This is a genomic window from Bacillus sp. FJAT-25509, assembly GCF_001420605.1.
GTDB lineage: Bacteria > Bacillota > Bacilli > Bacillales > Bacillaceae_G > Gottfriedia.
Map to the genome: position 1 here is coordinate 57,672 of NZ_LJIZ01000007.1, position 57,671 is coordinate 115,342.

54 protein-coding genes and 1 pseudogene (1 of these 55 only partly in view) are annotated in these 57,671 nt (G+C 33.3%); 17 read left to right on the forward strand and 38 right to left on the reverse strand.

Annotated elements, in window-relative coordinates:
• Positions 1-9: 9 nt before the first annotated feature.
• From AN960_RS04875 to AN960_RS04910, 8 genes are all read right to left on the reverse strand, one after another.
• Positions 10-2,232 (reverse strand): glycoside hydrolase family 65 protein, encoded by a 2,223-nt coding sequence (locus tag AN960_RS04875; RefSeq protein ID WP_056467691.1) that lies wholly within the window; start codon positions 2,230-2,232, stop codon positions 10-12.
• Positions 2,229-3,263, reverse strand: coding sequence for a Gfo/Idh/MocA family protein (locus AN960_RS04880; protein WP_056467873.1), 1,035 nt, complete (start codon positions 3,261-3,263; stop codon positions 2,229-2,231). Before AN960_RS04880 ends, AN960_RS04875 begins: the two co-directional genes overlap by 4 nt.
• Positions 3,264-3,279: 16 nt before the next feature.
• Positions 3,280-4,074, reverse strand: a complete 795-nt coding sequence (locus tag AN960_RS04885; RefSeq protein ID WP_056467696.1) for a sugar phosphate isomerase/epimerase family protein — start codon at positions 4,072-4,074, stop codon at positions 3,280-3,282.
• A gap of 53 nt (positions 4,075-4,127) precedes the next feature.
• Positions 4,128-5,186 carry a zinc-dependent alcohol dehydrogenase gene (locus AN960_RS04890; protein ID WP_056467698.1) on the reverse strand — a complete coding sequence of 353 codons (1,059 nt, stop codon included), beginning with the start codon at positions 5,184-5,186 and terminating at the stop codon, positions 4,128-4,130.
• A 35-nt stretch (positions 5,187-5,221) separates the two neighbouring features.
• The gene (locus AN960_RS04895) at positions 5,222-6,076 is read right to left on the reverse strand and encodes a carbohydrate ABC transporter permease (RefSeq protein WP_056467701.1); all 855 of its coding nucleotides are present in this window, start codon (positions 6,074-6,076) and stop codon (positions 5,222-5,224) included.
• Positions 6,060-6,944 (reverse strand): carbohydrate ABC transporter permease, encoded by an 885-nt coding sequence (locus AN960_RS04900; RefSeq protein ID WP_056467704.1) that lies wholly within the window; start codon positions 6,942-6,944, stop codon positions 6,060-6,062. Before AN960_RS04900 ends, AN960_RS04895 begins: the two co-directional genes overlap by 17 nt.
• A 147-nt stretch (positions 6,945-7,091) precedes the next feature.
• A complete protein-coding gene (locus AN960_RS04905; protein ID WP_056467707.1) occupies positions 7,092-8,378 on the reverse strand; it encodes an ABC transporter substrate-binding protein in 1,287 nt (428 codons plus the stop codon).
• Between the two features lie 11 nt (positions 8,379-8,389).
• On the reverse strand, positions 8,390-10,072 hold the full coding sequence (locus tag AN960_RS04910) for a sugar phosphorylase (RefSeq protein WP_056467710.1): 1,683 nt from the start codon (positions 10,070-10,072) through the stop codon (positions 8,390-8,392).
• 490 nt (positions 10,073-10,562) lie between these two features.
• On the opposite strand from AN960_RS04910, the gene AN960_RS04915 reads away from it, so the two are divergent.
• Positions 10,563-11,582, forward strand: coding sequence for a LacI family DNA-binding transcriptional regulator (locus AN960_RS04915; RefSeq protein ID WP_056467712.1), 1,020 nt, complete (start codon positions 10,563-10,565; stop codon positions 11,580-11,582).
• A gap of 22 nt (positions 11,583-11,604) precedes the next feature.
• Entirely contained in the window at positions 11,605-12,291 is a 687-nt protein-coding gene (gene pgmB / locus AN960_RS04920; RefSeq protein ID WP_056467716.1) for a beta-phosphoglucomutase, read from the forward strand.
• Between the two features lie 61 nt (positions 12,292-12,352).
• Here pgmB and bioB read toward each other — a convergent pair whose 3' ends face one another.
• From bioB to AN960_RS04935, 3 genes are read right to left on the reverse strand one after another with little or no spacing between them, the layout of a single operon-like run.
• Complete coding sequence (gene bioB, locus AN960_RS04925; protein ID WP_056467719.1) at positions 12,353-13,348, reverse strand: biotin synthase BioB; 996 nt, start codon at positions 13,346-13,348, stop codon at positions 12,353-12,355.
• Positions 13,349-13,371: 23 nt separating this feature from the next.
• Positions 13,372-14,052 (reverse strand): dethiobiotin synthase, encoded by a 681-nt coding sequence (gene bioD / locus AN960_RS04930; protein ID WP_056467723.1) that lies wholly within the window; start codon positions 14,050-14,052, stop codon positions 13,372-13,374.
• Between the two features lies 1 nt (position 14,053).
• On the reverse strand, positions 14,054-14,626 hold the full coding sequence (locus tag AN960_RS04935) for a biotin transporter BioY (protein WP_056467726.1): 573 nt from the start codon (positions 14,624-14,626) through the stop codon (positions 14,054-14,056).
• Positions 14,627-14,765: 139 nt separating this feature from the next.
• Between AN960_RS04935 and bioA the strand changes: the two genes are divergently transcribed.
• Positions 14,766-16,124, forward strand: coding sequence for an adenosylmethionine--8-amino-7-oxononanoate transaminase (gene bioA / locus AN960_RS04940; RefSeq protein WP_056467729.1), 1,359 nt, complete (start codon positions 14,766-14,768; stop codon positions 16,122-16,124).
• A gap of 161 nt (positions 16,125-16,285) precedes the next feature.
• Here bioA and AN960_RS04945 read toward each other — a convergent pair whose 3' ends face one another.
• Genes AN960_RS04945 through AN960_RS04960 form a run of 4 tightly spaced genes read right to left on the reverse strand, consistent with a single transcriptional unit; the run spans position 16,286 to position 20,898 of the window.
• A complete protein-coding gene (locus AN960_RS04945) occupies positions 16,286-17,440 on the reverse strand; it encodes an MFS transporter (protein WP_056467732.1) in 1,155 nt (384 codons plus the stop codon).
• A gap of 41 nt (positions 17,441-17,481) precedes the next feature.
• Positions 17,482-18,795 (reverse strand): VTT domain-containing protein, encoded by a 1,314-nt coding sequence (locus AN960_RS04950; protein WP_056467735.1) that lies wholly within the window; start codon positions 18,793-18,795, stop codon positions 17,482-17,484.
• 44 nt (positions 18,796-18,839) lie between these two features.
• Entirely contained in the window at positions 18,840-20,198 is a 1,359-nt protein-coding gene (locus AN960_RS04955) for a sensor histidine kinase (protein ID WP_056467738.1), read from the reverse strand.
• A gap of 1 nt (position 20,199) precedes the next feature.
• Positions 20,200-20,898, reverse strand: coding sequence for a response regulator transcription factor (locus AN960_RS04960; RefSeq protein ID WP_056467739.1), 699 nt, complete (start codon positions 20,896-20,898; stop codon positions 20,200-20,202).
• A gap of 246 nt (positions 20,899-21,144) precedes the next feature.
• Here AN960_RS04960 and AN960_RS04965 point away from each other — a divergent pair, with 246 nt between their 5' ends.
• Positions 21,145-24,261: an efflux RND transporter permease subunit gene (locus tag AN960_RS04965; RefSeq protein ID WP_056467743.1), complete on the forward strand. Its 3,117-nt coding sequence runs from the start codon at positions 21,145-21,147 to the stop codon at positions 24,259-24,261.
• Between the two features lie 55 nt (positions 24,262-24,316).
• Here the strand turns inward: AN960_RS04965 and AN960_RS24340 are convergent, their stop codons facing one another.
• Complete coding sequence (locus AN960_RS24340; protein WP_156339620.1) at positions 24,317-24,697, reverse strand: hypothetical protein; 381 nt, start codon at positions 24,695-24,697, stop codon at positions 24,317-24,319.
• A 128-nt stretch (positions 24,698-24,825) separates the two neighbouring features.
• Here AN960_RS24340 and AN960_RS24345 point away from each other — a divergent pair, with 128 nt between their 5' ends.
• Together AN960_RS24345 and AN960_RS24350 are read left to right on the forward strand one after the other, a co-directional pair.
• Positions 24,826-25,125 (forward strand): hypothetical protein, encoded by a 300-nt coding sequence (locus AN960_RS24345; protein WP_056467746.1) that lies wholly within the window; start codon positions 24,826-24,828, stop codon positions 25,123-25,125.
• Between the two features lie 84 nt (positions 25,126-25,209).
• Positions 25,210-25,404, forward strand: a complete 195-nt coding sequence (locus AN960_RS24350) for a hypothetical protein (RefSeq protein WP_172795394.1) — start codon at positions 25,210-25,212, stop codon at positions 25,402-25,404.
• A gap of 170 nt (positions 25,405-25,574) precedes the next feature.
• On the opposite strand, the gene AN960_RS04985 is transcribed toward AN960_RS24350, so the two are convergent.
• A complete protein-coding gene (locus AN960_RS04985; protein WP_056467752.1) occupies positions 25,575-25,901 on the reverse strand; it encodes a hypothetical protein in 327 nt (108 codons plus the stop codon).
• A gap of 243 nt (positions 25,902-26,144) precedes the next feature.
• On the opposite strand from AN960_RS04985, the gene AN960_RS04990 reads away from it, so the two are divergent.
• The gene (locus AN960_RS04990; protein ID WP_056467755.1) at positions 26,145-26,912 is read left to right on the forward strand and encodes a TSUP family transporter; all 768 of its coding nucleotides are present in this window, start codon (positions 26,145-26,147) and stop codon (positions 26,910-26,912) included.
• 84 nt (positions 26,913-26,996) lie between these two features.
• Here the strand turns inward: AN960_RS04990 and AN960_RS04995 are convergent, their stop codons facing one another.
• From AN960_RS04995 to AN960_RS05010, 4 genes are all read right to left on the reverse strand, one after another.
• On the reverse strand, positions 26,997-28,172 hold the full coding sequence (locus AN960_RS04995) for a thiolase family protein (RefSeq protein ID WP_056467758.1): 1,176 nt from the start codon (positions 28,170-28,172) through the stop codon (positions 26,997-26,999).
• Between the two features lie 32 nt (positions 28,173-28,204).
• Positions 28,205-28,987 (reverse strand): SDR family NAD(P)-dependent oxidoreductase, encoded by a 783-nt coding sequence (locus AN960_RS05000; RefSeq protein ID WP_056467762.1) that lies wholly within the window; start codon positions 28,985-28,987, stop codon positions 28,205-28,207.
• Between the two features lie 236 nt (positions 28,988-29,223).
• Complete coding sequence (locus tag AN960_RS05005) at positions 29,224-29,700, reverse strand: 2,4'-dihydroxyacetophenone dioxygenase family protein (protein ID WP_056467765.1); 477 nt, start codon at positions 29,698-29,700, stop codon at positions 29,224-29,226.
• 190 nt (positions 29,701-29,890) lie between these two features.
• The gene (locus AN960_RS05010) at positions 29,891-30,679 is read right to left on the reverse strand and encodes an SDR family NAD(P)-dependent oxidoreductase (protein ID WP_056467766.1); all 789 of its coding nucleotides are present in this window, start codon (positions 30,677-30,679) and stop codon (positions 29,891-29,893) included.
• 144 nt (positions 30,680-30,823) lie between these two features.
• Here AN960_RS05010 and AN960_RS05015 point away from each other — a divergent pair, with 144 nt between their 5' ends.
• Positions 30,824-31,729, forward strand: coding sequence for a LysR family transcriptional regulator (locus AN960_RS05015; protein ID WP_056467770.1), 906 nt, complete (start codon positions 30,824-30,826; stop codon positions 31,727-31,729).
• A gap of 64 nt (positions 31,730-31,793) precedes the next feature.
• Here AN960_RS05015 and AN960_RS05020 read toward each other — a convergent pair whose 3' ends face one another.
• Both AN960_RS05020 and AN960_RS05025 read right to left on the reverse strand, forming a co-directional pair.
• Positions 31,794-31,982 carry a hypothetical protein gene (locus AN960_RS05020; protein ID WP_056467773.1) on the reverse strand — a complete coding sequence of 63 codons (189 nt, stop codon included), beginning with the start codon at positions 31,980-31,982 and terminating at the stop codon, positions 31,794-31,796.
• Between the two features lie 30 nt (positions 31,983-32,012).
• A complete protein-coding gene (locus AN960_RS05025) occupies positions 32,013-33,302 on the reverse strand; it encodes an MFS transporter (RefSeq protein ID WP_056467776.1) in 1,290 nt (429 codons plus the stop codon).
• Between the two features lie 447 nt (positions 33,303-33,749).
• Here AN960_RS05025 and AN960_RS05030 point away from each other — a divergent pair, with 447 nt between their 5' ends.
• Positions 33,750-34,523 carry an SDR family NAD(P)-dependent oxidoreductase gene (locus AN960_RS05030; protein ID WP_056467779.1) on the forward strand — a complete coding sequence of 258 codons (774 nt, stop codon included), beginning with the start codon at positions 33,750-33,752 and terminating at the stop codon, positions 34,521-34,523.
• Positions 34,524-34,615: 92 nt separating this feature from the next.
• On the opposite strand, the gene lipP1 is transcribed toward AN960_RS05030, so the two are convergent.
• The 5 genes from lipP1 to AN960_RS05055 form a co-directional block, all read right to left on the reverse strand.
• On the reverse strand, positions 34,616-35,566 hold the full coding sequence (gene lipP1 / locus AN960_RS05035; RefSeq protein ID WP_156339622.1) for a LipP1 family hormone-sensitive lipase: 951 nt from the start codon (positions 35,564-35,566) through the stop codon (positions 34,616-34,618).
• Between the two features lie 147 nt (positions 35,567-35,713).
• Positions 35,714-36,712 (reverse strand): TauD/TfdA family dioxygenase, encoded by a 999-nt coding sequence (locus tag AN960_RS05040; protein ID WP_056467782.1) that lies wholly within the window; start codon positions 36,710-36,712, stop codon positions 35,714-35,716.
• Between the two features lie 58 nt (positions 36,713-36,770).
• Positions 36,771-38,099 carry an MFS transporter gene (locus AN960_RS05045; RefSeq protein WP_286131592.1) on the reverse strand — a complete coding sequence of 443 codons (1,329 nt, stop codon included), beginning with the start codon at positions 38,097-38,099 and terminating at the stop codon, positions 36,771-36,773.
• Between the two features lie 64 nt (positions 38,100-38,163).
• Complete coding sequence (locus AN960_RS05050; protein ID WP_056467785.1) at positions 38,164-39,219, reverse strand: TauD/TfdA family dioxygenase; 1,056 nt, start codon at positions 39,217-39,219, stop codon at positions 38,164-38,166.
• Between the two features lie 33 nt (positions 39,220-39,252).
• Positions 39,253-40,767 (reverse strand): long-chain-fatty-acid--CoA ligase, encoded by a 1,515-nt coding sequence (locus AN960_RS05055; RefSeq protein WP_056467788.1) that lies wholly within the window; start codon positions 40,765-40,767, stop codon positions 39,253-39,255.
• Between the two features lie 452 nt (positions 40,768-41,219).
• Between AN960_RS05055 and AN960_RS05060 the strand changes: the two genes are divergently transcribed.
• A complete protein-coding gene (locus tag AN960_RS05060) occupies positions 41,220-42,188 on the forward strand; it encodes a putative sulfate exporter family transporter (protein WP_216600066.1) in 969 nt (322 codons plus the stop codon).
• Positions 42,189-42,295: 107 nt separating this feature from the next.
• On the opposite strand, the gene AN960_RS05065 is transcribed toward AN960_RS05060, so the two are convergent.
• Both AN960_RS05065 and AN960_RS05070 read right to left on the reverse strand, forming a co-directional pair.
• Positions 42,296-42,835: a DUF2179 domain-containing protein gene (locus tag AN960_RS05065; RefSeq protein ID WP_056467793.1), complete on the reverse strand. Its 540-nt coding sequence runs from the start codon at positions 42,833-42,835 to the stop codon at positions 42,296-42,298.
• A 439-nt stretch (positions 42,836-43,274) separates the two neighbouring features.
• Positions 43,275-43,898: a TetR/AcrR family transcriptional regulator gene (locus AN960_RS05070; protein WP_056467796.1), complete on the reverse strand. Its 624-nt coding sequence runs from the start codon at positions 43,896-43,898 to the stop codon at positions 43,275-43,277.
• A gap of 117 nt (positions 43,899-44,015) precedes the next feature.
• On the opposite strand from AN960_RS05070, the gene AN960_RS05075 reads away from it, so the two are divergent.
• Positions 44,016-46,256: an MMPL family transporter gene (locus AN960_RS05075; protein ID WP_056467800.1), complete on the forward strand. Its 2,241-nt coding sequence runs from the start codon at positions 44,016-44,018 to the stop codon at positions 46,254-46,256.
• A gap of 79 nt (positions 46,257-46,335) precedes the next feature.
• Here the strand turns inward: AN960_RS05075 and AN960_RS05080 are convergent, their stop codons facing one another.
• The 4 genes from AN960_RS05080 to AN960_RS05095 all read right to left on the reverse strand — a co-directional run bounded on the left by AN960_RS05080 (position 46,336) and on the right by AN960_RS05095 (position 48,413).
• Complete coding sequence (locus AN960_RS05080) at positions 46,336-46,638, reverse strand: hypothetical protein (RefSeq protein ID WP_056467802.1); 303 nt, start codon at positions 46,636-46,638, stop codon at positions 46,336-46,338.
• A gap of 290 nt (positions 46,639-46,928) precedes the next feature.
• Entirely contained in the window at positions 46,929-47,339 is a 411-nt protein-coding gene (locus AN960_RS05085) for a GNAT family N-acetyltransferase (protein ID WP_429898946.1), read from the reverse strand.
• Positions 47,340-47,416: 77 nt separating this feature from the next.
• Positions 47,417-47,935 carry a spermidine/spermine N(1)-acetyltransferase gene (gene paiA / locus AN960_RS05090; RefSeq protein ID WP_056467886.1) on the reverse strand — a complete coding sequence of 173 codons (519 nt, stop codon included), beginning with the start codon at positions 47,933-47,935 and terminating at the stop codon, positions 47,417-47,419.
• Between the two features lie 25 nt (positions 47,936-47,960).
• The gene (locus AN960_RS05095) at positions 47,961-48,413 is read right to left on the reverse strand and encodes a MarR family winged helix-turn-helix transcriptional regulator (protein ID WP_056467804.1); all 453 of its coding nucleotides are present in this window, start codon (positions 48,411-48,413) and stop codon (positions 47,961-47,963) included.
• 127 nt (positions 48,414-48,540) lie between these two features.
• On the opposite strand from AN960_RS05095, the gene AN960_RS05100 reads away from it, so the two are divergent.
• Genes AN960_RS05100 through AN960_RS05110 form a run of 3 tightly spaced genes read left to right on the forward strand, consistent with a single transcriptional unit; the run spans position 48,541 to position 49,832 of the window.
• Positions 48,541-48,978 (forward strand): GNAT family N-acetyltransferase, encoded by a 438-nt coding sequence (locus AN960_RS05100; RefSeq protein WP_056467892.1) that lies wholly within the window; start codon positions 48,541-48,543, stop codon positions 48,976-48,978.
• 17 nt (positions 48,979-48,995) lie between these two features.
• Positions 48,996-49,640, forward strand: a complete 645-nt coding sequence (locus tag AN960_RS05105; protein ID WP_056467896.1) for a YczE/YyaS/YitT family protein — start codon at positions 48,996-48,998, stop codon at positions 49,638-49,640.
• 57 nt (positions 49,641-49,697) lie between these two features.
• Complete coding sequence (locus AN960_RS05110; protein ID WP_056467807.1) at positions 49,698-49,832, forward strand: hypothetical protein; 135 nt, start codon at positions 49,698-49,700, stop codon at positions 49,830-49,832.
• A gap of 66 nt (positions 49,833-49,898) precedes the next feature.
• Here the strand turns inward: AN960_RS05110 and AN960_RS05115 are convergent, their stop codons facing one another.
• The 3 genes and pseudogenes from AN960_RS05115 to AN960_RS05125 all read right to left on the reverse strand — a co-directional run bounded on the left by AN960_RS05115 (position 49,899) and on the right by AN960_RS05125 (position 52,542).
• Complete coding sequence (locus AN960_RS05115; RefSeq protein ID WP_056467897.1) at positions 49,899-50,675, reverse strand: putative protein N(5)-glutamine methyltransferase; 777 nt, start codon at positions 50,673-50,675, stop codon at positions 49,899-49,901.
• A gap of 200 nt (positions 50,676-50,875) precedes the next feature.
• Positions 50,876-51,288, reverse strand: a pseudogene (locus tag AN960_RS05120) (SRPBCC family protein).
• A gap of 15 nt (positions 51,289-51,303) precedes the next feature.
• Positions 51,304-52,542, reverse strand: a complete 1,239-nt coding sequence (locus tag AN960_RS05125; protein ID WP_056467810.1) for a helix-turn-helix domain-containing protein — start codon at positions 52,540-52,542, stop codon at positions 51,304-51,306.
• Positions 52,543-53,161: 619 nt separating this feature from the next.
• Between AN960_RS05125 and AN960_RS05130 the strand changes: the two genes are divergently transcribed.
• The 3 genes from AN960_RS05130 (at position 53,162) to AN960_RS05140 (ending at position 55,446) form a co-directional block, all read left to right on the forward strand.
• Complete coding sequence (locus tag AN960_RS05130; protein WP_056467811.1) at positions 53,162-54,049, forward strand: LysR family transcriptional regulator; 888 nt, start codon at positions 53,162-53,164, stop codon at positions 54,047-54,049.
• Positions 54,050-54,303: 254 nt separating this feature from the next.
• Positions 54,304-54,528: a hypothetical protein gene (locus tag AN960_RS05135; RefSeq protein ID WP_056467814.1), complete on the forward strand. Its 225-nt coding sequence runs from the start codon at positions 54,304-54,306 to the stop codon at positions 54,526-54,528.
• A gap of 204 nt (positions 54,529-54,732) precedes the next feature.
• Complete coding sequence (locus tag AN960_RS05140; RefSeq protein ID WP_056467817.1) at positions 54,733-55,446, forward strand: DUF421 domain-containing protein; 714 nt, start codon at positions 54,733-54,735, stop codon at positions 55,444-55,446.
• Between the two features lie 54 nt (positions 55,447-55,500).
• On the opposite strand, the gene AN960_RS05145 is transcribed toward AN960_RS05140, so the two are convergent.
• Positions 55,501-57,671, reverse strand: the 3' portion of a protein-coding gene (locus AN960_RS05145) for a S8 family serine peptidase (protein WP_056467819.1). The gene runs 2,107 nt beyond the window's last position; 2,171 of the gene's 4,278 nt are visible here — the last part of the coding sequence; its start codon lies off the right edge, out of view; it ends in the stop codon at positions 55,501-55,503.

A 57,671-nucleotide genomic window follows, 5' to 3' on the forward strand; every position in this document is an offset into this window, starting at 1 on the left:
TCCTCCTCCTTAAAGTGAAGCGATAATTTGATCTGTTAAGTTAAATAATTCTCCGTTAATTTCAATCGCAACTTCTGTATCAGTTTGTTTAGTCACCGTTACAGATTCGTGCGTAATTGAAATCTCAAGATTTATACCTTGCCAATGGAACGGGAAAGAAAGTTTGTCCCAATTTTTAGGTAAGTTTGGATTAATCTTTAACTTATTAGCTTCCACCGTAATGTTTGCAAAACCAAAGATTGTTGCTAACCAATTAGCACCTAGAGATGCTGCATGAATTCCTTCATCGGATGACTTCGGATTAGGTCCTAAATCGATTAAGCAAGCTTCTTGAAAAAGTCGATAAGCATTTTCTTTTTCGCCATATCTTGCAGCAACAATTGCATGAATCGCTTTACTAAGTGATGAATCATGAATTGTATGCTCCTCATAATAATGCAAATTCTTTTTGATTACATCTTCTTCAAATAAATTTGGGAATAGATATAGTAACATAACTACATCGGCCTGTTTTAAAATCTGCATCTCATTTATTTCTTGTCGTGAATAATCAAAGAGTATTGCCTGACTACCTTGTGTCTGTTTATAAATCGATAAATCAATCTCAGGTTTTGTTAAAAATGTATCATCCTGTGGAATAATCTTGTCTTCGTTTGGTTGTGGTAAGTAAAGTCGATTTAAAAAGTCATTTCCGCTCTTTACTAGGTCTTCTTCGATTTTATTATATTTTTCCATATAGCATAATGCTTGTTGAACATTATAATAAGCCATATAGTTCGTATAAGCATTGTTGTTAATATGTTCTGTATATTCATCTGGTCCAATTACATCATTAATTGAAAGTAGTTCATTTTCAGCAGTCGTACGACTAATCCAAAAACGTGCAGTTTCCTTTAACAATTCTAAACCTTCATTTGCCATAAATACTTCATCATGTGTATTTTCATAGTATTGACATACTGCAAATGCAATATCAGCTACAATATGATGCTCAGCTATAGACGAAGCAACCTTTTGACGAGTACCAGTTAATATATTAATAGCTGCATATTCAGGAGTTTCCTCCATTCCAGAGTATGCACTTTCCCATGGGAAAAGAGCTCCAGCATAACCATTTTTAGTAGCCTTATCTTTTGCTTCTTTTATATGAAGATATCGATATGTTAATAATTTTCTTGCTACTTCTGGTTCAGTGAATAAGTGAAAAGGTGCAATAAAAATTTCCGTATCCCAAAATACATGTCCTTTGTATCCTTCACCTGTTAAACCTTTTGCTCCAACACTAAATCTTTCATCATGTGATGGTGTCATTATTTCAATATGGTAAAGTGAAAAGTCTATTGCGATTTGATCAATCTCTTCCTTTGAAGAAATGCTAACACGCTTTTGTTCCCAAAAATGATTCCACTTAATAGCTGAACTTTCTAGTAGACGATCGTATCCAACTGAACTATTGTCTTGAACAGCCTGAATACTAGCTTGTGCAGGTTCTTGTTCTAACTTATCAATTGAAGTATAGACTGCACTTATTTTTTCTAATTCGAACGGCTGATCAACGGTTAAATCTTGTTTAATGATTGCCATAAGTTGACGATTCTTTGCCACAAAAGAAACATCACTAGTTCTAGGTACATTACACGAAGTTGCTAAAGCGATTGTATGATTACTTTCAGTCGTTCTATATACAGCATGCATTATTTTTTTATCGATTACACGAATATTTTCTTCTAAAAGGTGTTGCTTTCCAAAATTGGACGTTTGTGCATCAATACCAGTTGTTATTTTAATTGATGCATCGCAATCCAAACTAATCACAGTAATTTTTGATGCAAGTAAATGTAAATTATCTTTTGAAACAAACCGTTGAAATTTTAAACAAAAACGGTTACTATCTTTGTTTTTCCATACGACTTCTCTTGTTAGTTCACCTTTTTGCATATTTAAAATACGCTTATAAGATAGGATTTCACCTGTAAGGACAGAAAAAATCTCACCATTTATTTCAATTTTCATACCAATTAGATCTGGTAAATTTACGATTTCTGTAACATCATTTGATGTGAATTTATTATAAACCCCTGCTACGTACATTCCTCGAGTTTGTTCTGAATAATATTCCTCATGACTTGCTCGTAAACCTAAATAGCCATTTCCTAAAGCCATAATCGTTGCGTACTTATTAATAGATTGTAAATCAAATTTATTTTCGTTAATTACATTTACTTCTTTCATAAAGATATACTCTCACCTTTTTCAGCTGATTGATAGATCGCTTCAACAAGTTGTTGGATAGCATAACCTTGTTTTCCATCTGCTAACATGACATTCTTACCTAAACAACGATCAACAAAAGCAGCCATGCTTTTCGAATGGCGATCAGGATCAGCCTCTTCTCTCTTTAAAAGAGTTACAAGCTCTCCTTTTTCATCTGTGTAGATTTCCGCAGGGAACAACAAAGCACCAGCTTGATCTCCACAAAGCTCTACATTCATTTCTGATTTTTCTTTTATATTCAATGCAAAGGATGTTTCTAATTGAATTAAGCATCCATTTTCTAATTCAATATAAGAAAATAAAGAATCTTCTACTTCAAATTTTGAAGGATCCCATTTACCAAATGCTCCTTCATCTTTCTTATGACCAATTTTCTGAAACATTTTTGCTGTTACTTTTTTAACTTTTGGATAGTCCAAAACGTATAGTGCAGTATCAAGCATATGGATTCCTAAATCGATTAGTGGTCCTCCACCTTGGATCTCTTTATTAGTGAAATTACCCCAACCTGGAATTCCATTTCGTCTTAAAGCCTTTACTTTAACAAAATAAATATCACCTAATAAACCTTGCTCTATTTTTTCTTTTACGATCGATACATCATCAGCAAAACGATGATGAAAATCATAGGCAAGTATACGTCCCTTCGCTAGCGCTGTTTCATACATCTTTCTAGCATCTTCAGCTAAGATAGCAGGTGGCTTTTCACAAAAAACATCACAATTATTTTCTAATGCTTGCATAACACTTTCAAAATGATATTTATTTGGAGTGCAAACACTAACAATTTCAGGACTTTCTTTTGCATACATTTCAGTAGCATCAGTGTAATAGTTAGGAATATTATTACGCTCTGCAAAGCTCCTTAGTGATTCCTCATTTAAACCAACTACTGCAACAACTTCTAAATCTTCTCTAGTTTTATAGTAAGCAACGTGAACTGTTTCAGCTATTTGTCCCCCGCCAATAATAGCTACTCTCTTCTTAATCACAATGCTACTCCTTTCAACTTAAAGCTTCTTTTATATGATGAAATGCTTTAATGTACTCATCCTCTAAGTTATTTCCACGTACTCGACATTCAAATGTTAAATAACCATCATAGCCATCTTTATTTAATTGCTCAAAGTGCTTTTTAAAATCTAATGATCCACTCCCTGGTTGGAAGCGATGATTATCTGCAATGTGAATATGTTCAACTAAGTCACGATTATTGTGAAGTGCTTCTGATATACTATCCTCTTCAATATTCATGTGATAAAAGTCCGCAATTATTTTCACATTTTTAAACTGATTATCTTCAATATATTTACGTGCATCAACTAAAGTATTAATCATATGATCTTGATATCTGTTTAATGGTTCTAAGTAAATTGTCGTTCCCGTTTCACCTGCTACTTTATCTAGAAATACTAGTGATTCAGTAACAGCTTTTCGGTCCCCTTCTAAGCTTCTTGGTGAAGTCATAGGTGGTAAACGGAATGTAAACATCCCCCATGCCGCTGGAACGACAATCCCTTTTCCTCCCACTTCTTTTAATGCTTTTAAAATCTCTTCAATATCAGCTAACCCTTTTAATCGACGCTCTTCAATAAAGTCGCCAATCCAACCATAATAACCACCACAAGCTGTAGTTACAGGTAAACCAGTCTCAGTGATTGCCTCTTTAACCTCATCTAAATGATCAACTAAATATTTACCATCAATTTCAAAACCTTCAAAACCAATTTCTTTTAAATAGCTAAATTTTTCCTTTATGTTATCTGGGAAAAAGGCTTGATTTTGTGTTCCAATTTTCATCTTTATTCACTCCTAAATAGAGGGGAGTGCTATACACTCCCAAAACTCTTCTTTTACTTATTAAATTGAACACCCATCTTAATACTTAGTTTTGGTTTTTGATCAACAAATTCCATATATGATTCAGCAACTTCGTTAAATGAAACAACTGGTTCAATTAAATCTTCACAATTTAAATACCCGTTCATTAATAATTCCCAACAAGTATTTTCGATTCGTTTACGTGACCAACGTGGATAATCTGGGTTCGGTTCACTACTGCCTCGTGAAAATACAATTTTTGCATTGTTAAAGTGAGCTTCACGACCAAGATTAAATCCTTCAGGGAAAGGTTTAGCAAATGCAATATAAGAAATTGTTCCACCGTATGCAATTCCTCTTAACGCTGCTTGAAGTGCACTTGAAACACCACTAGTTTCTATAATTGAATCTGCACCCAATTTATTTGTTATTTTTTTAATTTCGTATCCTAAATCGCAAGCTGTTGGATCAAAGCAATAGTCAGCTCCATTTTTTAAAGCGATATCACATCTATGACTAATCGGATCTACACCAATTACAATACCAGCGCCAGCTTTCTTTGCTAATTGAATTGCAATTTGTCCAATCGCACCTAAACCGACAACTACTACATAATCACCTGCTCTAACATTTGCGTCTCTAACACCGCTCATCGCAAATTGTGCTGGGTCATAATAAACGGCATTCTTCCATGTAGAACCTTCTGGCATTTTTCGTAATTTATAGTTATCTACAGCATTAACAATTACAGTTTCCATAATTGGACCATAAGTACAAACTTGATCACCTAATTTATACTCAGTCACTTCATCACCAATTTCACAAATGCTACCTACAACCATATTTCCTAATTGAAATTCTCCAAATACGATTCCGCGTGCAGAGCCTTCTTCACGTGGCATAAACATTTTCCACTCTTCATTGAACTCCTCATCAATAAATGGGCTAAGTCCTCTAAAATCAACCACTTCCGTACCATGCTTTGGTGATGCGAACTCTACTTTAATTTTTACTTCATTAGGTTGTACTGGGCGATCTTCGTACTCGACTAATGCTGCAACTCTCGGTTCAACTGCTACTAATTTTTTCATATTATTTCATCCTTTCAGTAAAAAATTGTTTCGAATTAACCTTTAACTCCACCTTCAGTTAAGTTTCCTTTTATAAAGTGCTCGGATAATGCATACATAATAACTACCGGTAAAGCAGTAACTAAAGATGCTGCCATCATACGACCCCACACATAATCTGGTGTACTAAATAAAGTATTTAAACCGATTGGTAACGTAAAGTTTTCTGAACTTGATAAGAAAATTGATGCAAATAAATAATCATTCCATGCAATCATAAATGCATATACGAAAACAGATACGATCCCTGATATTGACAAAGGAATAATAATATAGAAGATTATTTTTAAGCGACTAAGACCATCAATCATAGCGGCTTCTTCTAAATCTTCAGGTATTGTATCGAAATAACTCCTTAACATAAAAATCGCTGTTGGAAGAGTTTGCACAATCATCGTAATAATCAATGCAATTTTTGTATCATATAAGCCAAAGCCAGATATTATTTTGAATAAAGGAACTACTAGTAAAATCCCTGAAAACATATATACAGTGTAAAAACTAGCATTAATCGTGACTCTTCCTTTAAATTTCAGTTTCGATAATGCGTACGCTCCTAATATTCCAAGTACTACTGATAATGAAGCTGCTATTATTGAAACGATTAAACTATTTTTGAAGTAGTTTAAATATGGGAAAATTGTTGGGTTAAAAATGTCAATATAATGCTGGAAAGTCCATTCATGTGGCAATATTGTCGGATTTGTTGCAATTGCTTCTTTTGAACTTTTTAATGACGTCATTAGCATAATAAAGAATGGAAATAACATGATCCCTAGTATTAGAATCAGCACAACGTAGAAACCAGTTTTCTTAATAATTTTATTTCTTTTGCTACTTACTGCTGCCATTTAAGTTCACCCTCTTTCTTGATACGATAATAACAATGAATAAGATAATGAATAAGATTACTGAAATTGACGATGCTTTTCCTAAATTATTGAAAGCAAACGCTGTTTCATATAAATAAATACCTAAAATATTTACTTTGTTTGTTAATAAGTAAACATCTGTAAACATGTAGAACATCCAAATAAATCGTAAAGTTACAACCGTTAGTAATACCGGCATAATCGCTGGTAAAGTTACAACTTTAAACTTTTGCCAAAGTGAAGCCCCATCAATATCAGCAGCTTCGTATAATGTTTTATCAATCGTTTGCAAGATTGCTAAAAACGAAATAAACGCATAAGGGAAATACTTCCAAATTGCAAAAACGACTACAACTATAAAACTACTAACTGGATTGTCAAACCATAATGGTGCACTTTTAAAAAGATGGAAAACATCTGTACCTAAGTAATTAATAATCCCATATGAGTTATTAAACATATATTTCCAAGCAAAAACTAATGAAATAGATGGCGTTACATAAGATAAGATAATTAAAGACCTGGCAGTTTTACGAAACTTAAATGGTCGATTAAAGAATAACGCAACACCTAGACCAACTACAGTACTACCAACTACAGTTAAAACTGTATATAGAATGGTAATTCCTAAAGATTTATAAAACTCAATATCTTTTATAACATCCGTGTAATGAGACAAACCAACAAACTTAGCTGGTAATCTAGGGTTAATTGGCTGATCAAAGAAACTTATTTTAATATTAGATAACATCGGATAAGCAACAAGTAATAATAGTAGGAAAATACTTGGTAAAAGCAGTACCATTGCTAGCTTTATATCAGATTTTTTTCGGACAATCGGTTTCATACTACCTCCTAAAATACAATCTACTCTCTCATTTAATAGATTGGTGATAAAGAAAAGTTGTTTAAAAAGCAACTTAGCTTGCTTTTCAAGCGTTCGTTCTTCTTAAACAACTTTCAGTAATTAAGAAATTTAAATTGAATTAAAAGTTTATTTAATTACACCTTTTAATTTTTCTCCCGCTTCTTTAATAGCAGAATCTACGCTTTTTCCACCAACAGTCACTTCATTAATTAATTTAGCAACTGCTCCTGAGCTTGTAACATCACCCATTTTTAAGAAGTTCTTGTTATCAACAAGACCAAATACTTGAATGTTATCAAACGCGCTTGCGATTTCAGTTGAAAGTTCACCAAATGAATTTACAACTTTATTTTCTTTATATTCTTTGCTTTCTGTTACATCTTTATTTACTGGTTGAGATCCACCTGGAGACATTAATACTAACTTCGTATTATTTTCAGGTTTTGCCATAAACTCTACTAATTTTTCTGCTGCAGCTTTTTGGTCATCATCTAAACCAGAAGAAATCGTGTAAGCAGAAACTGTTCCATAAACTGCTTTTGTTTTTTCAGTTGGAATTACAAATCCAATATTGTTTGTTTTTCCTTCTTCATATACTGAAGGAAGAATGTAAGTAGAATAAACAGCCATTGGAGCAGATCCATTCATGAAAGCATCTTTTACTTCTGTAACATCATTAGAACCTGGCATTGTGTATTTTGATAATTCTTTGTAGTAATTTATAGCTTCTTTCATTTCCGGTGTATCTAATGTTAAATTACCTTTGCTATCGAACATATTTGCATTGTTTGATAAAGCGAATTGTGAGAAGGCTTGCTCAGAAAAACCACCTTCAACAGTTGGAAGTGCAATACCGTATTTTTTACTTCCACTATTCGTAAATGACTTTGCAATCTTTAAAACATCATCCCAGTTTTTAGGTTCTGTGAATCCCTTGTCCGCAAGCATTTGCTTGTTATACCAAATTCCTTGTACCCAACCACTAATAGGAACACCTGTATAATTTTTGCCGTCCTCAGTTTTTAAAAGCTTTAACGCACCTTCATAATACTTATCTTCCCCAACTTTAGAGATGACAGATTTAACTGCATCTTTATCAATTAATTCGTCCTTGTCCATAACTTTTGCATAGTCTTGTCCAACTTCAATTACTGCTGGAAGTTTACCAGAGCTTGCTAATGTTACAACCTTTGTATTGTAAGCATCTTCCTCAACTGGAACTTGCTTTACTTTAATATTTGGATTTGCTTTTTCAAATTTTGAAATTAAGTCTGTAATAACTGCTAATCTTTCTTGTTCAACAGAAGAATGCATAAATTCGATCGTTACTTTACCATTCTCTTTCTTACCACCACAAGCTGTTAATCCAACAGCTAACATTAAAACCAAGAACATACTTAGAAATTTCTTCATTGTTCTTCCTCCTAATTTACTGGTTTTAACCAAATGTATTGATATGGATCTAAAGAAATAGATTCATTAAATTCTTCAACTTCTTCAGTTAAAATATTTAAATACTTTCCATTGAAACTGCATAAAGCTTTTTCATTTGATAGATTATGAAGAATGACAATGCTATCTTTTTCACCTACTCGTTTAATAGCGAATACATTTTCATTTAGATCAAGTACTTCCATTTTTGCATTTGGATTAAATAGTTTTTCTTCTTTACGTACTTGAATAATATTTGTAAGTTCTGTAAAAATCTTATTTCTTAATGATCCAACTTCATTTAATTCTTTTTCAATTTCAACAAATGAATATTTTTGACGATTAATCGAACGATTCATACCTGTTCTTTCTACAGCTGCATAATCATTTCTTGAACCAAGCATACTTTGAATATAAATTGCCGGTACTCCTTGGAATGTTAATAAAATTGAATGTGCCAATAAGAATTTCTTTACTCTTAGATCATCACTTGATGATTGTTTATTTAAAGCATCTAAGTACGTTACATTAATTTCATATGGACTTTCAGTACCATCTGAATTTTTCTTATAATTTACTAGTGCACCTTCTACTTTTAAATCTTCTACTAATGAAAGTATTTCTTCTTCAGGGATAATTCCACGAATCGGATTTAAACCAATTCCATCATGAGATGCCAAGAAGTTGAAGAAGGTTGTTTCTTCTCCAGATCCTTCAAGATTTTTTGCCCAATTTGTTAATGCACTTCCATTCCCTTTATGAAGTGAGTATAAAACTAATGGAGGCAGTGGAAATTGGTAAACCATATGTGCCTCATCATGTCCGTTACCGAAATAAGAAATATTATCTAAATGAGGTACATTTGTTTCAGTAATCATGACTGTACCTTTTGCAGCTTCATCTAATAAATCACGGAATAATTTAACGATTTCATGTGTTTTTTCAAGATGGATACAAGAAGTTCCAACTTCTTTCCACATATATCCTACAGCATCAAGTCTTACATATTCTGCTCCTTGTTCCAGGTAAAACAGTAAAACATCAACCATATCTAATAAAACTTGTGGATTACTAAAGTTCAAATCAATTTGATCATCACTAAAAGTTGTCCAAATGTATTTTTCCTCACCATTCGCTAATTTAAACTTTGATAGCAATGGAAGTGCTCTAGGTCTAGTTACTGAGCTTAAATCAATTGATGGATCCATTTCGACGAAGTAATCTTTATATTTTGAATCACCATTTAAATAGCCTTGGAACCATTCACTCTTACTAGAAATGTGATTACATACATAATCAAACATGATTCTCGCTGATTTTGATAAATTCTCAATATGTGACCATTCTCCTAAATCTGGATTTACTTTTTTATAGTCAACTACTGAAAAACCATCATCGGATGTATAAGGATAAAAAGGTAAAATATGAACAAGTTCAAATTTATTTGCCAAATGTTCATCAAACATTTTTTTAAACGTTTCTAATGTTGCTTTTCCCTCTTCTTGGAACTGATCACCATAAGTAATTAAAACAACATCTGACTCATCCCAATTTTGTTTTCTTTTTTTCGTAATTTTCAATTTAGCTTCTTTAATTCGTTTCTCTATTAAGCTATTAATCTGATCTATGTCTTCATTTTCATAAATAAAAGCTAATCTTTCTTTTATTTTACTCATATGATTCCTCCTTGTGGTATCGCTCCCACAGAGATGTAAAAAAAATTGGTACATGACTGGTACCGCTCCCAAATTCAATATATTATAGAAAGCGCTTACTGTCAATTTAAAATATTTATAAAAATTCACTTTTTTATTAACAATCAATTTACTTTAATAGAATAATTTAAAGCGTTTTATATTTAAATTAGTATTGCTACTTTTTTCTATTCTCCCTATAATTGCCCTAGTAATGTTTACAACATAAAACAAGTTTAATTTTACTATTCGCTGTTCACAGTCTTGACAAATTTTAAAATAAATCGTTACTATCAATGTATATTATGAACGATATTTTTTTGGAAGCCGCTCCTAGCTATTCGTTACAAAAAAATATTTTGATATAATTTTATTCGAACATTACAGGTTCTTTACTTTTTAAAAATAATTTATAACGATAAAATGTAAACGTTTTTACTAAAATCACTTTAAACAAGAATGGAGTATACAAATGGGCCCTACTATTTATGATATTGCTCGTGTAGCTAACGTTTCAAAGTCCACTGTATCTCGAGTACTAAATAATAAAGATAATATTTCAGAAGAAAGTCGTAATCGAGTAATGAAGGCAATTGAAGAATTAAATTATCAACCAAATAAATTAGCTCGAGCACTTACATCATCAGGTTTTGATGCAATATTGGTAATGTCTCGTTCTACGAAAACAACTGCCGGAAACACGTTTTTCTCTGAAATTATTCACTCTATATCAACGAGATCAGAAGTAGAAAATTTCGATGTCATTATTCAGACATCTAAAAATAGCAAAGATGAGTTAAATAAATGTATCGAGAAAATTCGTGGGAAAATGATTAAGGGAATTCTAATGCTGAGTTCACCTGCAAATGAAGACTTTTTCAAAGAATTAGATAAATATGAAATTCCAGTAGTAGTTATTGGAAGAGTAGAAGGACATTATCAACATATTTATTCAGTAGATACTGATAATTTTAATGATAGCTATCAATTAGTCCAACACTTAATCGATCAAGGACACACAGACATTGCATGTCTTCATTCTTCTCTCGATTACCATGTATCGATTGACAGATTGGAAGGATATAAAAAATGTCTAATCGATAACGGAATTCCTCTTCGACCTGATCGAATTATTGATAGTGGTTATACAATGGAAAGTGCATATGAAGTTTCAGAATCACTTTTGAAATCTAAAGATCTACCTACAGCAATTTTTGCAATAGACGATCTAAAAGTTATTGGACTTTATAATACCACTGCCAAGTTAGGAATATCTATTCCGAAAGATATATCAATTATTGGATATAATAATGGGATTTTTTCACCTTTATTCTCACCACCTTTAACAGGGATTGAAATTCCGATTATGAAGCTTGGTGAAATAGCTACAGACTTACTGTTTAAACGAATAAAAAATGAACCTGAAAAATCAGAGCATATTATTGTTCCAACAAAGTTAGTCGAACGAAAATCAGTTGCCAAAATAAATTGATTGAAGTAATGGGGGTACCATTTTGAATAAACAAATTGAAGCGATAATTTTTGACTTAGATGGTGTAATTACTGATACTGCTGAATTTCATTATTTAGCATGGAAAAAACTAGGTGAAGACTTAGGAATTCCTTTTGACCGAGAGTTTAATGAAACGCTAAAAGGAGTAAGCCGAACTGATTCCTTAGAAAGAATTCTGAAATTAGGAAACAGACAAAAAGAGTTCTCCGGAGCTGAAAAAAATGAGTTAGCAACGAAAAAGAATGCTCATTATGTTGAACTAATCCGTAATATTTCTGAAAAAGATCTATTACCAGGAATCGAATCTTTCTTAATTCAAATCAAAAAAGCAGGCATTAAAATTGCAATGGCTTCAGCTTCAAAGAATGCATTAATGGTTGCTAATGCTTTAGGAATTACCTCGTATTTTGATCATATAGTTGACGCTGCAACGGTCGCTAATTCAAAACCAGATCCAGAAGTATTTCTAAAAGCTGCTAAAGCAGTTTCGGCTAACCCTGTAAACTGTATCGGTGTAGAGGATGCAGCTGCAGGAGTCGATGCAATTAATGCTGCAAATATGTTCTCTGTTGCAATTGGAGATTCAACTATTTTAAGTCATGCAAATTTTGTTTTATCATCAACAGAAGAGTTAGAGCTTAATAGAATTATTGATAAGTATTTAGTATCACAAATTATACAAGAATAACTTTTTACCTAGATAACCAAAAAAAACGAAAATCTCATTTTAAAGATTTTCGTTTTTTTTATTATGAAAATATCTCTTCTTGTTTCCCAACCAACTCAATCTCAAACCCTAAATCTTCTAGCATTGCATGGTCACTATTCGTCTCCTGACCCTCCGTAGTCAAATAATCACCTATAAAAATACTATTTGCAGCATAAAGTCCAAGAGGTTGTAAACTACGAAGATTTACTTCACGTCCTCCAGAAATACGAATTTCTTTTGTTGGATTAATGAATCGGAAAAGTGCTAACACTTTTAAACAATAACGTGGATTTAATTCGTTCACGCCTTCTAGTTTCGTTCCATCAATAGCATGTAAAAAGTTTATTGGAATGGAATCTGCATCCAATTGTCGTAATGACCTCGCGATTGAAATTACATCTTGTTTCGTTTCTTTCATCCCTATAATAGCTCCGGAGCACGGAGATATACCTGACTTTTTAACTTTTTCAACTGTATCAATTCGATCCTGATATGTATGGGTTGTCGTTATGTAATTATGATGCTCAGCTGAAGTATTTAAATTATGATTATATCGATCAACACCTGCTTCTTTAAGTTCGTTCGCTTGTTGATCCTTAATAAGCCCTAAACAAGCACATACTTTTAAACCATATAATTCTTTAATTTCTTTAACTGCATCAGTAACAACATTTACATCTCGGTTCGTTGGTCCTCGTCCACTTGCAACAATGCAATATGTACCTGCTTTTAATTCAAAGGCGCGCTTTGCCCCATCAAGAATTTCTTCTTTGGAAAGAAAAGGATATTTCTCAATAGGTGCACTAGAAATTGAAGACTGGGAACAATAGCCGCAATCCTCAGGACAATAACCACTTTTAGCATTAATAATCATATTAAGTTTAACTTTTTTTCCATAATAATGTTTCCTAATGATGAATGCACCTTGTAAAAGTGAAAGTAAGTCATCATCTTCACATGATAATATACTTAATGCTTCTTCGTCTGAAATTTCCTTACCTGAAATAACTTCATATGCTAAATTTGTCCAATTCACTTTGAATCTCTCCCTTTCATTTATCATTTCGTCAATAATTGTTGAATTTCAAAAATATGATCTTCCGTAAAAAAGACCGATTGTTTCGGAATAACACCTAGAATGTCATGGCCAGTTAGTTTTTCTAGCATCACTAAATTATCTTTTTCCATTTCATTCATAGGAGATGGTACGTTATTAATAAATAAGCCTAAAATATTAATTTTGTGTGATTTTAAATATTCAGTTGTTAATACAGTATGATTAATTGTTCCTAACTTTAATGATGTAACAAGGATTACTGGTAAGTTTAATAGTTTTATTAAATCAATCGTTCCAAAATTTTCTTTTAACGGAACCGCAACTCCACCCGCTCCTTCAACAAAAACAACATCGTGTTTGTTTTCTAATTGCTTATATTTTTCTAAAATAACTTGCTCATCAATAAAAACATTTTCTAGTTTACTTGCTAAATGTGGTGAAACAGGTGTTTCAAATGTGTATGTATTGTAGTATTGATAATCTTCTATTAGTTCTAGATTCTCTTTATAAAAGGCTACATCTTCGCCTATGACTCTATTGTTAATATCGACTACTCCACTTTGAATTGGTTTATAAGGAATTGCGTCGATTCCTTTGTTCTGCAAGCAATCCACCATTTGGGCAGTAACATAGGTTTTTCCAATATTTGTATCGATTCCAGTAACAAAATATCCTTTTCCCATTTTAAGCAGCCACCTTTTTTTCATTTTCTCTAGCTTTTGCAAAATGAGAATGTAGGCGTACCGCCAATACTCCTCCAAAAACAGCTAGTAACAAATCTTGTCCAATACTATATACGAGTCCCATCATTAGAACTTCTTTTAATGAAACGGTACTATCTAACCAAGTGTTTAATGAAATGTATACATATGTAATGCCTAAAATATAAACAATAATTAACCCTATTACATTAGCAAAAATGAAATTCTTAAGTTTTGGTTCCTTCGTTTTTTCAACGATTGATCCAATTACAAACGCGGCAACGATGAAACCTATTAAATATCCAAATGTTGGTTTTAAAACATATTCAGGTCCGCCACCTGAAGCAAATACTGGTATTCCGATTAATCCAATTCCAACATACAGTAGTTGACTCATCATCCCTTTTTTACTTCCTAAAAGACAGCCCGCTAAAAATACGAATAGTATTTGAAGCGTAAAAGGAATCACTGGTAAAGGAATCTTTATAAAAGCCCCAATCGATGTTAGCGAGGCAAATAATGATATTACTGTTAATGATAGTGTCCTATTTTGCATTGTATCCCCCCTATTAGTTTATGAGTTTGACAAATTAGCAAAATTTGACAAACCAACAAAATTAAATTAACATGCAATTGAAATATATGTCAACCAAACTATAAATTTAGGTTAACATATAAAACAGGGGGGAACATATATGAATCATGAACTCTATCAAGATTTATCTAAAAAAAATAAACAGTATCTTTGGCACCCATTTACCCAAATGAAGGACTATATAAACGAAGACCCGCTAATTATTTCACATGGTAAGGATCGAAAACTATATGATGTGTTAGGCAATGAATATTACGATGGTGTATCCTCTATTTGGTTAAATGTTCATGGTCATAATATTCAAGAATTAAATGAAGCCATTCATGAACAATTAGAGAAGGTTGCTCATTCAACACTTCTTGGAATGGCCAATATACCTGCGATACTTTTAGCAGAGAGACTAGTTGAAATTTCTCCTATCGGCTTAGAGAAAGTTTTTTATTCAGACTCGGGAGCTACTTCTGTAGAAATCGCGATTAAAATGGCCTATCAATATTGGCGAAACATAGGGAGATCCGGTAAAAATACATTTGTTACGATGAAGGAAGCTTATCACGGAGATACAATCGGAGCAGTGTCCGTAGGGGCAATTGACTTGTATCATCAAGCATATAACGAGTTAATGTTTCCAAGTTTAAAAGTTTCCTATCCACATCTATATCGTTCAAAATATGTAGGATCTGAAGAGGAAATAATAAATTCCTATTTAATCGAGGTTGAAAATTTATTCATCGAAAAGGCTAATTCAATTGCGGCATTAATTATTGAACCAATTGTTCAAGGAGCAAGTGGTATTATTGTCATGCCAAAAGGATATTTAAAAGCAATACAGGAACTATGCATAAAGTATGATGTATTGTTAATAGCTGATGAAGTTGCAACAGGATTTGGTCGAACCGGTAAAATGTTTGCCTGTGAGCTAGAGGGAGTTACGCCAGATATTTTAACTTGCGGAAAAGGGTTAACTGGTGGCTATTTACCAGTAGCAGCAACTTTAACGACAAACAGAATTTATGAAGCATTTTTAGGTACATACGAAGAACAAAAAACTTTCTTTCATGGTCATAGTTATACAGGTAATCCCCTCGGATGCGCTGTTGCATTAGCGAATCTAGATCTATTTAATAAAACGAAATTATTACAACATGTCGAAAAAATTTCATCTTATGTCCAAGAGAAACTGATGCAATTTAATGAGTTAAAACATGTTGGAGATATACGTCAAAGTGGCTTGATGATTGGAATTGAACTAGTAAAATCAAAGGATACTAAAGAAGCTTTCCATTGGAACGAGCGAATTGGAGTAAAAGTTACGAAAAGAGCAAAAGAGCTTGGATTAATCACCCGTCCACTTGGAAATGTTATTGTATTTATGCCTCCATTAGCGTCAAAGGAATCGGAGCTTGACGAAATGTTAGCTATTGTTTATCGTGCTATTTCTGATATTACAGAAAGATAGACTCCATAAGTATATAACCTATTGATAAATTTTTAAATCCTTTAAAGGTTGAGTTAGAATGGCTTGATCATGATTAATCTTCCATAAAAAAACAGAAAAACTTTTCATATTAGTTTTTCTGTTTTTTATACTAATAGTCTATTTAGTTTTTTAGTAACTTCTTAAATTCTCTTCAACACTCTCATTAACAATAAAGCTGTAAATATTGCAATCACGCCATTAATATAAAATGAAGTAGTAGCTCCAAATTGTTGCCATAACCATCCTGTTAACAAAGAAGCTGGAAAAAATCCAATTCCGGAAACCATCGCATAGAAACCGAGTGCCGTTCCCAACGCACGAGGGCTTGCTAATTCTACGACAAGTGCTTTTTCAACCCCTTTTGTTAATGCTGAATAAAGTCCGTATAGAATAAATAGAATGATTAAACCAGTGGCTGATTGAACTTCTGCAAATCCGATATAAACGATTCCATATAAAGCATATCCAGCCGTTAGTATTCCTCTACGTCCATATTTATCGGAAAAAGCACCTGAAATATAAGAAAAAGAAGAAGCTGTTAAATGAAATAGTAAATACATCAATAATACACTTTGATTCGAGAATCCAAGATTTGCCGCTCTTAATAACAAAAAAGAATTGGATGAATTTACAATTGTAAATAATAGTACAATTAATAATAGTTTCTTTAGATTGGAATCTAAAAGCTCCCATTTAAAATCTAATTTTCTTGATGGCTTATAAGGTTGCTCAATTGGTTTATTTATTCTTTCCTTTACACTAAATAATATAATCCAACCGATTGTTATCGGAACCAATGAATATAAAAACACATCCTTAATGTTTTTATTTCCTACCGCTTGCAAAATAACAATGGCTGCTCCTATTCCTATAGCAGCTCCCAACATATCCATCATTTGATGAATACCGAAAACTCTAGCTTGTTTATTTTTCCCACCAGATTCTGATATTAAAGCGTCTCTTGGAGCCGTACGAATTCCCTTTCCTGTTCGATCAACTAGCTTCCAAATGAAAACTCCGATCCATGAACTTGAAAAAATTAGAACAAGCCTTCCTATAACTGATAGCCCATATCCTACAATCGCCAAGTTTTTTCTGTTCTTCAGTCGATCTGAACGCTTACCAGAATATAACTTTAATACACTAGCCAGACTTTCGGATAAGCCGTCAATAAGACCGATAATGAAAGGACCTGAGGCTGAAAGAATAATAGGGATTAACGTTGTTACCATGTAAGTACCCATGTCTGTAAAAAAGCTGACCAGACTTAATATCCATACATTCTTACCTCTCATAATCCATTACCTCTTTACATCGTAATAAAGGAAGATTACAGTCACTCGACTTGCTTTTTTAACATTTTTTCCTCACGTATATTCTCTTTCAAGAGCGAGACAAATCGAAACAACTCCAGTGAGAATATGATTCCACTTAACCAAACTGAGCTGAATACAAATCCAGCAGCAATGTCACTAGGCAATAAGTGGTGCAAATAGACGCTACTTATAGAAAATAGTAAAACAACAAAAATAAAGCAGAAGAACATTACGATATTAAGTAAATAAGCTTTGTTATGTCGAATTAACATAATAATGAAATAACCTAATACTGTCAAAATCAACATAGACTTTTCATTTGGAAAGTTTTTACTTACATTGCTACCGAGCATAAAGTTGAATATCCAAGGAACCCCTTCGGATAGGATAAGAATCCCAGCTAAACTAGCGATAAAAAAGAGCAATTCTAGCCATTTATTTTTGTTGTTTATTAAAATGACAAGGATCGTAGCAAGCGAGACTGCCAACATAACCTTCCATGTCGATAATGAATAAATAAAGTTCATACTCCCATGCCAATTTTGATTAAATAAATTAAAAACAATGGTCTTGAATACGGAATTGAATTTATTAAATTCATTACTAATTTTGTCCTGAATTAATCCGATCATTAAGATAAAGAACGAAACGAAAAAAATTAAACATGTTAGGATAATCAACTTTAATTTCATGAAACTTTTAAATCTCTTGAAACTTGACTCGAAAATTAATAGTAATGACTCTTTAATTATTTCCTTATTTGCTTTAACAACAAATAATGTAAGTACGATAATACCTAATAAAATGCTACCTAATACTAACCACTTTTTAATTTCTACTTGATAAATATCCCATTTAGGTCCCATAATCTGCCCTAACCATATAAAGGTTCCAATCCAAAGAAATACACCTATATAGGAAAAAAAAGCAAAGGATCGATACGGCAATTTAATGATTCCAGATATGATGCTTGCGAAATGTCTAATCCCTGGAATAAAGAAAGATACTAGTAATAATACCTTTCCATATTTTTCATACCATTTTGACATCTTTTCGATCTTTTCAGGTCCCATATGGATATAGTGTCCAAATTTGCGAAAAAACGGTGTACCAAGTTTATATCCTAGCCAATAGGAGATGGTTATCCCAACAATTCCTCCAAGCCAGGCAGAAATAATGGACAAAACAATATTCATTTTTCCATGAAAACATAAAACTCCTACATAACTCATCAATGCTTCATTCGGAATAGGTACTATAATCAATTCCAACATTAATGATAGAAATAAGATTATATAGCCATATTCATTTAATAAATGGATGATTTCGTTCATATTAAGACCTCAATCTTCAATACTCTATAACGTACTGATTATTTTCACTTAATCTCATTTAATGGAAATAATACCTCTACTTCCGTTCCTACATTTTCAACACTGTTAATATTAACTTTTCCATTATGCAAGCTAATTATATTCTTAGCTATTGAAAGACCGAGTCCAGTGCCACCACTAATTTCACGGCTACGTGCTTTATCAACTCGATAAAATCGTTCGAAAATATTTTCTAATTCTTCCTCTCTAATACCAATACCGTAGTCTTTTATTTTAAGAATAGCTGCTTCACTACTACAACTAATGCTTACTTCAATTTTGTTAGAACTGTACTTTATTGCATTATCTAGGAAGATAATAATAACTTGTTTAATTTTAAGTTCGTTACCTTTTATAAATATTTTCTGTTTTTGTGCATGTAAAGTAATTTCTCGTTTATATACATTTTGCAGTTGTACTAAAGTCGAATTACACAAAGCAACTAGATCGACTGGATTCATTTCGATATTCTTTAAATTCTCCGATTCGGCCAAAGTTAATAACGTTTTTGTTAAATCTTGCATACGGTTTGCTTCAGAATATATCGTTTCTATTGCTTCCGTCGCCATTTCCTCATTTTTCAAACCGCGTCTTCTTAATAAATTAGCAAAGCTACTAATGACAGTAATCGGAGTTTTTAACTCATGTGAAGCATCTGAAACAAACTGTTTCTGTTTTTCGATGTTTTCTTGTAACCTACTGATCATTCGATTAAACGTGCTTGCCATTTTGTGCAATTCATCTTTCGTTTCATTTTTTATTAAAATCTTTTTTGGAACCCCACTTTTTTCAATATCTTCCATCGTAGTAATCATAGAAATAATTGGGTTCATTATGATGCGTGTTAACCATCTTCCAGCCATCATTGATAAAATTGCAGAGACGCCAGTAACGATTGCCATTATTGTTAATAACATATCTTTTCGACCTTCAAGTCCTACTAACAACTCTCCAATTTCTAAAGTTCCAATTACTTTTTGGTCTTGTAAAATCGGTACACGTACGACTATATTTTGATGCTCACTAAAAGGAATTAGTCTCGTTTCTTCTTTTCTAGTGAACTTAGGTTTAATACGGTTCAGTAGTTTATCATTACTAATTTCTGTCACAATTTTAGAATTTGGATCAATGATTCGAATATAAGAATGATTAGACATAAATGGATATAATGCCTCTTCATTCAGTTTCAATGTTACAGGAATATCTTGTTTTTTTAAGATTTCATGTGCCTTTTGACTTACAACATGCTCTTCCATATTTACAGTCGTTTTCATAAACAAATAAAAAACTAACCCGTTTATTAAAATTAGAATGATTAAGATCCATGAAGTAATTAGCAAATTTATTTTAGTCGTTATTTTCATCTTAACCCTTCCTCATTGTGTACCCCACACCTCGTATAGTTCGGATTAAAGGAACGTCAAAATCCTCTTCAATTTTCTTTCTTAAATGTCTAATGTACACATCAACAACATTTGTTTCCCCTTCGTACTCATAACCCCAGACAGTAGTTATGATGCCTTCTCTAGTCATAATTTTATTTTGATTTGTTAATAGATAAACTAATAAATCATACTCTTTTGGTGTTAATGAAATGACTTGATCATTCCTCTTTACTTCTCTGGCCTCTAAATTAACAACTAAATCTTCAATCGTTAAAGTGGGATCTTCGTCTTCGCTTTTCTTAAATTCATGAACAAGATTACTTGATCGTAAACACGAACGTATTCTTGCTAGCACTTCTTCGATTTCAAAAGGTTTCGTAATATAATCATTTGCACCATAATCAAGTCCAATAATCTTATCATGTGTAGCATCTCTAGCTGTTAATAAAATTACAGGTACAAATTGATTTGTTTTCCTTATTCTTCTTAATACTTCTATTCCACTCAATTCAGGTAACATAACATCTAATAAAATTAGATCGATATTTTTACTTAGAGCCGATTCTAAACCAGCTTTTCCGTTATGTTCTACTAACACTTCATAACCTTCGTATTCTATTTCTAATTTTAAAACTCGAGCAATATTCACTTCATCCTCGATAATTAAGATCCTTTTCATTTAACTCACCTATTTCTATTAATAGTCTTAGTGTCTCGAAAAACTCTTTTCTATTTTTAAGACCGATTCTAGTCTTGGAAGTTCCTTGTATACATGCCATTATAGAACTTTTAATTCGTAGTTTTTTCATTTTAATCTAATTTTAATTGATTATTCATTAAAGTTTCAGTTAGGAATTTTAAAATGACATGGAGTTGATTTATGAAATAATTTTCTATTTTCAATAAAAATCTTAGGAGGTATAGGATGAAGAAAGTTATAGAAGGGACCATGCAAAGAGCAATTTTAATGCTCGTTTGTGTCGTTATGATTGTTGCTTGGGGTGCTATTTCAGCTTACCAAATGCAACGTGATTATTTACCGGGTATTAATAATACGACTCTTACAGTTAGCATGCGTCTACCTATGTACCAGGCTGATCAAGTAAAACAAAATATAACCAATAGTCTCGAAAGTGCTGTTAGAACAACAGAAGGATTACAAGATATTGAAACAAGCTCTTATGATGGTGGAGTTTTTATGAGTCTGTATTTCCCAATGAATACAGATATGAAGCAAGCCGAAGTTGATGTGAATAGAGCTTTAGAAAATGCGGACATTCCTCCGACAATTACATCTAAACCTCTAGTAACAAGACTTACAACTAGTTCATTTCCTATTTTAACCTACAGTTTAACTAGTGATAAATTAGATGACAATACATTAAAATCAATTACACAAATGGATATTGTACAGCACCTTAAAACGGTTCCTGGTGTATCTGATGTATCAGTATTCGGTGGAGCAAAGGACGGATATGTACTAACTGTTAGAACGAAAGACCTAGCAAAAAATAAACTTACTTTAGACGACTTAAATAAAGCCTTAGCAGTGGCAATTCCAGCCTTCCCTGAAGGGACTATCTTACAAAACCAATTATCTATTCCAGTTAAATTTGATGGATGGAATTTAAATGAGAAACAACTCGGTGATGTAAAAATCAAAAATTCAGATGGTAATCAAATTCCACTGTCGGCATTTGCAACTGTTACTCATGCCCTAAATGATGTAAAAACGATTGCAAGAACAGATGGAAAAACAAGTGTTCAATTAAATGTGATTAAAACGCAAAGTGCAAACATTACAGACGTAGCAAAAAATGTAAAAGAAAGAATTAAAGGTTTACAACAAGTAAAAGATGGTACTGTAAAATTAACGCCTCAATTAGACCGTGAAAAAGAATTAAATGATTCACTAAATGGTTTAATTCGCGAAGGTTTACTTGGCTGTCTTTTCTCAATGGTTTGTGTATTCTTCTTCTTCCGAAATGTTAGATCAACATTAACCATTGCAATTTCATTACCAATTTCTTTATTAGCTACAACAGCTATTCTAAAATCAATGGGCATTACACTTAATATCTTAACCGTTTCAGGTTTAATTGTTGCAATGGGACGTATTGTTGATGATTCCATCGTTATCCTTGATAATATGTACCGTAAAAGAGAACAAAACCCTGATAAATCATTACTATTTTCATTAAGTTCGGCAGTTTATGAAATGACACCTGCTATTTTAGCATCTACACTTACGACAATTGCTGTTTATATTCCAATTGCCTTTGTAGGTGGAACAATCAGTGCTTCATATAGCGGTTTTGCATGGTCAGTTGTTATCTCTTTAATTATATCGTTCTTTGTAGCAATTCTTGTTATTCCAGCACTTGCACTAATGGGTTGGAAAAATAATACAAAGAAAACAAAAGCTGTTTCGTTAGAACCAATCATGCAGCCGATCTTAAAAAATACGATTAAAAAGAAAAAATTAACTATTTCTATATCCGTACTATTATTTATTTTTGCTGCAGCATATGGATCATTTTTACCAGTATCATTCTTGCCAACTGCTAAAACTGGCCAAGTCGCAATTAAACTTGATTTACCTCAAGGAAGCACATTAATGCAAGTTGATACAGAAGTTCAAAAAGTGGAAAATCAATTAAAAGAAAACCCTAAAGTAAAGTCGTATACTGCTAATTTTGGTTCGACTAATACGCCTCAAGGTGACGATGTATTCGACCAAGGTGGTGGTTTCCTACAAAAACCTAATGTAGCGAATCTATCAGTTGTTTTAAAAGACTCAAAAGATGCAGATTCAATCATTAAACAACTTGGAAATCAACTTCCAAAATTATCTAATAACGTAGCTTATACTGTTTCAAGTACAAGTATTGCCGGTGATGATTCTTTATTGAAAGTCATATTTACTGGCTCTGATCAAGCTACACTAGACAAGATTGCAGACCAAATGAGATCAAAACTTGTGAAGATTGATGGATTAAGTATTGATGGAAAAGTAGATTTAACATCTGGTCTTCCAAAATATAAAATTACATTTAATCAACAAGCAATTGATCAAAATGGAATTCAATTAGCAGATGTAATGAAAGTGATTAACCGTTATATGTCACAGTCAAAAGATGCTACATTTGTAGTTGACCATGTAAGTCTGCCAGTTGATATGTATCTTGATCAAATTAGTAGTGGAAAAACACAAGTACAATTAAATGCATCACCAGAAGATGTCATCAATTCGCTTAAAAATGAAACTTTCCTAACAAGCAGTAATAAAGCTGTCAAACTTGAACAAATTGCATCTATTACGAAAGATACTGCTCCTTCAACGATTAATGAACGTAATGGAGAGCCTTATTCAATCGTAACAGGTCAAATTACTTCAAATGACATTAGTAAAGTTGCCAAACAAGTTGATAACGTCATTAGTAAACAAGATCTTCCTAAAGGAGTAAGTTACTCTATGGGAGGTATTACTCAACAAGTTAAAGATATGATTTTTGATATGTCGATTGCCGTAGCCTTCTCTATACTTTTAGTTATGGTCATTACTTCATCATTATTCAAAGGCTGGAGAGCTCCAGTTTCTGTATTATTAAGCATTCCTCTAGCATTAAGTGGTGTTGTCATCTCTTTAGTAATAGTAGGAGGAGAATGGAATTTAGCAGCATTAATTGGAGTCTTAATGTTAACAGGAATTGTAGTGACAAATGGGATCGTACTAGTTGATAAAATTGAACGTAATCGCAAAAACGGTATGAATATTGAAGACGCCGTTATCTCTGGTAGTCTTTCAAGGATTAGACCTATCTTAATTACAGCAACAACAACGATTTTAACACTATTACCACTAGCATTTTCACATCAAGGTGATACTGTCATTTCACAAACATTAGGAATTGTAGTAATCGGTGGGATGATCACCTCTACTTTAAATAGCTTTTTAGTAATACCAATCATTTATCAATGGTTGCATAAAAAACAGTCAAATAAGAAAGTAATTTCAACTGAGGAAGTTAATTCACTTTAATTAAACTAAAAAGGTAACTCTAATTTTTGGAGAGTTACCTTTTTTATTTTTAGAATTATATTTTTTGGACTAACATCTTGTACATATTTTCATCTAAATAAATAAAGTAAATATAGTCAAAGACACTGACAAGCTGTCCTATTTGTACATATTGATAGTTTGAAGACCTAAATAATTCAATTTTAATGGGTGATTTTTTAATGAAAGATATACGTAAGCCAATTAAACCAATGTGTCCGCCCAGTCCTCCGTGTCCTCCAATTCCGCCTAAGCCACCGATCCCGCCGAGTCCGCCTAAGCCGCCGAGTCCACCGAGCCCGCCGAAACCACCGAGCCCGCCGAAACCACCGAAACCACCGAGCCCACCGAGTCCGCCGTGTCCTCCATGTCGACCGTGCCCGCCGTGTCCGCCGTGCCCTCCATGTCCACCATGCAAATGTTGTTGCGAACATAAGAGATGCGATTGTCATGAGCACAAGAAATGCGACTGCTGCGAACACATGAGATGCGATTGTCATGAGCACAAGAAATGTGATTGCTGCGAACACATGAGATGCAATTGTCATGAACATAAGAAATGTAATTGCTGTGAACACAAGAAATGCGATTGTCATGAGCACAAGAAATGTAATTGCTGTGAACACAAAAAATGCGATTGTCATGAGCACAAGAAATGTGATTGCCACGAGCACAAGAAATGTAATTGCTGTGAACACAAGAAATGCGATTGTCATGAACACAAAAAATGTGATTGTCATGAGCACAAGAAATGTGATTGCTGTGAACACAAGAAATGCGATTGTCACGAACACAAGAAATGTGATTGTCATGAGCACAAGAAATGTGATTGCTGTATTAAGGTGAATATAAATATTAATTGTTGTTGCAAAACAGATAAGAAAACTCGAAAACATTCCGACAGGCATAAATGTGATTGCTGTGAAGACCATGAATGCGACTGCTGCGAAGACCATGAATGTGACTGCTGCGAAGACCATGAATGTGACTGCTGTGAAGACCATGAATGCGACTGCTGCGAAGACCATGAATGCGACTGCTGCGAAGACCATGAATGTGATTGCTGCGAAGACCATGAGTGTGACAGCTGTGAACACAAGAATTGCGATTGCTGTACAGATGTAATCGCTAAAATATTACGTGCTATCCAAAATGGTCAATCACCATCTCATTGTGATAGACAAATTATTATTAATATCAACATTAACGATAAATAAGCAATTACCCAAAATGAATCCGCCCCAAACATTGGCAAAAAAAAATAGAGTGAAGAAACCTAGTGTTTCTCACTCTTTTTATTTATTGAAATCGTTTTTCCTTGTTGAATTGCCTTTTATTTCATCTAATGAATTAAAATAGAGCTCAATTTCATTCATTTTTAGTTGAATATCTTTAATTGCATCTTCCAATATTTTTGTTAAATCATTTTGTACTTGTTTAATAACTTCATCATTTTCTAGACCATCATAACGGATAATACGTTTAACTTTTAGTTCTTCAAGTGCCATCTTCATTTCGATCTTTGTAACAATTTCTTGCGTTAAACGATTGATGTTTTTTTCAAAGTATTTTTCTTTAGCTTGTCTTATTTCAGTAGTAGTATTTGATTGTTCGAAATTCAATCCATACACACCCCATCATTAAATTATCACATATCAATATATGCAAAATTTTAGGAAATGGAACAAGCCAAAATAAAAACTCATGATTATTTTTGCAGTAAGTAATCCAGCGAAATAAAATAGTGTCATATCGCTTTTTACTGTGGTAATTATTAAAATATTCTTATTTTACTAAATTAATGATTTACATTGTTTCCTATTTTAACTACTATCAAATTAGTAAATAAAAGAAAGGTAGATTTGATGATATTCCATATTGATCCATCGTTATTAGTAACTTTAATTGTATTTGGATTTTTAGCTGCATTTATTGATTCTGTAGTTGGAGGCGGTGGGCTAATTACTTTACCAGTATTATTATTTACTGGTCTATCTCCAGCAGCTGCAGTCGCAACGAACAAATTAGCTGGGTCAATCGGCTCTTTAACGAGCACAATCATGTTCTATCGATCTGGAAAGCTTGATTTGAAATCCGTCTATAAGTTATTCCCACTCACCTTTATTGGTTCGATTTTGGGAGCTTGGACGGTTCATTTAATAGACCCTACTGTACTTAAGCCACTTATGCTCGTGATGCTTGCTGCTGTTGCAGTTTATACTATTTTTAAGAAAAACTGGGGAGATACTACTTCTAATATAAAGATGTCAGCTACTCGGATCATTCTGTTTATGCTTTTAATTTTTGGTATTGGTTTTTACGATGGATTCATTGGTCCTGGAACAGGATCATTCTTAATATTCGCTTTTTTAATGATGGGATTTGATTTTTTAAAGGCGGCAGGTAATGCAAAGTTTTTAAATTTTGGAAGTAATATAGCTGCATTATTAATGTTTATGTATTTAGGACAAATTCATTATGCATATGGTTTAGCTATGGGACTTGCACAAATAGCTGGTGCCATTTGTGGATCAAAATTTGCGATTAAGAAAGGTAGTGGCTACGTTCGAGTCCTTTTTATCACAGTAACCTTCTTATTATTAGCAAAAAATACATTTGATTATCTTCATTAAGATAATTAAAAAACGAATCTAGATTATAAACTAAAATGGTAAGCAATTCTTCGGTGAATTTGCTTACCATTTCTTTTAAATAGATTATACAGCTTCTATGATCATTGAAACTCCTTGTCCACCACCTACACATAAAGTCGCTAGCCCAATTTGTTTCTTTTGACGTATTAATTCATGTAATAAAGTAACTACAATTCTAGTACCAGAACAGCCGATTGGATGCCCTAATGCAATAGCTCCTCCATTTACATTAATAATCTCCTCTGATATACCTAATTCTTTATTTACTGCTAGCACTTGTGCAGCGAATGCTTCATTAATCTCAGCCAATTCAATATCCTGTATTGTTAGTTTTGCTCGTTGTAGTGCTTTTTGTGTTGCTGGAACAGGACCAATTCCCATAATCGAAGGAGCAACAGCAGCGCTTGCTACCGAACGAATTTTGGCAAGCGGTTTTAAACCATATTCTCTCACTGCTTGTTCAGATGCAATAATAACAGCAGCTGCACCATCATTTAATGATGAAGCATTTCCAGCTGTCACTGTTCCATTCTCTTTAAAAGCTGCTTTAAGAGTTTGTAGTTTCTCTAGACTAGTATTTTTTATGTTCTCATCTTCTTTAAATAAAATGGGACCTTGTTTCGTTTTAATCGTAACTGGAACAATTTCTTTTTCAAATTTGCCCTGTTCCCTAGCTCTAATCGCTTTTTGCTGACTTTCTAAAGCAAAAATGTCCTGCACCTCTCGTGATATACGATAGTCTTCAACTAAATTTTCAGCTGTAACTCCCATATGATAACCTTCTATTGCACAGTGAAGTCCGTCATGAAAAATTGCATCTACTGTCTTTAGGTCTCCCATCTTTTGTCCCCATCTTGCATTCATGACTAAATGTGGGACATTACTCATACTTTCCGTCCCTCCAGCAATTACAACATTCGAATCTCCAGCTAGTATTTGATGATAGGCTAATGTGATTGCTCGTAGTCCAGATGCACATTGTTTATCAATTGTAATAGCTGGTATCGAAACAGGTAAGCCAGCATTAATTGCGGCTTGTCTTGCTGGATTTCCTTTAAGCCCTGACTTTAGAACATTCCCTAATATTACTTCATCAATACAATCAGCAGATAGACCAGATCTTTGCCATACCTCCTTAATAACTGTTGATGCAAGCTGTATCGCACCTACATTTTTTAATGAGCCTCCGAAACACCCAATTGGAGTTCGTAGTGCCTCAACTAAATAAACATTCTGCATTCATGATCCCTCACTTCATTGTCTTAAGTTACTTACACTTTTTCCTCGATCATCTTTCGGGTATAAATAGTTACCCACTTCCTTGGTAGTATTCCAACGGATTTAGCCATCAGTTTATTTTTAAAGCCTGGAATGATCACCGTTTTATTTTTCATTAAGCCTTCGAAACCACATTTGGCAACTGCTTTAGGATCCATTAAATTTTTAATAAAAATTTTTGTTCCTGTTGAAGCAAGCCCCTCAGTAAGTGGTGTCTTTGTTGACGGAGGACATAATACACTAACTTGCACCCCAGTACCTTTCAGTTCTTCAGCTATCGCTTCTGTAAAAGATAAAACATATGATTTACTTGCCCCATACATCGACATTCGTGGAGTTGGTTGAAATGCTGCTGTTGAAGCAACGTTTAAAATTTTACCGCGTCTTTGTTTAACCATTTCATCTGCTATTAGTCTAGTTAAATATGTTAAAGAAATCATATTCAGCTGCAGACATTCTATTTCTTTCTTAATATCTAATTCTGTCATTAGCCCTAATCCGCCCGCCCCGGCATTATTAATCAAAATATCGATGCTGATTGCTTCAGTTTTCAAGTAACTATACAAGTTCTCAACAGTTTCATGGTTACTTAGATCACCGACAAAAGTATTTACTTCGACTCCAAATTCCTTATTTAAATACTCAGCTTGTTTTTCCAACAACATCCCATCTCTGGCAACTAAGACTAAATTATAGTGTTGTCCTGCGAAAACTTTTGCAAATTCCAATCCAATGCCTTTTGTAGCACCAGTGATCAATACTGTTTCTGTTGGCATCTATTTATAGACCTCCTTTTATTTTAAAAATTCTAAATTTTATAAATATTAATACATAAACTAATTATACTCATAAGTAATAATTAAATAAAATTAAAGAATTTAACTTACAAGTTAGTTCTATTAATATATGAACAGTAAAAGATTTACTTTAATGCAGATAAGAGAATCATAAATAAGAAAAGAGAATCCTTTCCGTCACACGACGGTCAGATTCTCTTTTCTTATACTATTTATTAATATTTAGTTACATCTACAGGCTCGATTCCTTCAGCTGCACAATATTCATAGTATCTATTTAGGAATGTTTCCCAATTATCTCTAGCAAGAATTTCACCATTCTCACCTATGTAGTCTAATGTGCCTTCTACAATATTAAATGTAATAACATCTTCGTCACCTACAGCTGTAGGCGTATGTTTCGATCCAGCAGGTTCATATACAACATCTCCTGGTTTAGAGATCCAAGACTCCTCAAGATATCTCCACGTCCCTTGAACAGTATATACAATAACTGTTCCAGGATGGAAATGTGCAGGAAGTTGCATTTTTGCTGGTACATATAATAAAGTAAGTGTTTGTCCTGTTACAGGGTTTGCTTTAAGTAATTTAAATTTTGAATCACCAAAATAAGGAATCCAAGGCAATTCGTCTACATTAATATTTCCAGCATGGTGCACTACTACTTCTTTTATTCCCTTTATATTACTCACTTATATCCCCTCTTCCAACTTATGTTTTTTAAATTCGTCTATAGTAGTCCCTTACATCGGTAAGAGCACTTTAAACTACTTCGAATTCGTTATTATCAGTATATTTGTAATTTTCTGTAAAGTAAAATTAGTATTTTTAACTTGTATTTAAGTTTCACTAATTTACATCACTAATTTATTGTGATGAAATTTACTTAGCACCAAGGCCTCCATCAAGAACTAGTATTTGTCCTGTACAATAATTAGATGCTGCTGAAGCAAAGTAAAGAGTAGCACCTACTAAATCATGATCACTACCTAATCTTCTAAGTGGAACTTGAGTAGCAATAAATGGACCTGCTTTATGTACAAGCGTTCCTGGTATTTCTGGATTATTCATTCCTGTAGTGAAAACTCCTGGAGCTATTGAGTTTACATTAACACCATGGCGCCCCCACTTAACTGCTAAGTCTTTCGTTAAAGTCATAACGGCACCCTTACTTGTTGTATAACCAACAGAATCTACAGCTTCAGGGTCAACACCTTTAAACCCTATACTAGAAGAAATATTAATGATTTTGCCATATTCGTTATTAATCATATGTTTACCAACTGCCTGACACATTAAAAACGTTCCTGTCACATTCGTATCAAGCATAGATTGCCATTGTTCTAAAGGCATTTCTGCAGCTGGCGTTTCATAAACAGTTCCACTACTATTTACTAAAATTTCGATGCTACCAAATTGGGAAATAGCTTGTTCTAATCCCTTTTCAATTGATTTCGGACTAGTCACATCCAATGATATGGCTAACGCACGTCTGCCTAATGCCTCTATTTCTTTTACAACTTCTTCGCAGACTTCTAAACGTCTAGAACAAACTACTACATTTGCCCCTGCTTCTGCTAAAGCTATTGCCATTACACGTCCCAACCCACTTCCGCCTCCTGTAACAATCGCCGTCTTTCCTGTTAAATCAAATAATTGTGTTAATGACATTTTACTTTCCCTCCTAAAATTAAGAATATTCTAATTTTTGAAAATCTTATTGATATTGATTATACATATAAATTATAATGAAAAAAAATTAAAGATTTTAATGTGTAAGTTAGTAACACTAATATTCAAAAAAAGGGGACAACCATGAATATTGAACAATTAATTTATATTGTTGAAGTCGCAAAATACAGTTCCTTGTCAGTAGCTGCTCAAAATCTACATGTGACTCAATCAACAATTAGCCAGTCTATAACAAACTTAGAAAAGGAGCTAGAAATTAAAGTATTTAAACGTTCGCGGGGACATGGGGCTGTACCAACTGATGAAGGCAGAGTCATTTTAAAGCTGGCCTATGAAGTTCAAAAAAAACTTGAAGAAATAAAAGAAGCAGCTAACTTATTTAACTCTACCGAGGTGGGTGAGCTTAGTATTTCTTCTTTACCGGGTTTAATGACATTTCTCGTTAAAGCAATCTCTACATTTAGCCATGATTATCCTCATGTAAATCTGGAGGTTACTGAAAAAAGCGGTACATCGGTAATAGATGATGTTAAACAGCATAAGACTGATTTTGGCCTAATTACATATTCAAGTGATTTAGGAGTAAATATGGAAGGGATCGCTTTTGAAGCACTGCTTGATGGAAAGCAAAAAGTATACGTTTCTAAGCATTCTCCTTTAGCTATTCTTGGTACTGTAACCCCTGAAGACATTCTTGATCAAACGCTCGTCATATATAAAGGCGAATTAATGCAATATTTTGTTCAAGATTTTTTTGTCAAATATAAGCCTATGAAAATTCTATTTACAACAAATAATATGGCTGGACTTCTCCAAGCCGTAGATGAGAATTTGGCAATTACATTTGCCCCTGATTTTGTCATGCAAAATTATCCATCGGTCATTAATGGTGATATTATTCCACTCGATTTAGTGAACCATAATACTGTTAACATTTCTTTAGGGTTAGTTCGATCAGAAGATAAACATTTATCTACATATGCTAATAAATATATTAATTTTCTAAAATCGGAAATTATTAATAGCTAAAAAGGAGAAGCAATTGCGTTCAAAATGGACGCGAAAGCTTCTCCTTTTTATTCGAATCTATTAGTTATCTCGAACTAATATTTTGCTCAGTTTTGACTTCTGGTTCGATATCGATATGGTCATCAGCGTAAGTTTCAGTTATTTTATCCTGGCAACTCCAGCAGTTACTACGATTTCTCTCCATAATGGATAATTCTTCATGACATTCAACGCAACAATCGATTCCATCAAAGGCTTTCTTATTTTTACACATACTCTTTCCTCCTCGATTAAATCAAACTTTTTATAAAATGACTTGTTCTTCTAATGCGATCGTAATATTTGTTTGCTTTACAGGACGTACAGTGATCCAAAATAATAATCCAAAAACAAACATAACTAATGAGGTCACCAAAAATCCGTAACCATATCCAGCTGACTCACTGCCTGCATTTCCAATAAAATTACCGAATATAACAGGAGCAATAATACTCGTTGAACTAGATATAGCAACATATGTCCCTTGAGCCTTTCCAATGTTTTTTGGTGAAAAAAACTCCATTAACATTGCTGGCGCAAGTGAAAGTATGACAATCGCAAAACCAGGTGCAAGGATGAAGAATATGATGGAAATCAAACTTGAATTTGCGACGCTTCCAATGTATAAACAAATAGCTGATAACATCATTGAAATTCCTGCAAGATTTATTCTTGCTCTTCGAATATCTTGTGTTTTGCGGTAAATGCGGTCTGATATTAAAGCAAATGCAATTTGGCAAATAGCCGCAAAGAGAAAAGGTAAAGATACTGCCATTTTTAATGTTTTACCATCAAAATGTTGAACCTTCGAAAAGTAGGCAGGAAACCAAACAGCTTGAACAGATAATAGCCAATATGCACAACCTGCGCAAATAGCAGTGAAAATAAAATTTCTAGAAAAAATATAAGGAAAAAACTGCTTCCATGAAACCTTATTTGGGATTATTGTGTTTTTAACCTCTTGTTCATATGTAGAGAATCCGATATCTTTTGGGCTTTCTTTTCCAAAAATCATCCATAAAAGTAGAACAATACATCCGACTGTACCCATTGCTACAAATGCGGCTCTCCAACTATATTGATTAATTAGTGAGATTAATAGTGGAGAGGCGATTGCAGGTCCGATGGTAGCTCCAAAGAGCACCGCTCCAAAACCAATACCATGTCTATGTTTAGGAAACCATTTTCCAATGATTGAAGTTGAAATAGAAATAGCTGGTCCTTCCCCTGCTCCTAATAGCATTCTTGAAAACATTAATAGAGATAAACTAGATACAAAAGGTGTTGTAAATTGAACGATTAACCATATTAACATAATCCAAGTAAACATCTTTTTCGTATTTTTAGAATCAGCCATGCCACCAAGAATAAAAGAAGAGATCGTAAAGAACCAAAAAAACGAGCTTCCAACTAATCCCCATTGCGATGGACTTAAATGTAATTCTTTCATTATCGGAACTGAAACTAAACCTATGATGATTTTATCAACCTGATTGACCATGCCAGAAGCAACTAGAATTAATAAAATAATCCAAGAATATTTTGGTGTGTTCAAAAAAATCTCCCTTTCTTTCCTTCTAATTATTGAACATCTCTAAAAAGCAACCTGTTTTTAACCAAAATTAGCAATTCTCCCTTTCTAGTAAAGCGCTTACAAAATTTACTAACCAAATTACAAAGATACCCTTTCCCCCTTTATTTACATCGATTCATTTCATAGCTTTAATTACATCCAAATATTCTTTTTATTTATTATATTCATAATTTTCAGTTAAATAAAATTAAACATTTTAACTTACATATAAATACTACTAATATATGCAATATGTTCCATTTTGCATATAGGATTTTACCACCACAATATATTAGCACAACTGAATTACAAATTAAAATCTTTAATTTTATATAAATACTATTTATATGTAGAATTAGGATAGTAATGTGTAAATACTATATCATTCAATTTTTTATAGTACGATCGAATCGAAACGGAGGCTGAACAATGGATTTAAAATTAGCAGGAAAAAAAGCACTTATTGTTGGAGGTAGTCGAGGTATTGGTAAAGCTGTTGCCCGCCAACTAGCTCTTGAAGGTGTAGATTGTACGATTTGTTCAAGAAATGAATCCACGCTAAAGATGACTGCAGAGGAACTAGCAAAAGAAACTAATCGAAATATTTATCCAATCGTAGCTGACACTACCGATCCAGACTCCATCTTAAATCTAGTAGAAAAATCAGCAGCAGTAATGGGAAGTATAGATATCCTAATTAATAGTGGAGCCCGTGTTGGTGGACATGAGCCTGAGGACTTTAATAGTATTAAAGAAGAACTTATTATAAAGGATTTTGAAGAAAAATATATGGGTTATTTTCGAAGTATTAGAGCCGTTGCACCATATATGATTGAAAACAACTGGGGACGAATTATCAATATTAGTGGACTAGCTGCTAGGATTGGCGGTAATTACTTTAGCTCTGGTCCTCGTAACGCATCTGTCGTTCATTTAACAAAATCCGCATCAATGGAATTAGGAAAGCATGGAATTAACGTCAATGCAATTTATCCTGGAATTGTTGATACCGAAACTTTTAGAGACAAAGTAACGAATGAGGAAGCAATTCAACAAGTTAAATCACTAAATTCTCTAGGTCGCCTGATTACTCCAGAGGAGATTGCTTACGTCGTTACGTTCCTAGCATCACCTTTATCAGCATCAATTACTGGAGAAGTAATACCGGTAACTGGTGGTATCGGAAATACCGTTTATTTCTAATATACTTATTTGAGTTAATAGTTCAAAGTAATAGAGCCTCACTATTTTTGAGGCTCTTTAAGTGTGTAGACAAATTCCAAAAAACTTGATTATCAGACTGATTGTAAGCGTTTGTCAAAGGCAGAGCGTATAAATTTATCAATCTTAGAAACTGTCGATTCAATATTTTTCGAAAAAATTGCCATATGTGCAAAATAGCCGTGGATCATTCCAGGTTCACATGCATATTCAACTTGTACTCCAAACTTTTTCAACCGATTGGCATAGGCTACCCCTTCATCCCGTAGTACATCATTTTCCGCTGTAATAATTAATGCTTGCGGAAGACCACTTAAATCTTTTGCTATTAACGGAGAAGCGTACTCATCCGACTTGTCCTCTTCATTTCTTAAATAATGAGTTCGGAACCAAATTAGCTGTTCTCGATCTAAACCAAATCCTTTTGCAAACATTTGATGTGATTCTGTATTAAACTCAAGATTTGTTGGGGGATAGATTAAAACTTGTCCAGAAATGCTAGGACCCTTTCTGTCTCTTGCAATCATTGTAACGACTGTAGCAAGATTTCCCCCTACACTATCTCCACCAACGATCAATCTAGAGACATCCCCATTAAAGGAAATACCATTTTCATAAACCCACTCCAAAGCAGAAAATGCATCTTCCACTGCTGTTGGAAACTTATATTCTGGTGCAAGGCGATAATTTACTGATACAACAATGCTCTTTGTTCTATTAGCAATTAAGCGACAGCTTGCGTCCGTTGATTCAATATCCCCGAGAACCCATCCACCACCATGGTAGTATATGAATATTGGAAAGGGCCCCTGACCTTCTGGCATGTAAACTCGGCAATTAATTTCTTCATGACTACTTACTGGAATCATAAAGTCCTCTACTTTTGATAATCCTTCTAAATTTACAAGGGGTCGTGGTGACTTTGATAGCATTTCTCTTACAATTTTGGGTTCCAGTTCATGAATTGGTGGCATCTGTTTTAGTGCACTTAAAAACTTCTCTGCCTGCCGATCTAATTTTGCCAAACAATATCAGCCTCTCTCGTTTTAATTTTCATTACCTAAACTTTTATCTAGACAATTAGTCAATCTAAATGATAAATGGTGATCTTATTCACGTTTTTCCTTGAATAAAATCACCAATTACTTATAAGCTTATTTTCCACTAGTTCTTTAGCTATTTATAGGTGCACCACCAATATAAAACTCAAAACCTGGAGCAATTTTACGACCATTTGGCATCATTAGCCATAATCTTAATAAATGACGTTTTTTATCCTCTTCCTCGAAATCTTCAAAATGAGTACGTGAATGGAAAACAGTATAATTATTAACGAATTGCATGTCACCTGGTTCCATCATCATATCGATATGGAAGTTTTTATCATGAGTAAGAGAATCAATAAAATCAAATGCTTCAATTTCCTCTTCTGTCAAAAAGATACCTGTTTTCGTTTGTGCTGATTGAACATACTGGCGAATATATCTGCAGCTTAATTTACCACCGAAATAGCTAAAGATTGGTGATTGAACGACAGGTGATTGACCTGGCGTTTCCTCTCCACGAAGGTCATGGGCAAATGAACGATAGAGAATTTCAAGATATTCTGGGTGTTTTTCCAGAATTTCATTATAGATCGACATTGCACTTGCGATACTACTTAAACCACCAGATTTAGCTTTACGAAGACATAGTAATCCAACCACATCAGCAAGATCCGTATGATAATCAAGATGTACATTCGTTTGGTAACCACGTACTTTTGTATTATCATTAAAGTCCTTGCCTACATTTTTAATATGACCTAGGAGTTCACCATTTTTACTTTGAATGATTGGCAGTCCCAAATGGAGTCCAAGCCCCCAGTAAATGATACTTGCTTCTTCATCGGAATATCGCTCCATTGGCAATCCACGTATTAAAAGAAAACCTCTTCCATTCTCTAATTCGTCAACAAAGTACTTTATTTCGTCAGCTAGATCAGGAATTGGAAAATCTTCCTTTTTAAAATCAGGTGCTTTTAAACCCCTTTGTTGAACACATAATGCGGCCTTCTCAAGCACAGCAATAGTCGTGTCAGTTAAAAAATAAATCCATGATTCATCTTTAGCTAGATCAATACCTTTCCACGCAGATCGCCCTTGAATTTTTTCATTTAAAATGGTTGACATTAAAACTCCTCCTTCGAAAATGAAGATTACTAATTTAATAGTCAAATAGTTAAAACGTTTATTTGTAACTCATACTACTCATTTGCTCCCCCGACTCATTTATTGCGTTTCTTTGATTTGCGGGATGTACACCAAGCCAAAATACGATTCCTATAATTAACATTCCTAATGAAGAAAAGCCAAATGCGTAATTATAACCAATTGCTTGGGTTAGCGAATGTTGGATAAAGTATCCGAAGACTAGTGGAGCAATAATACTAGATATACTTGCAAATGCAATGAATGCTCCCTGGGCTTTTCCAATGTTCTCGGGAGAAAAGAACTCCATCAATATAGCTGGAGCAAGTGAAAGAATTACATACGCAAAACCAGGTGCTAGTGTAAAGAAAACAATAGACATAGTAACTGAATTCACGGTTATCGCTAGATATAGACAAATAGCAGATAACATCATCATGAGACCCGCAAGATTAATACGGGCTTTACGAATATTGCCTGTTTTGCGGTAAAGACGATCAGATAGCATAGAAAATCCAATTTGGCAAAAAGCTGCAAAAAGAAAAGGCAATGATACCGCTAGTTTTAAAGTCTGAGGGTCAAACTGTTGAATTTTTGTAAAGTAAGACGGGAACCACACTGCCTGAATGGATAATAACCAATATGCACAACCACCGCACATAACAGTTAATAGAAAGCTTTTAGAAAATAGGTGTGGAAAAAACTGTCGCATTGAAACCTTAGGAATGCTAGAAGACTGGCTCTTTGATTGATGAATAGCTGATAGTCCAATTTCTGTTGGGTTCTCTTTACCGAAAATTAACCACAAAACTAACACACTCAGTCCAAGAACACCCATCACTAAAAATGCCGATTTCCATCCATGTTTATCAATTAATGATATTAATAATGGAGAAGCAATTGCCGAACCCCCGGTCGTTCCTAAAAGAACCGCACCAAAACCTATACCATGCCTATGTTTTGGGAACCATTTTCCCATGATTGCCGTAGAAAGAGCTGGGGCTGGTCCTTCGCCCAATCCTAAAAACATTCTTGTTATCAAAAGCAAAGTTAAGCTAGAAGCAAAAGGAGTTGCAAACTGAACAATTAGCCAAACTAATGACAGCCATGACAACATTTTTTTCGTATTTTTCGAATCAGCCATTCCTCCGAGTATCATTGAGGAAAATGTAAAAAACCAAAAAAATGAACTTCCTACAACTCCCCATTTTGTTGGACTTAAATGTAATTCTTTCATTAAGGGAACAGAAACCAAACCAATGATAATTTTATCGACTTGGTTGATCATACCGGTAAGAACTAGAAATAATAAGATAACCCAGGCGTACTTTGGAGTTCTTGGCATATAAGTATATCCCTCACTTTTCACTATTTAAGGAACACCTTTTCTAAAAAAAGAAATGGTGTTCACACTCATTCTTACAGAAGTAAAATTACTTTAAAGTTTCAACTATTCCACCCGCAGTTTTATTACGAGCAGGTACACCGCCACGACCCGGTTTTCCAGTATTTTCGTCAAAAAACATTGCGAAATCCGGAGAAATTTCACGGCCATTAGGCATCGTGAGCCATAATCTTAATAAATGACGTTTTTGATCTAGTTCTTCGTAATCCTCGTATTGAGTTCGTGAATGAAGAACCGTATAATTATTTACAAATTGCATATCGCCTGGCTCCAGCATCATATTGAAATGTAAATTTTCATCATGAAGTAGAGAGTCCAGTAAATCTAATGCTTCGATTTCAACTTTTGATAACTCGATACCCGTTTTCGCTTGCGCTGATTCGATAAATAAACGAACATATCGGCAACTTAGTTTTCCATCATAGTAACTAAAAATTGGTGATGTAAATATTGGCGATTCTCCTGGCCCTTCTTCTCCACGGCGATCAAAGTTAAACGGACGACAAAGTATTCCTAAATATTCAGGGTTCTTCTCTAGAATCTCATTGTAAACTGCCATCGAGCTTATAATGCTACTTTCTCCCCCTGTTTTCCCTTTTCGTAGACTTAATAAACCTACTACATCAGAACCATCAGCGTGAAAAGGAAGATGCAGTTTCGTTTGGTAACCGCGAACGTTTGAATTTTCTAAACTAAGACCTTGATCTCTAACGTGCCCTAAAAGTTCACCATTAGCATTTTGTGATACTGGAGTACCCATATGAAGGCCAAGACCCCAATAAATGATGCTTGCTTCTTCATCTGTATATCTTTCAATCGGTAAACCTCGAATTAATAGAAATCCTCTTCCATTCTCAAGTTCTTCAACAAAGTAATCAATTTCATTTAAAAGATTTGGAACTTGGAAGTCTTCTTTGTTAAAATCGGGTGCTTTTAACCCCTTTTGTTTAACATGGGCTAGTGCATTTTCAAGCTCAACAATTGCTTCCTCAGATAAGTAATAAATCCAAGATTCATCCTTTGCTAGGTCTGTTCCTTTCCAAGCTACTGACCCTTTAACCTTTTCCTTTAAAATTGTTGACATAATGAATCCTCCCTTTATGAATGATTTATTTGTTTACTTTACTTCAGTCAATTCTCTTAACTCTCTTCGCAAAATCTTCCCTGTTGAATTCTTTGGTAGTTCTTTACAAAATTCTACATATTTAGGAACCTTGTATTTAACTAGCTTATCTTTACAAAATTGAATCATATCGTTCTCTGTGAACAGTTCATCTCTAACTACGACGTATGCTTTTACACTTTCTCCGTATTCTTTATTAGGTACGCCAATTACTGCTGCCTCTAAAACTGCGGGATGTTGATATAGTACTTCTTCCACTTCACGAGGATAAATATTGTATCCTCCAACAATAATCATGTCCTTCTTTCGGTCAACAATGTAGATGTATCCATCTTCGTCCATTGTTGCAAGATCACCAGTGTAAAACCACCCGTCTTTAAAAGTGGCCAATGTAGCTTCTAGCATCCCTAAATATCCCTTCATTACATTTGGCCCTTGTACAACTAATTCTCCAACCTCGCCTCTTGGCAATTCTTCTCCAAATTTATCTACTACTTTGCTTTGAACAGCAGGAATATTTCTACCGATTGAACCTGGTTTCCTAATTCCTTTTAACGGATTAATTGCAACAAGTGGCGCAGTTTCTGAAAGTCCATAACCCTCTAATATAGGTACGTTGAACTTACTTTCAAATTTTTGCAGAAGCTCTACTGGAATCGAAGCACCACCTGAAATACAAATACGAATGGATTTAAAATGCTCTGACGAAGCTTCAGGTAATTGATTGATAAAATTGTACATCGTAGGTACTCCTGCAAATATTGTGGCATTTCTTTTTTGGATGTTATTGACTACATCGACAGGACTGAATTTAGGCTGAATTAAAACTGTTGAGCCACAAGCAATCGATGCATTCAAACAAACTGTCATACAGAAAACATGAAACATTGGCAGAACAGCAACTACTCGGTCGTTTTCATCCATTTCAAGCAATTTTGATATAGAATCTGCATTCGATGCCAAATTTCGATGTGTTAATATTGCACCCTTTGGTTTGCCTGTAGTACCCGAAGTGTACAGAATAACTGCTAGATCTTCTTGATCAACGAATGGACTTTCACTTACACTTGCACTCGGTTTCATAAGGTGTTCCCATGTCCATTCCTGTTTCTCTGCTTCTGTATAAATGACTAAATTAAGATTAACCAACTGTTTCTTTAGTTCTGATAACGTTGGCCCAACGGATTCATGAGCAATAACCGCTTTTACTTGACTATTTTCCAATATGTAGCTGATTTCATCTTGGGTAAACAAAGGATTAATTGGAACAACAAATGCACCTAGTCGCAAAATTCCATAGTATGCAATGAGAAATTCTGGGCTATTTCCTAATAAAAGGGCAACTCCATCTCCTTTGCCGATTCCTTGTCCAGACATTCCAGCAGCAAATTGATTTACAAGCTGGTTTAATTCCCCATATGTTACACACTGATCACCAAACATATAAGCGATACTATCCGGGAAATTAATTGCGCTTCTATTTAAGATTTCGTATAAGTTATTACTCATTAATTGAATATTCCCCCTTTCAACCACTTGGAAGCGTTTTATAAATTAATTATTTTGAATATTAAAAATATTACTACACTAAGTATACTCATAAATAAAAATGAAATAAAATTAAAGATTTTAATTTGTATGTAAGTCTAACTAATATTAAGAACGTTGTTCATTATAATAAGGTCCCAATAAGACACACTTTATTGGATAGCTTTAAAATAAAAAAACAAAGCCTAAACTTGAAAAGGCTCTGTTTATTTTTAGTTAATCTATTTCTTCTTTTTCTATGTATCGCATTTCCTTATTATAACTATAATAATAATTTATTTTCCTTATGATAAATAATTCGATACGATAATAACATAGAACGCCACGAGGAGATGGACAAGATGGAACAAAAAGCAATAATTAATACAGAACCAGAGCAACAAAAAAAGCCAACTAAACAGTTAAATATATCGATGATCTACGGAGTAGCTTTTACATTCATCATAGCTGTTTTAGGTTTTCTGATGGCAAAGTTACCAGGGTTCGATCATGTTGGACCACTTGCATGTGCCATTTTACTTGCTTTAGTGTATAGACAATTTTTTGGTTATCCTGAAAAGTTGCGCGTAGGAATTCAATTTTCTTCAAAAAGACTTTTAAGATTTGCCATCATACTGTACGGATTAAAACTAAATATTATTGTCATTTTTAATGACGGTTTGCCTTTATTACTAAAAGGGGCTGGAACAATTATATTTTCGATTGTTGTTCTTTTACTTATAGCAAAATGGCTTAAAGCAGACTTTAATCTGTCCTTATTATTAAGTATTGGAACAGGCATTTGTGGCGCCGCTGCAATCGCTGCAGTATCTCCAATCATTAAATCTAAAGATGAAGACACAGCTATGGCCGTTGGTATCATAGCATTAGTTGGCACAATTTTTTCCATCATTTATACGCTAATCTATCCTTTATTACCGATTAGCCCAACTGAATATGGCGCTTGGGCTGGAATAAGTCTTCACGAGATTGCTCATGTTGCTTTAGCAGCTGCTCCTGCAGGTCAAGATGCTCTCGCTCATGCTTTGCTTGCCAAACTTTCTCGTGTTTTTCTATTAATTCCAGTTTGTTTTATCCTTTTATTCTGGATGAAAAAGAAAGGAAAATTAGATGGAGAAGCAAAATTGGAGTTTCCATGGTTTTTAATTGGATTTGTCATTATGAGTTTTGTAGGGAGCTACGTCCTTGGAAAAGAAGTTCCAGTATCTAAAAATTTCATGTCAGACATTGCTGCTTTTACATCATTTATCTTAACAATGTCTATGACTGGCTTAGGATTAAATATTAACCTAAAAGAATTACGTACAAAATCATTACGCCCTCTAATCGCCATAATCATTACATCAATTCTTCTATCTATCTTTACATTTATCTTGGTTTAAATAGATCCTTAATTGACAGCAAACTCACCGTTTAAATGATATTAAATAAAAAAATCAGAGAAACTTTACGTCAGTTTCTCTGATTTTTTTTAATTACTATATAATGTCTATAATACGTTTGATTTCTTATGTTTAGCTTTCTTCATTGCGTTTAATAAAAATCCACCCTTAAACCTTCTTGCTTCATATGAAATAATAAAGGCACTTGGTTCATACTGCTCAATAAGATCCATTAGTTCGGGTTCTCTATTACGTTTTGTCAATATATCTAAATGATATCGCTCGCTGTCCCTTCCTTCGCCTTGGAACACTGTCACTCCGAATCCTTCCTCGCGAAGTCGATTAATTAGCAGTTTATTTTTGTTCGTTAAATTAACTACTAGTGTCGTGTAGCCAATTGCTAAGCGGTTTTCTACGTAACTGCCAATTAGAATACCGATTCCAAATCCGACAGCATAAACAACCATTGATACAGTACTTTGGTCTCCGGAAAAAACAAGTGATAATCCAAATACATAAATAATTGCTTCTAAAAACCCAAAAAGCGCAGCAGACACACTCAATCCTTTTACTAGGAAAATAGTTCTCAATGTTAAGACAGGAACATAAATCAATTGCAATAATAAAATTAGTAAAATATCTTTCAATGTAGACACCTCAAAGTTTAAATTTTTGGACAGCAAATTTAGGTATATAATTTGTTTCATCCTAAGCCTTGCTTTTAAACTTTTTTTAAGGAATCAAAGTGAAAGCCTAGTAGAAAATTATTTGAATAATAAAGTTGAATTGATGCGTAAATAATGTGATTTTTTTGTATTATTTACCAGTTGTAGTACTTAATTCAACCTGTTCAGTTAAATTCCTGCTTATCTTTATGGAGATTAAATGATTACTGTAAAAAATAAAACGAACCTCTTATTCTAAGTCATTTACTCATGAAGCTGTTATCAGTATGTTCTTTTCATTTTCTTGCTATTTTACTTACTCATAAGCCTTCTTAGGAGTAAGTATAAGTTTTCCATCATCTCAATTTTGAATATGTTTTACACGCAAAAAAGAAGATCTACTCAAAAAGTAAATCTTCTTTTATTTATTGCCCATTATTCCATTCCAAAAGAAATCTATGATTTGTTCAGCCATTTCATCTATTGTAGAAAAAATTGAATTTTGATCTGTATCCTTAAAATTTCCAACTGATAAAATTGTAAGAAACAATTGGGTATAGAATTTTGAATTCCCTTCAGGTATTTCTCCATTCTCTATTGCCGTTGTCATTGCTTTTTCGATCACGTTATACATCATTTCTTCTGCCTTATTCATCTGTTGTAATTGCTCATCTGATAAAGAGACTTTCGCTTCTTTCGTAAAAGCTTTTAAATCAATTTCAAAAGTAGCTCTTAAATGGACTTTTACCATTTCGTTGAGATTTTCTTTTAAGGATTTATCTGTAGATAAAATCTCAGCAATTCGATCACTTATTCGAAGCATCATTTGAACCATTGCATCCGTAAAGAGATCTGCTTTTGTTGGATAATAATAATAAACCGTTGCTTTGGTCACACCACACTTCTTAGCCACGTCATCCATTGAAACTAATTGATAACCGTTTTGAAGAAACAATTGGATTGCATTTTCAACAATTGTTGTTTTTGTAGGCTTTTTTTTTGAATCCTGCGGTGGTCTTCCAAGAGGCCGTTTCATTTGTTCCATAAGCTTCTCTCCTAAACTTTTAATTCTCCTTCATTATATCATAATAAAAGTTCTTGAATAATTAACTAACCAGTATATATAATTAAGATAATAAATTTTACGTGAGGTGAATTCCATATGAAACATCACCCCTTTCATTCTTGGGGCAAATTTGTAAGTAGTAAACGTACGAGATGGATAACATTGTTGGTGTGGGTTTTATTAACGGTTGTATTATCGTTTACTTTTCCATCTGTAAACGAAGTAGAAAACAATGCTGCAGATAACTTACCTAAGCAATCCATGTCACAAAAAGCGGATCAGTTAATAAAAAAAGAATTTCCAAATGATTCCGGAAACCCTTTATTAATTGTTTGGAACCGTAAAGACGGACTAAATGAAGGTGATTACAAAGTCATTCAAACTGTTTATAAAGAACTTCGAAATAATCCATTAAAAAATCAATTAACATCACCGTCTTATGATTTAATGCCGATCCAGGCAATTAAACGTAGTACTTCTGAGGATGGTACAACAATTATTACGGCTGTCCTTTTTGATAAAAAAGCAGATGATAAAGTACTACAAAAAAATATCAACAAACTAGAAAAACAAATTAAAAATAATACTGGTGATGACCCAGTAAAACGAAAATTAACAGAATCTGGTCTAAAAGTCCGCTTTTCTGGACCGGTTGGTATTCAAACAGACGCTGTAAGTTTATTCTCACAAGCCGATGTTAAACTTTTATTATCAACTGTATCACTTGTATTAGTTTTCTTAATCCTTCTCTATCGTTCACCAATTATGGCAATTGTCCCGTTAATAGTCGTTGGTTTCGCGTATGGAATCGTAAACCCATTATTAGGTTTTTTAGGTGATAAAGGTATTATTACGGTGGATTCTCAAGCTGTTTCGATTATGACAGTTTTATTATTTGGTGCAGGAACTGATTATTGTTTATTTTTAATATCTAGATATCGTGAATATTTACTTGTTGAAGAAAACAAATATAAAGCACTTCAGCTCGCAATCAAAGAATCTAGTGGGGCCATTTCGATGAGTGCTTTAACGGTCGTTATTGGATTAGGTACACTCTTATTATCTCAATATGGTGCTTTCCATCGTTTCGCAGTACCATTTAGTTTGGCAGTCCTTATTATGGGTATTGCTGCGATCACAATTCTACCTGCCCTACTTTCTATATTTGGTAGAGTTTCATTTTTTCCTTTTATCCCAAGAACAGAGGAAATGGAAGCATTAAGAGCTAAGAAAAAAGGAAAATCAATTAAGAAAACAAAAATCAAAGTAACATTTAATCAAAAAATAGGAAAACTAGTTACTCATAAACCTTGGACAATTATTCTAGTCTCTATCATACTCTTAGGAGGGCTAGCTCTATTTGTACCTCGAGTACAATACACATACGATTTACTTCAATCATTTCCTAAAGATATGCCTTCAAGAGAAGGTTTTGATTTAATATCTGACCATTATTCATCAGGTTTATTAGCACCTGTTAAAGTAATAGTCGATACAGAAAATAAAAATATTCCTGTAAAAAAAGAATTAGAATCACTTTCATTCGTAAAAGATGTTTCTGACCCTATTACAGGTAAAGATAATAAAAAGTTACAATTATATGAAGTTTCTTTAGTCGATAATCCATATTCGATTAAAGGATTAGAGCGAATACCTCAACTAGAAAAGAAAATTAAGAAACTATTGAACGAAAATGATATACAAAAAGTAAATAAGCATTACTGGATTGGTGGAGAAACAGTTACGAATTTAGATACAAAAAATATAACTGAGCGTGATGAATCCATTATCATTCCGGTAATGATTGGATTAATTGCATTATTACTGTTATCTTATTTACGTTCCTTAACAGCGATGATTTACTTAATTCTAACCGTCATATTATCTTATCTTTCAGCATTAGGTGCTGGTTGGTTAATTCTTCACTACGGATTTGGGGCTAGCGCGATACAAGGTTCGATTCCTTTATATTCCTTTGTATTTTTAGTAGCATTAGGTGAAGATTACAATATATTCATGGTTTCCGAAATATGGAAAAATAAAAAGAAACAAACTCATCGCGAAGCAATTTCAAATGGAGTCGCAAAAACTGGGGCTGTTATTTCATCTGCTGGATTAATCTTAGCCGGTACATTCCTAGTGTTAGCAACACTACCAATTCAAGTATTAGTACAATTTGGTATAGTTACTTGTGTTGGCGTATTAATTGATACATTCATCGTTCGTCCACTTTTAGTTCCAGCAATTACTACAGTTTTAGGTAGATTTGCATATTGGCCAGGTGAACTTTCGAAAAAGGATTATGGATCAAAGCAAGAAATGCAAATAGAAAAATAAACATAATAAAAAACACCACAATGCATGATATACGGACATGATGCGTTGTGGTGTTTTTCATTGATACACTCTTTGTAAATTACTTATTCGTTTGATTAAGCTGTTTCATCATCAGATTAATCAATAGATATAGGCCGTATATCCCTAAGTAAGAACCAGAAATTAAAAAATAAATATTAAGAAATACAGCATGAATACTTGTCATAAAAACAACATCATGTTTTATAATTTCATAAATTGATATTGCTGAAATACCCCCAAAAACAACATAAGAAATGATGGCGATCAAATTAAAGATTGTGTTAAATATTCGATTAAATCTAGCTAATCCATTCATAATAATAGGAAAAAAAATAATTGAACAAAATATTAAAGTTTTCAAGTTGTTTACTTACTCCATTTTATTATTGAATTATGTTAATTTTATTCTTTACCAATTTATATTAACTATCCAAATTGACCGCTCTTTTCATTCCACTTTAAAAAACACCAAAAAGCTTGGTGACTAATCAAGCTTTTTTGGTAACCGTATGAAAAAGGGGTGGGGAATTATACATAAGGTCTTATGACAGCATTAATCAATACCGGGGTTATTTGTATTGAATGTTATCATGCATTAAATGATAATGATTATCAATATCATTGTCAACATTTTTAAGTATATTATATCTACTATAAATAATTCTCCATAATAACGTAGTCTTTACCATCTTTGATAAAACTAGTATTGGTTTCTTCCAAACCAAATTTTTTATAAAAATTCACTTTATTCTTCCTAGCATTACACCAAATTTTCCTCACGTTATAATTCTGAACTTCGTTTATAACGTAATCTAACAGTGTACTCCCATACCCTTTACCTTGTTCTTGTTGAAGAGTTGCAAATTTACGGAACTGACATTCTCCGTTGATTATAAAAATAGAAATGACTGAAATTAGAGTAAATCCTTTAAAAAGGCCATAATGTTCCCCTAAATCATCATCTTTCAATTTTATATAATCAAAAGGCTGATCTGGCCACATAACTTTATGCCTTAATTCCCAAACATCTTCCTTATTTACCTGTCTAATCGCAATTTCCATCGTTCTCTCCTTTGTGTCTTTATCTTAAATCTTTAAATGAGAGATTTTTTACATGTGAACAATAACAAAAAAACTTTTTATACAAGTGTTTTAATCATGATAAAGTCTATTTGTTCTTCATCACCCATATAAAATGAGTGCGACCCAGTGTGAACAAAACCCATTTTTTTATAAAATGCGATAGCATTTTCGTTTTTTTCCCATACGCCTAGCCAGATTTTCTTTTTATTAAGTTCATCTGCAATTTCTATGGCCTTATTAAACAGAACTTTACCAAGCCCGTGTTTTTGAAATTCCTTCTTTATATAAATCCTCTCAATTTCAAGTGATTCATCACCCATTACTTCAGATTGGGCATCATCTATATTGACCTTTAAATATCCAGCGACCGCTTGATTAAAATAAATGAAAAAGAATTGCGAAGATTCATTTAACAATTCTTCTTCTATTTGATTTAAATTAAACGCTCTTTCTAAATAAGCATTCATATTTTCTAATGTATTTTGATCCTTAAATGTCTCATTAAACGTTTCATAACCGATTTGTTGAAGTTTGTGCGAATCTTTAGAGCTACATTTTGTTATATTAATCGTCATATTCATACGTCTCTCCTCTATCTAATTAATAATTTCTCTTATTTCCCTTTTTTACAAATTCCCAGTCTTTTTCTACATTTTTTCTTACCTTTTGAAGAAGATTAAAAATGGTTTCAACTTCTCTTTCGGACAGCCCCTCTAGTGCAACGATATTAGAATAATCGTTTTCTCTTTTAATAAAAGGATAAACACTTTCCCCTTTTTCTGTAGCAAAGAGTTTTTTTATTTTTTTGTTCCCTTTATCCTCTTTCTTTTCAATAAATCCATTCATTTCAAGTTTTTTTATAGCACGCGCTGCTGTAGTTCGATCTACTTTTATCATCTCAGCCAATTTTTCTTGAATGATTCCTGGATTTTCAACTATTCGCACTAGATATAAATACTGCCCTTTTGTAAGGTCATGCTCTTTAAATTCAATATTACTGATCGAATCTAGTGCCCTTGCGATCATTCCAATTTCACGAAGAATTTCCTTCATAATGAACTCCTTAGTATTAATTTTGTTGTAAATGCAATAAAAATGGTATATATTGAATTTAACTTATTTATGTTGCATTTGCAATAAAACAACAAAAAAATTTAATGAAAAGGGACTGATAAAAATGATGAATACAAAAAAAGTAACGAATGAAGACGAGCTAAAAATAGCATTTGCAATAAGGAAAGATATATTTGTGAAAGAACAAGGAGTACCTCTAGAAGATGAATTTGATCAATATGATAATTTAAATGGAGATTGCGAACACATATTAGTTCATTACAATGAACAACCAGTCGGAACAGGAAGAATTAGGTTTGTTGAGGGCGTAGGTAAATTAGAAAGAATCTGTATCCTTGAGTCTTTCCGAAAATTTGGTCTAGGCAAAAACATTATTAAAGCTTTAGAAGAAATCGCGGAAGAGCAAGGAACTTCGAAAGTAAAATTGCATGGCCAAACACATGCAGAAGGTTTTTATAAAAAACTTGGTTATCAAACTTCCTCTGATGTCTTTATAGAAGACGGGATCCCTCATATTCTAATGCTAAAAGAAATAACTAAATGATAAAGCGATTAATTATAGTGAAATATGCTTTTTACGTAATAGGAATTTTAATATTAACTTTAGGTATTTCAATCAATATACAATCTAACCTGGGAACTTCACCTTTTGATGCGCTTTTAGTAGGGCTATCCAAAAATGTGGGGCTGACTGTCGGAAGTTGGGAAATCATCATTGCTTTACTACTAATATGTATAAATTCTTTTATAAAAAGACAAAGACCAGAATTTTTAGGATTAGTAACTGCCTTTATTACGGGTATCGGTATTGATATGTGGCTTTATTTACTACACAATTTAGTAACACCTGAAATTTGGTATAGCAAAACAGCTTGTTATAGTATCGGATTAGTTATTTCAGGACTCGGCACTGCAACCTATTTACACACAAACTTTGCACCGATTCCAGTAGACCGATTAACATTAATCCTCCAAGAATTAACTAAAACAAATATCTTTTTTTCGAAAACACTCATTTATCTCATTTTCTTAATAGCAGCATTCATTTCAAATGGGCCAATCGGCATTGGAACAATCCTAACCGTTTGCTTTGGTGGGTTAATACTTAATTTCTTTATGCCACTTACAAAAAAGTTATTAGACCGCATATTATCTCAACATAGTACATCTTCTAACTTTGAAAAAGAGAAAAATCTTTCTATATAGATGTACTAGCTCATAAATCTACTGTCTTCGGAAACACTATCCTTGGAGGTGAAGCACATGAGTAAAAAATCATCTGGAAGAGGACAAAAAGCCCCAAGTGTTAATCCACAAGGATACGGAAAAGACGTTGAATTTTCAACCGAGCCTCAAAGTGAACTACAAAATTTAGCAAAAAAGTCGAACAAAAAATAAACTTTGCTATTAAAAACAACCAGAATTACCCATAACGGGGCTATTCTGGTTGTTTTTTTACTTAATCTATAATGGGGATTTTGTACCAATTACGACTGTGGCGTCCAATTCAATATTGTGTTTTAATTCAGCTATTAGTCCATATTCAGTAAAGATTTCAGCTGTTTGAGGAGCCTGATTTTTGCTCGTTTCTATTAATAAATGCCCGCCTGAAGCTAACCAAATAGACGCATTTTCTGCCACTTTTCGATGAATATCATTTCCATCCATACCACCATCAAGTGCCACTTTCGGCTCATAAAGACGTGCCTCCTGTGGCAGCGACTTTATTGCCTCAGTTGGAACATATGGTGCGTTCGCCACTATAATATCAACATTCCCAAGTAAATGAGGTGGCAGTGGATTATAAAGGTCCCCTTCATAAACAAGACCACCTAGTTTAGAAACATTGAACTTGGCACACTGAACTGCAGTAGGATCAATATCGACCGCATACAACGTAACGAACCCCACTGCCTTCGAAATCGCTACACCCACTGCACCAGAACCACAACAAAGATCGACCACTTTGACACCAGGTACAGATAAATCAATAGCATTTTTAGCAAGAAACTCTGTCCGACGTCGGGGAACAAAGACACCTGGGACCACTGCAATCCTATTGCCATAAAAATCCGCCCAACCTAGGATATATTCTAATGGTGAGCCAGTTACTCGAAGATTTACCATTGTTAAAAGTTCTTCCAAAGTATCCGCTTCAGAAATGAGAAGCTGAGCCTCTTCTTCTGCAAAAACGCAACCGGCGTTTCGAAGTTGCTCGATTATATAGTCACTACTAGAAATTTCATTTTGCTTTATAATAATTACCACCCAATCTTTATAAAGTTTATTATTGGGAGTTCGTTATATAATCTAAAATACCTTCTTCAACTTGGATACTAGTAGTTGGAGATGGTCCTTGCTACGCGGTCTGTAAATATTTATTAAAAAAAAACAGAATAACTCTCTATAGAGATCAATTCGTTTTTTAAACACTTATTAGTTTAAGACATACTTGCCAGATGTTCCCCAAGACGATCCATTGTCTGTTCAGCACCTGAACGGCATATGTTTTTACCTTATCAAATACAGTAACATCTTATTCAAATCGTGAACTATATGTAAGTTTAGTCTTACCATCAAGCTCTTCAAAGATTGCTGTCGCTAGAAAATGAGAAAACACATCATGTTTGAAGACGATTCTCTCCAGTTGAACGACTTCGACTATGATATTAGTGTTTGGAAAATCAACGCCATCAGGACTGTTCATGATAAACTCCCATATACCTCCAGGTTTCATCTCAAACTTTTTAAAAGTCTACGTAAATCCATTAGGTCTCCACCACTTTGATAAGTGCTCCTCATTCGTCCAAGCTTCAAACACAAGCTCACGTGGAGCATCTAGTACCGAGGCCAATTTAAGAAATTAAATTCAACTTAAAATTCGTATATATTTTTCTTCTAATTCATCACTCAAAAAATCTCGATAATGCCAGATTGCTAATAAACATTTTTGGAATCTCCCATGACTCTCCGAATTTTTGACCTTTAACGCTACGTTTAATATTTCATCAAGACCTTCGTTTATTTTATCTTCTTCACATTTTAACAATCCTAGTGCATAACAGTAATCTAAATAAAGATGCTGTTTAAATAGATCAGTTGAGTTGCCCATTTCAACGATTTGATCTTCATACTTTTCAATAAAGTTTTCAGCATCTTCTAGTCTACCTAACTTAACATAGCTTTCTATAATTCTTGGAATTCCTACATAAAAGTCATCTCGATTTAAAAGCCAATTAATATATGAATCAACAACATGTAGATTGCCAAAATCTATGTGCGCGACAAATCGGTTTCCAACAGCAATATCCGCATAATACGTATTAATTTTTTCATATTTTTCAATTAGGTTTAAAATATCATCCAAATTGCCACCTAATCTTGTTAGTGCAAATGCCTGATACATTAATGCTCGTCCTATATGCTCTTTAATTTTAGCCATTCTTTCTAATCGTTTAGCATAATGTAAAACCTCATCCCAATTTTTTAACATATAGTAAGTAGCTGTAATCCATAAGATTGTTAATTCCTGAAACTTAGGCGGCATATAGGAAATGTACTCAATAATTCGAACTAAAACTAAACTTCCCTCACTCGTTAGACGAGTCATATAAAATTTTCGGAAATAACTAATTGCTACTTCTTCAGTTCCTGAATTGGGCATGTGCTCAATGATTATTTCGTACAAAGGTAGTGCTTCTTTTTCCTTTCCTTCTAAAAACAACTGCTCTGCAATATGGAATAAATTTTGAAAGTATTTAGAACGGATTGCTTTTGATTTTTCCTCAATCATTACTGATAAAATAAAGTTTAATTCCGTCTTAAAACCATTCTTGGCACATTCATAGATAAAGGCATCACTTCTCCTTTTATCTAATAAATTTCTCTCATTAAAACATAGTTTCGCATATCCTTTGTAAAAGAATCCTTTAGGTAGTTGAAAAGCCTCAGTTATTGCATCCAAGTAATGCAATGATAGTGGTTTTTTATTATTAAAGATTCTACTCATATCGCTATAATGGATATCTGCTTTTCTTGCTAACTCTTTAAGATTCCATTTATTTACCTTCATCAGCTTGTTAAACTCGTAAAGTAGAAAATCATTCATGTTGCACCCCCACCTAATTTTTAAAATTTCTCTCTATATGAAAAGCAAAAATGCCATAAACCACTTTATCTATGGCTTACAGCATCTAATTATTGTTAACTGGAATGAAATATATTGAAGTACTAAGATGCTGTCTAACTACACGAGGTTATGATTTTGTAGTTTATCTTTAAAATGATTGTCTCTTTGTTCAGTTCAAATTATGAATTGAACCCAGTTATTATTATCATGCAATTTTAAATACCGAAAATAAACTTAAAAATATTATTATAGAATACAAATTATGTGCATCTTTATTTTTGATTTGGCTATAAAACAATCACTTTTAATCTATATACCATTATTCAAAAATTTCAGAAAACAAAACCGATTCCTACCTTATTATTGTATACACTATATTTTAGTTACTTATATTTATCTTGTAAAACGCGTTTTTGTTTATTACCTATTAAGGAATACTTAATTACACACTTCTTAATAAAATATATCGAAATAACAAATTCTCTTTTAGGCCAATGGTCAATATTTCCAGTACTAAAATACTATTTAATAATTTAATATATTTAAAAACATACAGTATAATTATTCATACTTCGACACCGCTTAAAGGAGGTACAAAATGAATATCGAGCATTTAAAATATATAGTAGAAATATCGAAAGAGGAATCTATTACAAAAGCAGCTAAAAACTTACATATATCTGCCTCAGCTGTTAGCCAAGCTTTGAAGGAATTAGAAAAGAAATTAGATTTAAAACTATTCTTCCGCTTAAAGATGAAAACAGTACCTACCGAAGCTGGAAAAGAAGTCATTAAACAGGCACAAAAAGTCTTAGATGAATTTGAAGTTTTAGAGGATAAGATTTCAATTCAAAAGAATGCTCTTCAAACTCAAATAAAAATTGCAACTGTTCCCGGATTAATATATATGATTAATGACTCAATCATAAACTTCAAAAAAGATTTTCCAATGATTGATGTGCAAGTTTATGAATATGATCCTGCACAGATTCTAGACCTAATTCCAACTGTTCAACCTGATATTGCTTTTTTATTTTCAAATGAAAAAAGACTAAATGAAAACAAAGATTTACGATACGAACTGATGACTACAACAAAATACTGCGTACTCGTCGGTGACAAATCTCCCTTAAATAAGCTTCAAGAAGTTACGCCAGAAGACTTGATTCAGGAAAATTTTGTTCTATATAACAGTAATTCTTTAATAGAACACAGTCGCAATATTTTTGACAATATGAAAATCTTATTCGTTACAAATAATACCGATAGTATTAGAGATGCCGTAAAAAAAAATTTAGGGATTACACTGGTCCGTGATCTAACGTTTAAAAACCATCCTGATACTTTATTAGGAAAAATTAAGACCATTCCTTTAAAAACTCCAACTTTTATAAGTGATGAATTCTGGTCTGTTTCTCTTGCAAGCAAGCCCCTTACTCAAGTTTCAAAAAACTTTATCAAATATATGCAAGCTAATATAGAGTGAAAACTAACTAGACCAAATCTTTGAGGGATTTGGTTTTTTACTATCTAAATAGTCCTCTTTCTGTCGATATTTACATTATATTGAAGGTTGATTTGATTTGAAGTTTGAAAAAAACTATAAATTTTAAATTTTCCTAAACTGAAGGGTTCCTCCCGAAAAAGCTAACCTAAACATAATTTGCCTTACCGCCATGGAATAAGGCACCATTCCTTTTCCAATCAAATATACTTATTTGAAAGGAGTGAGTGATCAAAATGCCTTGGAGTCAAAAAATAAGATATTTAGTAGGTCAACCAGTAGGAGTTTCTTTAACAAATGGGCAAGGTACATCAGGAGTATTGTGTGGTGTATCTGGTTCAAAGGTTCTAATTATTGAATATATGTATCAATCACAATTTGCTCTAAAACAGTACGATTTCAATATGATTCAAGATATTAATGGATTTCCACCTTGTCAAAGCCAGCATCCGGTTTATTAAATAGTTCTCTATCCTTAATTTCAACTTCCATGTACCATATTATGAATAGTAATCAAAACTATTAAAACCTGCATAAGTGTGTAGGTTTTTCATATTTAAATTGGAATGGACATTTAATTGTTTCTTACAAAAGAATCTACTTTTACGTATTATCTATTTCTTTTATGTAAAAATATAGTAAGAATAAAATTAAAGGTGAAGGTAATGATTGGAACAATTGACGTCATAGTTCGAACTCTTTCAGCATTTGTTTTACTTATTTGTATTACTCACATACTAGGAAAACAAACCATTTCAAAGATGACTTATCACGATTATATTACTTCTATTACAATAGGTTCTATTGCAGGTAATTTAGCGTTTAATACTTCAATAAGATTCAGTAACTATCTAACTGCATTAATCATTCTTTGCACGTTTTTATTCCTTGCTACTTTGGTTTCATTAAAGAATAAAAAAGCTAGAGCAATATTTAATGGAGAGCCTACTGTTGTTATACAAGATGGTAAAATTCTTGAAAAAAACATAGAAAAATTAAGAATTTCAATGGATTCATTCAATCAAGCACTGAGAAGGAGAGATATCTTTGATATAGATGAGGTAGAATTCGCTATTTTTGAACCTGATGGACATTTATCTATATTAAAGAAACCATTATATCGTTTTGTAACTAGAAAAGATTTGGGAATATCTAGTCCTTCGCAGTCAAATTTCCCTATTGAACTCATTATGGATGGTCAAATGGTTGATAAAAACATCACTCAAAACCACTTAACAAAAGATTGGATCGTTACTGAAATTGAGCGACGAGGTTTGAAATTGGCTGATGTTTCATATTGTGTTCGTGGAACAAATGGTCAATTGTATTTTGATTTGTACAAAGATCAGATTAAATCGCCTGTTGATATAGAGGAATGAATAAAAGAATCGGTAACCTCACTTGAGATTACCGATTTTCTGTAATTTTATAGATTAATTTAGACCAAGTGCTTCTAACACATCATCTAATGTTTTACCTTTATATTTCTTAACTGGTTTTGGCGAATTATCATTCCAAGGATTTTGCATCATGTAGTTATTAATGACATATTGCATATCTTTTGCATCCACAACGCCATCATAGTTAATGTCAGCAGCACGCTTATTTGTATCCCAGTATGTTTGAATGTACAGCGCATCATTTACGTCAATGACATTATCTTTATTGACATCTCCACCAGGGATATAGTCATATTGAACTGGTTTTGATCCTGCTGTTACTTTTCCGTCTTCTTTTATCCCTACTGTAAAATCTTTTGAGAGCGTAAAGTGACCTGGTACATCAATTTTCAAATTAAAATTATCTTCTGTTATCGGCAACCTTGTTCTAATTGACCACGGATTTGTTGAAGAATAACCAAATTGATCCGTTACACCATATTCTTTACCTTTTGAATCTTTCACACTAATTTTTGTACCTGTTTTACTATAGTCAAGTTGTTTCATTTCTGGCTCTAAACCACCAAACTTCATTAATCCTTCTGCTTCAATGCCTGATCTCATAAGTGAATAAGTAGGTGTGATATAGAAATACGGTTGAATTCCTTGAGTCGTTACTGTACTGTTATCCACATTTGTATAAACAGCGCTAAAGAATCTTGAACCGGTTGTACTTTTGAAGCTCATTGGTCCTTTGTAGTAGACGTCTTTTGCTTTGAATGTTGCGTCTACTAGGGATACATCGCCAGCAATTCCTTTATTCGCAAGGTCTCCAGTTGCAGTTGCAGTAATCGTCATTTTAGTGTTCCCACCCTCAGAAGGGGTAGTCGTATATTGAACATCTAGCTTGCCTTTAAAAGCCATATTTGGTTGTACATTTACTACATCAAGGAACGTGCTTGGATATACGAAACTGAATTCAGCTTTCTTCAAGTTTGTTTTCACATTTTTTGTTGAGAATGTTAAAGTTGTTGATTCCCCCATGTTTATGCGTTTCTTATCAGAAATTGCAGTTGTATAAGAAGTACCTTTTCTAACAAAATAAGCATCAATGAAACTGCCATAATTTCTTACACTTGATTTACTATAATCTGAGAAATCGTATTCTGTAATTGGATTTACAATTGGACCAGAAGTAGCTAAAGGTATTTGTGCATTGAAATTTCCTTTTGAGTCTAATGGAATACTGATTTCTGATGAATTAGAAGGATTATAATACGTAAAAGTATTATCTCCTTGTGAAGCAGAAATGCCCCCTGCCTTCATCTCATCGATATCTTTATCAAATACATTTCCTGATACAGTAACCTTAGTGTCAGTTGGGATAGTAGTTTCATAAATGCCCCCTGCTGTCATATTGTCCATCGTTACCTTTGGTTCTCTCTCTCCATAGTAAACCGGTGCATCTGATGTGAACTTTTCTCCTTTATCGTTTGTACCAACCATACGAATTTTATATAATCCAGGATCTGTCTGTTTTGAATCATACGTAATTGGATTATCCGGATTGCCAGTTAATGGATAATATCTACCTTCATTTAAAACTCCTCGGAAATAATATTCCGTATTCTCGTCTGCTCCCATTCCATCAGCTGAGCCCAAGAATCCGATTTCTTTATCTGTTTCTGGGTCCACAAGGAAGAAATCAAAGTAACGCATATGTGAATTCAGTTTAAAGTTTACTCCAATTGACCATCTCGTGTAGTTACTTCCTGCTTCATATGCAATTGTATAAGCTGATGGATTACCAGTTACATAGGCTATCCCTTCTTTTACCGTGTGAATCGCAAACGGGATTTTATATGTTTCATTTGAATCCTTCTGGTTTGTATAGACTACATATCCTTCATAAGTTCCGAGTTTTGCAGATTTCGGAACATTGATCGTAGCGTTCATATTCGCACTGCTGTATTTTTTTACTTTGATAGAAGATTTTACATCTAGTGTAACACCATTTTCAGCAGCATCTTGATTTGCTCTAGAGTCGTCTGTAAAGCGAGCATCTAATGTCTGGAACTGAACCTTTACGTCATATGTTTTATCTACAGAAGATTTATTAAATAAAGTGATTGAACATTGATCTGTCAAGTCTTTACCATCAACAGCTTGTTCACCAAAACTTAACGCTCCAGTAATGTTTTTTATTTGTTTAATGCCCTTACTTG

Excerpts from the sequence above, each read along its gene's own strand:
- AN960_RS04875 (WP_056467691.1), bottom strand. The coding sequence starts at position 2,232 with ATGAAAGAAGTAAATGTAATTAACGAAAATAAATTTGATTTACAATCT.
- AN960_RS04885 (WP_056467696.1), bottom strand. The coding sequence starts at position 4,074 with ATGAAAATTGGAACACAAAATCAAGCCTTTTTCCCAGATAACATAAAG.
- AN960_RS04890 (WP_056467698.1), bottom strand. The coding sequence starts at position 5,186 with ATGAAAAAATTAGTAGCAGTTGAACCGAGAGTTGCAGCATTAGTCGAG.
- AN960_RS04895 (WP_056467701.1), bottom strand. The coding sequence starts at position 6,076 with ATGGCAGCAGTAAGTAGCAAAAGAAATAAAATTATTAAGAAAACTGGT.
- AN960_RS04900 (WP_056467704.1), bottom strand. The coding sequence starts at position 6,944 with ATGAAACCGATTGTCCGAAAAAAATCTGATATAAAGCTAGCAATGGTA.
- AN960_RS04905 (WP_056467707.1), bottom strand. The coding sequence starts at position 8,378 with ATGAAGAAATTTCTAAGTATGTTCTTGGTTTTAATGTTAGCTGTTGGA.
- AN960_RS04910 (WP_056467710.1), bottom strand. The coding sequence starts at position 10,072 with ATGAGTAAAATAAAAGAAAGATTAGCTTTTATTTATGAAAATGAAGAC.
- AN960_RS04915 (WP_056467712.1), top strand. The coding sequence starts at position 10,563 with ATGGGCCCTACTATTTATGATATTGCTCGTGTAGCTAACGTTTCAAAG.
- bioD (WP_056467723.1), bottom strand. The coding sequence starts at position 14,052 with ATGGGAAAAGGATATTTTGTTACTGGAATCGATACAAATATTGGAAAA.
- AN960_RS04935 (WP_056467726.1), bottom strand. The coding sequence starts at position 14,626 with ATGCAAAATAGGACACTATCATTAACAGTAATATCATTATTTGCCTCG.
- bioA (WP_056467729.1), top strand. The coding sequence starts at position 14,766 with ATGAATCATGAACTCTATCAAGATTTATCTAAAAAAAATAAACAGTAT.
- AN960_RS04945 (WP_056467732.1), bottom strand. The coding sequence starts at position 17,440 with ATGAGAGGTAAGAATGTATGGATATTAAGTCTGGTCAGCTTTTTTACA.
- AN960_RS04950 (WP_056467735.1), bottom strand. The coding sequence starts at position 18,795 with ATGAACGAAATCATCCATTTATTAAATGAATATGGCTATATAATCTTA.
- AN960_RS04955 (WP_056467738.1), bottom strand. The coding sequence starts at position 20,198 with ATGAAAATAACGACTAAAATAAATTTGCTAATTACTTCATGGATCTTA.
- AN960_RS04960 (WP_056467739.1), bottom strand. The coding sequence starts at position 20,898 with ATGAAAAGGATCTTAATTATCGAGGATGAAGTGAATATTGCTCGAGTT.
- AN960_RS04965 (WP_056467743.1), top strand. The coding sequence starts at position 21,145 with ATGAAGAAAGTTATAGAAGGGACCATGCAAAGAGCAATTTTAATGCTC.
- AN960_RS24345 (WP_056467746.1), top strand. The coding sequence starts at position 24,826 with ATGAACATAAGAAATGTAATTGCTGTGAACACAAGAAATGCGATTGTC.
- AN960_RS24350 (WP_172795394.1), top strand. The coding sequence starts at position 25,210 with ATGAATGCGACTGCTGCGAAGACCATGAATGTGACTGCTGCGAAGACC.
- AN960_RS04990 (WP_056467755.1), top strand. The coding sequence starts at position 26,145 with ATGATATTCCATATTGATCCATCGTTATTAGTAACTTTAATTGTATTT.
- AN960_RS04995 (WP_056467758.1), bottom strand. The coding sequence starts at position 28,172 with ATGCAGAATGTTTATTTAGTTGAGGCACTACGAACTCCAATTGGGTGT.
- AN960_RS05000 (WP_056467762.1), bottom strand. The coding sequence starts at position 28,987 with ATGCCAACAGAAACAGTATTGATCACTGGTGCTACAAAAGGCATTGGA.
- AN960_RS05010 (WP_056467766.1), bottom strand. The coding sequence starts at position 30,679 with ATGTCATTAACACAATTATTTGATTTAACAGGAAAGACGGCGATTGTT.
- AN960_RS05015 (WP_056467770.1), top strand. The coding sequence starts at position 30,824 with ATGAATATTGAACAATTAATTTATATTGTTGAAGTCGCAAAATACAGT.
- AN960_RS05020 (WP_056467773.1), bottom strand. The coding sequence starts at position 31,982 with ATGTGTAAAAATAAGAAAGCCTTTGATGGAATCGATTGTTGCGTTGAA.
- AN960_RS05030 (WP_056467779.1), top strand. The coding sequence starts at position 33,750 with ATGGATTTAAAATTAGCAGGAAAAAAAGCACTTATTGTTGGAGGTAGT.
- AN960_RS05040 (WP_056467782.1), bottom strand. The coding sequence starts at position 36,712 with ATGTCAACCATTTTAAATGAAAAAATTCAAGGGCGATCTGCGTGGAAA.
- AN960_RS05050 (WP_056467785.1), bottom strand. The coding sequence starts at position 39,219 with ATGTCAACAATTTTAAAGGAAAAGGTTAAAGGGTCAGTAGCTTGGAAA.
- AN960_RS05055 (WP_056467788.1), bottom strand. The coding sequence starts at position 40,767 with ATGAGTAATAACTTATACGAAATCTTAAATAGAAGCGCAATTAATTTC.
- AN960_RS05060 (WP_216600066.1), top strand. The coding sequence starts at position 41,220 with ATGATCTACGGAGTAGCTTTTACATTCATCATAGCTGTTTTAGGTTTT.
- AN960_RS05070 (WP_056467796.1), bottom strand. The coding sequence starts at position 43,898 with ATGGAACAAATGAAACGGCCTCTTGGAAGACCACCGCAGGATTCAAAA.
- AN960_RS05075 (WP_056467800.1), top strand. The coding sequence starts at position 44,016 with ATGAAACATCACCCCTTTCATTCTTGGGGCAAATTTGTAAGTAGTAAA.
- AN960_RS05085 (WP_429898946.1), bottom strand. The coding sequence starts at position 47,339 with ATGGAAATTGCGATTAGACAGGTAAATAAGGAAGATGTTTGGGAATTA.
- paiA (WP_056467886.1), bottom strand. The coding sequence starts at position 47,935 with ATGACGATTAATATAACAAAATGTAGCTCTAAAGATTCGCACAAACTT.
- AN960_RS05095 (WP_056467804.1), bottom strand. The coding sequence starts at position 48,413 with ATGAAGGAAATTCTTCGTGAAATTGGAATGATCGCAAGGGCACTAGAT.
- AN960_RS05100 (WP_056467892.1), top strand. The coding sequence starts at position 48,541 with ATGAATACAAAAAAAGTAACGAATGAAGACGAGCTAAAAATAGCATTT.
- AN960_RS05110 (WP_056467807.1), top strand. The coding sequence starts at position 49,698 with ATGAGTAAAAAATCATCTGGAAGAGGACAAAAAGCCCCAAGTGTTAAT.
- AN960_RS05125 (WP_056467810.1), bottom strand. The coding sequence starts at position 52,542 with ATGAATGATTTTCTACTTTACGAGTTTAACAAGCTGATGAAGGTAAAT.
- AN960_RS05130 (WP_056467811.1), top strand. The coding sequence starts at position 53,162 with ATGAATATCGAGCATTTAAAATATATAGTAGAAATATCGAAAGAGGAA.
- AN960_RS05135 (WP_056467814.1), top strand. The coding sequence starts at position 54,304 with ATGCCTTGGAGTCAAAAAATAAGATATTTAGTAGGTCAACCAGTAGGA.
- AN960_RS05140 (WP_056467817.1), top strand. The coding sequence starts at position 54,733 with ATGATTGGAACAATTGACGTCATAGTTCGAACTCTTTCAGCATTTGTT.